We start from the raw sequence: 57,318 nt of genomic DNA, 5'->3' as shown, positions 1-57,318 counted from the left end.
ATTGATAGAGGACAATAGAGGGAAGTTATCGCAGCGTCAGGGGCTAACAGCGACGCAAAAGCAAGTGAAAGCACTGAATGCCCAGATTGAAATGATGAGGCGGGACCGGATACTAACGGCTGATCAGAAAAGAGAAAAGATTGACCGGTTGATGGCAACCAGAAATAAACTGGTACAGCAGGCGGTGGAAAGGGTGAATCCGTATTTTAATAAGTGAATTGAAAGGGAGTTTGAAAGAACTCCCTGATTTATTAACTTTTGAGCAAGGCAATGTAGCCATGGTCATAGATGGTTTTGATTACATATTTTAGGTGAGCGCGTTCTAATACATAATGGTGAACCGAACTGGGGCTTAATGATCGTCCCCTTTCAACCAACCTGCGATTACCTCATTCAAGCCGTGATATATAAAAAAATTGGTGGTAAACTAACAATAAGAACAGGAGGTAATCATGCCTACATTATTTAAGCTTTCAGACAAACAGTTACGACAGATTTCCGCCTCAGTGTTAGAGAGTGTAAAAGCTAAATCTATAGTTACATCTCCTGCCGAGGATGTGTTGCGTAACAATGCTGATAGTTCTGCTGAATTAGCAAGTAACATCAAAACGGGTTCGACTGCCATTACTAGTAAACAAGCTACTAGAATATTTGGTAATGCTTTCAAGAAAGTCGTCTCTACAAAATAAATTTCAAAGCCTTAGATGAGGCTTTTTTGGCAAAAAATGACTCAATCGAAAAAGAAATGGGTTTTCAATGAATTAGTAACTTCGGGTGACGATGCTCAAGAGTTGATGGCTTATGCAATTTATAAAGTAAAGAAAAACCAACTTGCAGAAGCTTGTCGAAATCTAGGTTGGAGTGAAAAATTGATTCAAGAGGAACTTGATAAGTTTCATGAAATAACTTTGCTAGTTGGTCTTGAGGATTATCGAATTAAAGCTCAGGCTCTTTTCCTTGAAGTGGCGAAAGGAGCAGCAGAACATGTCACACCTTTATATGAAGCAGAAACAAACAAATTAAAAAAAGAACATAGTGAGGCCATTAAAAAATTAAAATCACAAATTGATGACTTGAGAAGTAACGCAGTTAAGCGTTACATTGAAAAAGTAAACGAATACAACCTCAGCCAGAAAACATGGCAAGAACGTTATTTAATTAGGCCTTTAAAATGGGCGTTTAGTGGATTACCTAGTATCTTGGCTTCAGCTTTCACGTTAGGTGTTATTGTCGCTATTATGGGGTATTTTGCCGGGCCAGAAAAACGCACTTTAATTATTTCTGAAGGTACAAAAAATATTCTTGAAATATTAGCACCAAACCAAATTGTTCCCGGTGCACCTGACCTATCCAAGAAAAATACTGACTAATTTTATGATAGGGCTTACGCCCTATCTCATCAAATCGATATACTAAGTGCTATTAATGTATAATCATCTTCTGCGCCAGTTTTCTCTATTCTTTTCTTAAGACTAGAAGCATAAGATGAAGGGCTTGACATGGTTTTATCTGATAACTTAGGACGTTTTTCCCAAAAACTATATGCTCCATCGGTCATTGCATACAGGAAAATACAGTCATCATGTTTCGGAATATCATTTAAATCTAATGTGTAATAATCATATTTCACATCATGATCTTTAGAGATAGCTTTAGTTAGAACGCGAGATAACCTTGTCTTGTGTTCTTTAAGTTTTTTAAAACTAAATTCCTTGGAATCAAGGAGTTCCTGATACTTAGTATGATCTTGTGTTAATTTTTTAAGTTTATTATTGGCGTCTTTATAATAAACTCTGCTGTCACCGATATGAGTTATTTCTAATTTATTGCCTATAATAGATACGATCGATAAAGTTGTTGCAGCCTTTGAAAGTTGACCATGACTCTTAGAAAGTTCGTTAAGTTTTAATTTAGTTGTCTCGAAAACACGGTCAACTGAAAACTCATTGTTTTCTAACTCATTAGATAAACATTCTATTGCGATTGCTGAAGCATTACCAGCCCCTTCATATGAGCCAACACCATCAGCAACAGCGAATACTATCCTACTGTTTTTATGTATAAATGGTACAAAGCAAGCATCTTCGTTGATTAATTTATCTGGTCTTGCTAAGCAAAAAGAAGCTAATTCTTTAATTTTTAACATAAAGCATTACCTAATTGAGTTAGAATAGTCAACAAAAAGCGAGTCGATATCTCTATACCGTTCATCATAAAAATAAGCAGTGCATTTGCTAATAACTTTCTTGAGTTCAGTATTTGGATTTGGGTACAGTTCTTTTAGAATTTTACCAAAAGCATAGATATCGGATTCCTTGTAGAATTCCCCACTCTCAATGCTTTCTGGAGCTCTGTAACCTTCGGTGCCAAGTTCATTGGGCGCAAATCTAGTTTTAACTTGGGCTCGCAAAGTATCTTGATCTTTAACAAGTCCGAAATCAGTTAATTTATATATACCGCCAGGAAATCGTATAATATTGGCTGGTTTCAAGTCACGATGAATATAATCGTTTTCATGGACAGTTTTTAATCCGCTCAAAATTGATAAAACAGCTTGGCATTTTTCATAATCGTTAAGAGTTTTTGATTCAATATCACTTTCCAAATTAGAGTCACCTAATTCCATTACGAAAAATGGTTTTTCTAACTCTGTGTCATATAAACAGATGTGAACTATAGAATCATGGTTCAGCAAATTAAGTTTACATTGTGTTTCTATTTCTATTAAAAATCGCTCTCTGAGATTCGCAACTGCTTTTATTTCGGTTGTATTATTATCTGCGCTTGGTGAAAATGTCTTTCTAGCGTACCACGTATAATGATCCTTTGTAGAATTGTAAACTTTTACTTTGTCTACAACACCGCAGCCTCCGGAGCCAATTTCCCCAACACTATCAATGAAGTAATTACCTTTTTCAATCATTCACTCGCTCTCTGAGGGGGTAGATGCTAGTCTTTCCAAGGAAATTTTGTGACCATTCTATTGCTGTGAATTTTTAAAATCAAATATTACATGGATTTATTCAATACTCGACTTCCATAGCTGAGTAATACTGCACTAAAGTAACTTTGACCTGCTCTTCGTTGATTGTGACATGACCGTCTTAATTTTGGACGGGTATGTTCGCTCTTAGCTGTCTGTCAGTACAACATCAGCAATTATTTGAAGGCATCATTAACAATAACGAACAGAACCAATAACAGAATAAATCCGATGATACCCAAGATGATACTGGTATTACTGTCCATGTGCATATTGCCTTTACCTGCAAGCAAGTAAGCAGCGATAACAAAAGGAACGCAGAGAGCAGGGTGGATGGTGACCATTACTGCGGTTAGTATTAGGCTGACTATAAATAGTGTCGATGTCATGTTTCCCTCATTTTAGCGCCCGAACTTTTCCCGAGCATTTTCGAAATAGATGATAAGTATATGATCATGTTGATCTTTTAAAGACGGTGTTAAACGTGTACTAAAGGTCATAATTCTGATTATCTTATTGTTTTATATAGATAATTTTAAGAATTCTCACCTTTAGGAATCGTATTCGGTCTTTTTTTATTCATCTTTTAAAATCAATCATATACATAAATATCAGTCACTTACCTCGCACCCTGTTACTCTTCATTGCTTGCTATTTCATCCGCTATCGCCACTTTGCAGCCACGCTCAAATCGGGCTAATGGGTTGAAGTGAATAGCGTCTTCCAGGTGGTCTGGCGCGAAGTGAGAGTAGCGCATGGTGACTCGAATATCTGAATGGCCGAGGATGCGTTGTAGCACGATGATATTGCCACCGGCCATCATAAAGTGGCTGGCAAAGGTATGGCGCAGAACGTGGGTCATTTGCCCGACGGGCAATTCAATCTGTGCTAGCCGAATAACCCGATAAAACTGTTTATAACAAGGCTCGAACGGTTTGCCTTTGCGAGTTGCCAGCGCTTGATACATATCTTCTGATAGCGGAACAGTGCGGTTCTTTTTACCTTTGGTATTAATAAAGGTGATTTTATTGGGGGAGACTTGCGAAGCTTTCATTTTCGCAATTTCATTCCAGCGGGCACCGGTGGATAAACACAAACGCACGATGAGCGTTAATTCAGGATTACCATGCAGGTCGCACGCGGCTAATAGGCTGTCAATCTGATCATCATTCAACCACGCCATTTCCCGCTCGGGTTGGTCGAACTCGCGAATATTCATCAGTGGGTTAGGGAGGCTCCATTCGCCGAGCCGCGTTAACTCATTAAACACCGCGCGCAAATAAGCCTGTTCACTGTTTACCGTACCGGTGGTAACCATGCGGGTACGCAGGCTGGTGCTGTAGCCGTTATTTATTTCTCCTCTTAGCCGCTGGTCACGATAGTGCGCCCAATCTTTCGGTGTGATATCGGCTGCAATCGGGTTACCTAAGCCCTTACAGATAATCTCCAGTTTAGCCAGCCGACCCTTTTTATCACTTAAAGAGCAGCCATGCAGTTGGTACCAAAGGTCAATCAATTCCAGCAGTTTGCGGCGATCTTCTTTCTCACCTAACCAGGGTTTATGTCTGGCCTGTTCCATGGTGTAGCTTTCATACGATAGCGCCTCACCTTTGGTGGTGAACTGTTTTCTCACCCGTTTACCCTCGCGTCCTCGCGGGTAGCGCAGGCGAGTCAGCGCACGGCCAATGCCAGTTTGGGCATGCGGGCGCAGGAACTCAATATGCGTAAGAGCGAGTTTAATTTCCAGCGTTCTCAAGCTGAACGCCAGCAGCGCATGCAAGAAGAAATGCCGGTTGTTCAGGCGCTGTATAAGCAGATTGAAACCACCGGTCAGGTTGATCCTCAATTGTATGGGCAAATATCAAAGGATAATCCGCTTCATCCGTCCCGCTTTTTTGGTCAGGAAGCCATCAATAACGTGATGGAGATTAACCAGATTATGCCGAAAGTGCTCTCCGGGGAAATGAACTATAACGATCCGAAAGTATTAAAGACGATGAATACTGTATTGGCCCCTTATATTGAGCGCAATATTGATGAAGTCGATCCGGAGTCTGGCAAGAAGATTAAGAGCAAAGAACTGGCCCATATTGGCATCAGCGAAGATGGTAAGTTTGTTATCCCCGGCCTGAAAGTCACCTATAGCGATGGTTCAACCGCCAATAAACCTATGACTCAATTCGGTTCCGCTGATGTGAATGACAACCAGGTAGCGAAAATCCCTATCGATGAGTTTATGAATAAAGTCAGAGGTTACAGCCAGATGGTTGGTCAGCTCAACCAACCAGATAGGGCCAAGTTCATTGGCAGTATGGTTAACCCGCCGGATAAAGCCGCCATGCGTCAGGAAAGTGAAGGCTACCGCAAAGAGCTGCTGGATATTGGTAAAGATGAAAGTAAGCAATTAGCCGCGCTGAATAAAGACGGGGCCATGATGGATGAGAAGCAACTGGCCGCCGCAAAACAGGAAATAAAAAGCAACTCAGAGCAACGCCGCCAGCAAGCTTCTGAACTCTATGGTGTTGGTGGGGGCCGTGGTTCTCAGAATCAATCCGGCATTGACCCGGTTGAATTGGAGGCATTTGCCGGGGAGTACCAAAAAGAATTTGGTGAAGTGCCAGATCTGAATAACCCACAAGATCAACAGGCCTTTATGGCATGGAAACAACAGCGGCAGCAAGTGAAAGGGCAGCTTCAGAGTGCACCACCCAGCATAGTTCAAAATGCTCCAACCGATAATAGCAATACTGCTCAGCAGTTAAGGGAAATACAACGATTATCAGCTGAAAGATAATTAATAGTTTAAGCCCCATTAGCTAATTATTGCTGAACTAGCACCTAAAGGGCAATGTTTTAACCTGAATGAACACTCTTTAAGATTAAATTATTACGTGATAATAAATTCTTCTGTGACATAATCATGCGTGATATATCTAATGTTATTTTCTTAAAGCTCTGAGTGTCACTGACATCATTGTATTTGTTGGCTAGTGTAATTATATCTTCGCAAGCTTTTAGTATTAATTGGTGATGGTCATATTCTTGAGATACTTCATCTTTTTTAACACTTAGGCTATGTTCAAGTTTTATTAACTCTTCTCTTTTCTCTTTTATTTCATTATCCAATTGGATGATAGAATCACTCATGACCTGATGTTTTTCTTTTAATGTACTTATGTCCATTTCACTCTTGGCTTCAATTGCATCAAGATCCGCTTGATTTTTCTTATTGATGAGTTCAATTTCCGCTTTATGCTCTGTTTGCACTAATTCTTTTTTGTGTTGAATTCTTGTGTTTTCTTCTAAAGTGGCGTTTTCTGATTTTGCTTTTATTTCAGCCAAATCAATGAGGTCCTCATATTCCCTTTGTTTGTTGAATTTTTCACGTTCCCTTTTTAGCTCTATCGCTTTAGCATGTTTTTTGTCGATCCATCCCTGAGCGTATGGATAAATTATAGCTAGTGAAACTCCTATTAAAACCGGAAGTAATAAATAAAAAAAGTAATTCAATAAGGTAGGGTTACTTATTATTTTTATTCTTTCCTCAATTGTTCTTTCACTGAATAAGACAAAGAGAATATTTGACCAGTTGGCCGCAAACCAACTTAGAATTATGAATCCAAACAAAGGACTATCAAGCCTTTTTGATATGGCATTTTTTACTGAGTTGGTTATTTCTTCCATTTTTTATCCTGTCTTTTTTATAAAAGTATTGCGTCTGCTGTTTTATTTGCGTGTAACTTCAATGTTAAGGTTAATTTTTTATGTCCCAACTCTACAAATTCATTTTTCCATAAACACCTTCAACCTGGCAGGAATCACCATCATCAAATGTCAGTGTACCGCTTGAGCCGTAGGTAATCTTGAGAATGGCGTTGTCTGCCAACGCTAAATTCAAGCACATAGAGGTTATAATAAAATTGTCTGTGCCAAAAATATTGTACAAATTATCATCTTCTCGACTCACCTGTACTTCATATGTTCCCGTGTTCAAATTAACCGGCCCTAGGATTCTCTGAACATCGCACGAGTCCTTGCTATCTATAAATATTAACTTGTCGCTGTACCCTTCAGTACGAAGGTAAGCATCTTCTGAATAAGCATAGGTGTAGCAGTACCTGGTTTGAATCAGTGTATTTTTACCATCGATTACATAAAGATTACTGTCTTTTCGGGTTACTGATACTTCGTATGTTGCTGCTGTGGTAGAGAAAGATATAGAGATCAGACAGATGAGAACATACAACGTACGCATTTTAAGCATTTCCTTTACCAAAAGTAGTAATTAAGTTGTTAATTATTATTATCAATTCAACGTAAAAGTCATGAACGACAGAATTATAGACCTTGTTGGGAATCTGTAACGTGCTAAATTACAGAAAGATGCCAAGCCTCACTTTTTAGTGGGGCTTTTTTTATGCCTAAAATTTGGAGTCTGTTAAATGACCTACGATCCGCAGCAACAACGTCCAGAAGAACAAACAACTAACAGTAATCGTGAAACGCTTAATATCCAGCAGCCCGGTGAAAATGCGAATACCGGTTTCGACTGGGGTGTCGTTAGGGCTGCGCGTGAGGCTGCTGGGCGACAGTCAAAAGTGCCGCAGGCCAATGACCCTAGCGTAGGTTTAAAAGATGTACTTCTTTCCGCTGCGGCGGCACCAACAGATATCATTAGTGGCAACGCTCAGTTATTTAAGGCGGGTAATCAGCGTTTAGATGATAAAGCATCAGAATATCGAAGTGGTGAAAAGAAACCGCTGATTGATATTCCGGTTAGTCCTGAAATGTTGAGGGTGATGCAAGAGAACAGCGGCAATCTGTTATCACGTGCTGGTAATGCAGTGATTGGTGGGGTGGGTGATCTTGCTCAAAGCGCTTCGAAAGAAATCAAAAGCAATTATAGCGAGGGCGCTAAAGAAGCTGCGGCGATGGATTTTATAACTTTTGAACGTGACAAAAATAAAAATGTTACTGGAATTAAAGCTGGTGCTGGCCTATTCGATAAAGATGCATGGATGATTAATGCAATCCCATCAATATCGCAAATGTTTTTAACGGCAAGTGGGGCAAAGCTAGGGGCTAATGCGGTTGAAAGGATGGCTGAAAAGGGAGCCTACAATCGTTTAATTAAGGTGCTTCCTGAAGAGGCGGCAAGGGCCACAGCAAAAGAAACTGCTCAGATGGCAAAAAGGAGAGCCCAAGTCACGGGGTTTGTTGGCGTATCGACGGGTACCGCTCAAGGTCAAGGCGGTAATGATCCGGAACTGTATCGCGCCTTTACCATGATAGACCTTGAGCGCAGTAACTCTACCTTTATGAAAGCGGCCCGCCAAGCTAAAAAGGTGCTGACCGTCAGCACTACATCGATGCCTGACTTTATCATCCGTAACTTTATGCGTGACTCTATTCATTCATGGGCCATTAACAAAGATGGTTTTAAGCCAGTTACCGCTTCATGGGCCGGATTTAAAAAAGCATTACGCACTGATGATAGCCTGGTGGATATGATGTTTGCCGGTGCCACTTTTGGTGGTGGTTATTCGAATGTTTATGATCCGGCATCGACTGCTAAAACCATTCGTAGTGTTCTACGGCGTAAAGGTTACAACGACAGTCAAATCCACGAATTCGAATCCTCAATTGCCCGTAACAGCAAAGAGGTGATGGGCAAGATTGAACAGGGTTTGCATAAATATAAAAATCTCAGCGAAGCGGCGGAGAATGCTAACCGACTGGCCACTTATGAGGCCGCCATTAAATCAGGGAAAAGTAAGGCTCAGGCAGCATTTGAATCGCGTGATTTGATGGACTTTAGCATGATGGGTGCCAGCAATATCATGATAAACCTGAGTGATATGCTGCCGTTCTTCAACGCCCGCATGCAGGGGCTGAGTAAATTAGGCCGAGGTATCAAAGAGAACCCGCGCGAAGTGCTGAAACGCGGCGGCATGATCACCGCCGCCTCACTGGCACTGATGGCGCTGAATTGGGACGACAAACGCTATGAAGAGCTTCAGGACTGGGATAAAGACACCTATTGGCATGCATGGATTGGCGATCAGCATGTGCGCTTCCCGAAACCGTTTGAAATTGGCTTGATGTTCGGCACCTTAACCGGCCTTGGCGCAGTTTTTGCCGTGCCTTGGTTGAGCGCTATCGAGGTGCGGGCTGATGGAAACCATTGAAGAGATGTATCCGGTATTTCAGCAACTCATTTCACTCGCTGCTGCTGTCCCCCTCGACCGTGTTGTATTAGCCGATCAAGGCCGTAACCCACCAATCGGTAATAGCTTATATGCCACTTATAACCCGGTGCCGGTTCGAGCCTATGGGCAAATACGGCGCAAGCGCGAATTTATCCCGGCCATTGCTGAAACTGATCCGGCGCTAGGGGAGGAGTGGCAAGACTTGCAAGAAACAGTCTGTACCTCAATGGAGTTTTTGCTGTCGGTCAATTTGCTCAATAGCGGTGCGGCAACTGCCGCCATGCATTTAGCCAATGCCAATTTTCTGGCGCCCGTCAGTGACTATCTGTTTCGTCACAAGATCGCCTGGCGTTTCTCCAGCAATTTCCGAAATCTCACCGGATTGTTACAAGCCGGGCTACAGCCACGCTATCAGGCTGATATCCATATATTTATCGAAAAAAACAGATCCTACGCGCTGTTACGCGCCGCAGGGTTTGACATTCAAATTAGAGAAAGAGACAGCTCTTATGGCTTATCCGGTTGATAATATTATCCCCGTCAATCTTATTCTGACGGCGGCAGGGTTGGGCTACGGTGATTTTTCCAGTGCACTTACTTTTGCTGATCCGTCAGATTTAGTTGATGAGGGCGAGTTTGCTGTAGATTCATTCCGTGACTATGCATCATTGCCAGAACTTGGCGCTGATTTCCAAACTGACAGCCCGATTTATTACATTGCCACCCGCTACTTTGCGCAAATTCCCAAGCCGCCACAAATTACCGTCTGGATGAAAAACGAAGAAAATTCACTGTTGGAAATTGTGAATAGCGCCACTGATCGTATTTGGCGCTATCACTACTTCTTTAAAGCCAGCGATTTAACCAGCAATGACATTATTCTCCAGTTGGCCGATTGGTCTGATGCTAATAGCCATCCGGTCTGGTGGACATTTAGCGCTAACGACATTGCAGACCAGAACAAGGTGGGGGATGTGGTATCACTGCTGAAAAGCAAAGGTAACCGCCATGTGTTTGCTGGCTATAAAACCGCTGAATCCGTCACTACTGACCCGACCCAAGCCTATGCCATGGTGCAACTGGCCGCCGCATTCCATAAGTTCAGGCCAACAGGGTTAAACACCGCTATTACCGGCGAGTATCAGGTGTTACCGGGGGTGATGGGTGATGATATGGCCACCAGTGCTTATAATGCGTTAAAAGCCAAAAACGCGGTGTTTTTCACCAAAATTGAACTGGCCGGTCAAATTGATAACAGCCGAGTGATCAACAGTAAATCGATGTCGTCCTATGGCGAGTTTATTGATGATGTGGTCAATCTGGATGTGTTGAAAAACCATATTCAGGTGGATGGCTACAACTACATTGCTAATGTCGGCACCAAGCGCGCACTGACACCACGCGACTATGACGGGTTACTGTCTACGGTTGCTACCACCTGCAAACGCTTTTTCAATAACGGGGTGCTCGGTACTGGCTCTTATGTTGATCCTGACGATGGCGTGACTAAAGTCGCTGATTTTGGTTTTGTTATCCGCTCCCGCCCGGAGGATGTCCTTTCGCTGACCTCCGACCAACGCAAAAAGCGTGTTTTCCCATTAACCACCTTGTTAGTGATTTTAGGCCGTGCCGGTCATATCGCTGAAATCAATGCCACCGTGGAGTAATCCCTTATGACCATGCACAGATACGGCGCTGACGGCTCTAACCTCACCGTCTTTGGTATTCCTATTGATGATTTTGGTGATACCGACCCACCGATCACCATTGAAGATTTAGAACCTCGTGCCGCGCTAAAACGCGGTATCGGTGGCACTTCGGTTCGGCTGGACAATAAAACTCGCGCCAAGCGCTTGACCATCAACCTGATCCCTGGCTCGGTACAGGCACGCCAGTTATTGGCGGTGGAGAAATCCGGTATTGATGCCACTTTTACCTTTTCACAGACCGGCACCGATGAACGCTTTGCCGGGTTCGACGGCATCATGACTAACCGCGGTTCAGCCACCCGCGCCGGAAAAAGTGGTGTGTCTGATGAACAATTTATTTTTGAATTTGCTGACTCTGAGGAAACTTAATTATGGGGCGTCAAATTGAAGTCGTGATCGGTGACACCCTTTTTCGCGGGGCAACATCACCGGCCAGAGATCAGGTCGAAATGCTGCAAATCGCGGCTAAGTCTGGTTTGTTACCGGCGATCAACCCCAATGTCACCGCAATGGGTATGGCCGCCAGTTTAGCTTCCGTCGATATGATGAGCTTAAACCGCTTGAAAGAGCTGTGTTTTAACAGCGGTAGCATCGTTCGCCAATCCGATAATATCCCGGTGGGCGAAAACCTGTTCCAAGATGAAGCCCATAATTACCTGGTATTGCTGGGGCAGGTACTGAGGGAAAATATCGGCCCTTTTTGGCAACTCAGCGGCGAGGGAAAAAGCGCGGAAAACAATCCGCAGCACCCTCCCGCGTAGACTGGTTTTTATGGCGACCTTGCGCCGGTGCCGGGCAACATTGCCCGCCACTGGCAAGATGGTCAGATATGCTGGATGGCACTTACACCATTGATGATGTGCAACTGATGCATGAGGTGTTGGATGAAATTGCGGCGGTAGTGGTGACGAAGAATGATTAGCCTATGTGTTAGCAAATTGTACTTGGGACAAGCTAAATTTGGATAGGCCAACTTAAACTAATTTAAATTAACCCAACCTTTAGTTGCTCAAAGATGAGCATTGGTAATACACTTGGCTATGATCAACATAAGCACATGCATGAACAGCGGAGGATATATGTTGCGATCGACTCGTAGGTACTTACGCGCTGCTGGTAGCATCATGGATATCATGCCTTCGACTAATTACGAAAAGTATGTGAAATCTGCCAGTGATAGTGAGCAGATTCACGGTGACTTAATAGCTATCTCTAATGATATGGCAAAAGTAATTGAATCATATGGAAAAAAATCAAAAGCGGCTCCGGAAAATCCAAAGAAAGAGCTGGATTGCCAACAAAGCACGGATAGTAAAGAGCTAGAGCTGGTCGACAAGATTGAATCAGAACTTATTGAACAGCCCGAAGTACTTGAACGTTTGTTGGAAAAACCAAGTATTAAGCGTCAAATATCCATGTTTCAAGGCCCCTTGCCGCCACCGCAAATGCTATCTCAATATGAAAAAATACTCCCAGGCGCAGCGGAAAGAATTTTCAGCCTAACGGAAAGAGAACAAGCAGCCAGGCATGGAATCCAAGATAAAGCCATTAATGGGGCGATTGGGAAGGATAGAAGGGGGCAGTGGATGGCTTACTCTATCACCTTATTTATTTTGGTGATTGCTGTTGTTTTTGCGTGGCGAGGCGATAAATGGTTCGCTGGAACATTAATAACACTTGATCTGATAGGCTTGGCATCTGTGTTTGCGATTGGACGATTAAGTCAAAGTGATGATTAGCTCACCTAACCCGCTCAGGCGGGTTTTTGCTTTCAGGTTACATATAACAAACGGAAATATTTGGCATTAGCTAATATCATTATCTTTTTACAGAGTGACACTAAATCGCATGGATTTTAAACACAAATTAATCATAGGACTCGTAGCCTTCGTGTTGGGCGTTCCATCATCAATCTATGGATTTCAGTGGATTATGTTTAAATTATCAATGCAAATGGTGAATTGTTCAGAAGATATAAGTCGTGGAGTATCTTCTCTTTTACCAAATGATCAGCTTCAACAGGATTTCTCTTTGGTTGCTACCGAATTTGAACAGTGTCGCAAAAATATAGATATCAAAAAAGGAAGCGTAGAATTTATCAAGGAAGAAATAGCTAGAAGCAAAAAAGATATCGAATAATAATTATGTACAATTAACTTCTCGCCAGTATTACATTCCTGACTTGATCATCAAACCCGCCACTGCGCGGGTTTTTTTATACCTAAAATATGAGGTTTCCATGTCAGAGACAATTGATTCTCTATTGGTTTCCCTTGGCCTGGAAACAGATGCAAAGAGCTTTCAAACCGCCAATGATGCCGTTAAAGGGATTAAAGACGGCATATTGCAACTGGCCGCCGCAGCCGGTACCGGTGTTGGGTTAAAAGCCCTGACTGCGGATTTATCTGCCTCAGTATTAGAAATGGATCGGCTGAGTAAAATCACCAATTTTACCGTTAAGCAGATTGACGGCCTACGCTATGCGATGCGCAGTCTTGGCCTTAGCCCGGATGCGGCAAATCAGATTGTGCAGAAAATCCCTGACCTGCAACAACGTGCCAGGCAAGGAGAGTTAGGCGACAAAGCTTATTGGAATGGCGCGTTTAACCCGACTGAATTTGCCAATAAAACCGGTATGGACTCGCTCAAGTATCTTATTGATGCTTACGGCAAAATGGATAATGACCAGCGGCGAAATTTACGCAGTGGAATTGGCAGCGGTGATAATGATCCTTTTACCCGCTTATTGGAGGGAGGTAGCAAGGGGCTTAATGCTTCACTGAAAAATTTTGAGGAGTTATATAAACCGCTCGATCCCAAGCTCATTGATTCAGCCAACGAGTTTAATAAAGAGATGGCAGATCTGGCGACTAACTTTGACAATCTGGCCCGTTCAATGGGGGGGGACTTGCTGCCAATCATCAATGCGTTATTAGAAAGTATTAATCAGTTTATTAAGGAAAACCCAGAAGTCTCCAAAGCGATTCTGACTGCGGCTGGTTTGGCCGGTACCGCTGGTGCATTAAAATTTGTCGGCGGTATGTTGCCCGGTGGCGGGAAACCACCCGCAGGTGCAGCGGGTGGGCGCGGCTGGCTGTCGCGGCTGTTAGTCAATCCGGTCACTATCGGTGCTGCGGCTGCATTGACGCCGGGCAATATTTTTACCAGTGCCGAAGATGCTAAAGCAATGAGTAATCCCGAGGCTCTCAGGCGTCAGAATTTAGCCAAAAATAAGTTAAATTTACATTCCTCAGAGAGTAAAAGTGGGAATAGTGGGGTTAATGATATCGATGATGTGACGAATATGGTCGATGATTCTATCAATAATCAGAAGCGGGACTTAAAAGCTCCAAGAGATCCCTATGCTAATGAGACGAGCTATCTTAACAATCAGATTGATGATTCTATCAATAACCAGAGTTGGGATTTAAATACCGTAAAGTACCCCCCTGGCAATAATACAAATCATCTCAATAATCTGGTTGATGATCCTGTTGTTCGCCAATATTTGGATGTGTTATCCAAAGCCGAGGGAACCGCTGGTTATGCCAATTCGGGGTATAACACGATGTTTGGCGGTGACCAGTTCTATGATGTTAGCGACCATCCACGGCAATTAAAAGATTTCACCCAAACCGACGGTACAAAAAATAAAACCTCCGCTGCCGGGCGCTATCAATTCACCCGCGATTCTTGGGACGATGCAGCTAAATCGCTAAACTTAACGGACTTCTCCCCGCACAGTCAGGATCTTGCCGCATTGTTTCTCATTCAACGTGCTGGTCAGTTAGAGAATGTAGTGAACGGTAATTTTGCTGAGGCTACCGGAGGACTTGGTAGTGTTTGGGCCTCATTGCCATCATCGAATTACGACCAACCGAAACGCTCATGGGAAGATATTCAGGGCTACAGCGACCGTCAGATTACCCCAGCGCAATCAATCGCCGCATCTGCTCCCCGTGGTGATGTCAGGCTAGAACAACACAATATTATCCATGTTGGCACTGTTGGGGGGGATACGGAATCTATCCGTAACGGGGTGTTACAGGCGACTACCCAACTGGCCCAACAGGCACGAGACATGATGCATACGGAGCATTATTAATGGCTATTACCGGATTATTTACCCGTAACCGTCCGAAAATCGGCAATCTCTATTTTGATGCTTTATTAGAAGAGTCCAGTGAGTTACGCACTGATGTGAGTGAATTTCCGTTGGAAGATGCGAATACCGCTCACGATAACGCCGTAACGCGCGCGCTGGCACTAACCATGATTATCGGTGTGTCCGATAACTGGTTTCGTGAACTGCTGGCCCAGCAAGATAGCAGCATTGCCGGACTACTGGGGGCCGGAGCCAGTATCACTACCGGTATGGCGGCCAGTTTGCTTTCTGGTCGGGCAGCGGCGCTGGCAGGGGTGGCTGCTTCAGTTGGCACCAGTCTGTATTCCGGCAGCTTGGGATCACAATCGCGCTCAACCCGTTCGCAAAATTTACTCGAGCAATTGCGTGAGTTGCAGCGTTCACATACGCCGTTTGAATTAGTGGCCAGCCGGGGGGCCGCCTATAAAAATTGCCTGATCACCAATACCCGTACCCAATTGAAAAAAGAGAATGAGGGTGGGTTGGAGATTGTGGTTGAACTATTGCAGCTCAATATTATTTACGATACGGTCGCTGAAACTAATGACAACTTGCCCTATGGCGATAGTGCTGCCACTCAGGGGCAGCGTGAATATTCATTTGGTGAAGTCTTTGTCGAGGCCACGTAATGAAAATAATTCCGCTAAACAACGGTTACGCCGTGCAGCGTTTCCGCGTGCAATTAAATAATCACTATCTGGTATTTCGTTTGCATTGGCTCACCCGCTTTAATTATTTCTGCGTCGATATCTATGAGCAGGGTGAGCCGCTAGTTTTAGGGCGTGCTTTGCATGTTGGCGTTAATTTACTGGCTGGACTCAATACCGATATTGGCCCGCTGATATTAGCCGGGGAGACCCCGACTATAGCCAATCTTGGTATTAATAATCGTCTGACATGGTACCCCAATAATGAGTAGCTATTTTGGCCGTAATTACTTACTGACCATTACCCCGGTGAGTGGTGATGAGCTTACCTATCAGCCACCATTAGAGATCCGTTTTGCTGTTGATAATACCCCACAAAATGTTGATGCCACCGCCAGAATCACTCTATATGGCATTTCAGCGCGCACCCGCGCCTTGATCCAGCGCTATGACGACAAAGAAAAACGTTATGGCAACCTGGTATTAAAAGCCGGTTATGGCGACAACATCGGCACGATATTCAGCGGACGGATTCACAATGTCGAAGTGGTCAAAGAGGGGGTAAATACCTGCCTGCGGTTATATTGCCGCACGATGGGGCTGGCATGGAATACCGCCAGTTTTAAAGTATGGGGAGTCAATACTCCCGCCATAAAAATGCTGAAAGATGTCGCAGGTGAGTTTGGCCTTGATGTTGAAGTGATTGGTGATTTTTCAGATCTTCCCCGTTTTGCCTTTTCCTATAATGCCGGTGGTCGACTGTGCCGCGATATTTTGAATGCCTTACGGGAGGACTGGAAATATTACTGGATGCTAACGCCAACACGCGTTTTATTGGGTAGAGAAGGAGCAGCAAGAAAAGGGGTAACCCACGATATAACCGCTCAGAACGGCATGGAAAGTGTGCCTCGCTGGTATCTCAGCACCATGGAAATTGACGTCAAAATGAATTATCAGATTCAGCCGGCCGATGTGATTAATGTTACGTCGAGTTTTTGGACGATTAATTTCAGCGGCATGTATAACACCGACCTCAATAATCTGGCGAATATTCAACAACAGACCGGCCAGTTTAATGTGCTGCGTACCTACCACGAAGGCACCTTATGGGGTGATACGTGGAAAACTACGCTGATCAGTCAATGGAGAATGCCCTGAGGTAATGATGATTGAGAGCAACCCGCTGTATAGCACCATGATGCTGCTCAAGCGCGATATGGTGCGTGACCTGATGATCGGCATGCCCGGTAAAGTCATTAGTTATAACGCCGATTTGCAACGCGCAGTGGTGGAGTGCGGCATTCAACGTCATATCGGTGACGGCCAATTTAAGACACTCCCCGTTATCGAACATGTGCCGGTGCAATTTTCTGGTAGTGCCGAATGGACGGTTTTTCATGAATTGCCGCCAGGTACCGAGGGCTATATTCATTTTAGCCAACGTTCTATCGACAATTGGCTCAGTCAGGGCTTGCCGACCGAGGGAATTGGTTTAAGTAACAAAAGTGGCGGGGTGCGTATTCACCTCACTGATAGTGGAATGACTTTGACTGCTGGCAGTACTACATTGGCGCTTACCGAATCTGGCATGAGCTATAGCGGCCCAGAGTTTACCAATGATGGGCAAACCACCCTTAATGGCCGCACTAAGGTTACCCAAGGTGGCTTGGCGATTGGCGAGCTGGAAGTTGGCGACCACGATCACGGCGGCGTACAACACGGCAATGATCGCACTGATGGGCCGCAATAACCTCATTATCCTGATTGAATCCTACCTATTATCGCCCTGGCTTATGCTGGGGCTTTTTGTTTCCGGAGGCACTGTGATCCGCAATTTCCAAGATGGCGACATTGTTACCCACGGCAGCCAGTTTGCTAACAGTAAAGAAGAAACCCGGCAAGCCATTATCTGTTGTCTGCGGTTATTTCTTGGCGAGTATTTTCTTGATGCCACGGAGGGAACACCGTGGTTCCAAAGCATATTGGGCAAAACCTCACGCGATATTGCCGAAGCCAATATTAAACAGCGCTTATTAGCGGCCAAAGGCGTGCTGACTATTAACCGCTTTGAAATGGATCTCGATATGAAGAATCGCAAAATTACGATATTTGCCGCGGTGATTGATATTAATAACGATGCATTTGATTTTTTGTTCACTGAGGATCTTGTCTGATGGCAATCATTAATCGTGACGGAGCCAGCGGTACCACACTGAGTGAATATCTGGATACTATGCGCCAGCGCTATCTTGCTATTGATGATGGCTGGAATATTAATCCAGAATCACCAGATGGTCTGGCAATAGCGGTCTGGTGTGAGGCATTAGCCAATCTGGATGAAGCAGTTATTAATGCCTATCACGCCGCTGATCCCAATTCAGCAATTGACCAGCAATTAGACCGCATTGCCGCATTTGCCGGAATCAAGCGCAAAAGCGCGACCTATTCAACGGCTACCGTTAATTTTCACGGTATCGCTTTTACTCCGATTAATGCTGGGACACTAATCAGAAATAGGGCGACTAATACCTTATGGGCGACCGATGGTGATGTTGTTACTGACGCGGCAGGGAATGCGACAGTGAATGCCACTTGTACGCTGGCAGGTGCGCAGGGGGCCAATAGTAATAATCTAACCATTATCGCCACACCGATCGGCGGCATTACAGCGGTGACAAATAACACTGCAGCTTCAATGGGGTTGGATAAAGAAACCAATAACGCATTTCGCATTCGGCGCAATGAATCAGTGGCACTACCTGGCTCTAACCAGATTGATAATATTTATGCTGCGCTGGTGAATATTGATGATGTTAAACGAGCACGGATTTATGAAAATTTTGAGGATCAAGCCGACGAGAATGGGGTACTCGGTCACTCAATGGCGATATTTGTTGATGGCGGTAGCATCGAGGATGTTATTAACAGCATTGCCATCAATAAAAGCCCCGGTTGTGGGTTAAACCGTTATAACACTTTCCCCAATAAAATCTCGTTGGATACTGTTACCCCAAAAGGTAACCCGATCACCGTAACCTTTTTTCGGCCTCAACTGATACCAATTTATGTACGGGTAGAGATCGCCAGTAATAGCGAATTTATTAACGAAGAGATAAAACAGGCGATTGTGGAGTACAGCATTACCGGCTTTGATCAAACCAATGGTTTTTCTAAGTTGGGCTTTAAAATTGGTGAAAGTATTGGGGCTGGTCGCTTATTTACCCCGGTCAATTATTTGGTGGCCGGTAATGGTTTTGTGAATGATATCACTGTAGGTACCTCTGTTAATGAGGTCAACAAAAGTGCGGTGAGGATTGAATTTAACCAATTAGGCATATTGAGTGCTGAGAATATCGAGGTGGTCTATGTATAACCACCGTAAAAAAGCGCTATCACGGATTTACCTACAATATAAAAACGCGCCGAAATTAGTGGAGTGGATAAATACCTTACCGGATATCATCCAATCCTCTCTTGAGGAGCAGATCAACAAAATCAATAATCTGCTGGATATAGATAATGCTGAGGGTGACCAGCTGGATATTTGTGGCCGTATTGCCGGATTTACTGGGCGGCCACTTATCCGTAGTGATTACTTATCCATATTTGCTTATAACGGTACCGGCGGCGCACAGCCTTATAATGTCGCGCCATATAAAGCGCCCCATGAGCAAATCGGCAAAGTACCGGTATCGGATTATCTCTATCGCATATTAATCAAAGCCAAGATCCAGAAAAACAACACCAATGCCACATTGGATGAAATCAAAACTGCCGTTGATTACATTCTTGATGTCAATTCTACCATCATTGATGGGCAGGATATGACCATGAAAACTATCTGGGTCGATAAGCAGATCCCTGCCAATATCTTAGTGCTTATTCAACTATTTGATTTAATCCCCAGACCACAAGGCGTCAAAGCCAGCTTGATTCGCTTTAACCATCATCCCTTTGCCTATAAAGGCACATTCGACGCCCAGCCATACGGCGAGGGCGCTTATATCTAATTGGAGCCAATATATGGCAAGAAAAGACAGCTTTAATCAGCCGTGGGCCAGTGTGCCCGCGCAATTTGAACGCCCCGGCGATGGTCTGATTGCTCGTGGTTGGGCTGGGGGCGCATCAGAAGACCCTCCAGAAGCCAAATGGGAAAACTGGTGGCATAACCGGGTAGATTTAGCCTTACAGGAATTGCAAAACCTTGGGCAGTTAATTTGGTTTGTTGATGCCCCATACAAGGCGGGTGCGAGGGTCAATTATGGCGGCAATAGCTTTATCGCATTATCAAATAATACCGGCGTGGAGCCAACCGGATTATTAGATGTTGGGGTATGGCGTAAAGAGAGTACAAAAACATATCTACAAACCGCCAACAACTTAAGTGAAATAAAAGCGGCAGGCCCCGTAGCCGTTGCACAAGCTATCGACAACCTTGGGTTAACTGATACTGCCGCCACTGCTGCCGGTGCGTTGCAGAAAACTCAAAATCTAAGTGATGTTGCGAACAAAGCAACAGCACTGGCCAATCTTGGGGCGTTACCGGCAAATGGCACTGCCGCTGCAGCGACAAAGCTTGCTACACCACGCACTATTGCGGGTAAGTCATTTGACGGCACAGCAAACATACTTATTGGGGCAGGGGATGTTGGAGCATTGCCGTCTAATGGCACCGCTGTTTCTGCAACAAAGCTGGCTAATGCGCGAACGATAGCGGGTAAGTCATTCGATGGAACCGCGAATATATCAATTGGCGCGACGGATGTTGGGGCGCTGCCCACATCGGGGGGAGCACTGACCAATGCGCTCAGTATTAATACGGGCGGGCGAGGTTTGGCACTGATAGCACCAGATGACAGTGAAACGCTTTATATACAAGGTATTTCTGGAACAGCGCCCGCAGTGCCGCGGTGGTATCTAGGAAACGCGCTTAGTGATAATTCAAGAGTAGACCTTAATAACTATAAAACGGGAGCTAGCTTTCAACTCGGTGATGATGCTTATATTACAAAACCACTCAGAATTAACGGGTCAATAACGTCCGGTGTCACAATTTATGGCACCAATGGCGATATTAACGGAGCGGTGTGGGGTGGCGGGTTGCTATCAACGTACATCAACGCGATGCGTAGTACATCGTCAATGGTCGCGCATAATGGGTGGTGGCGTGATCCAGTGTCGAAAATGATTATTCAGTGGTGTACCGGCCCCGGCGTTGTAAATGAAACAAAGAACGTGGTGACTAACTTCCCAATCCCTTTCCCGTCCGCGTGTTTGATTGCGAATGTATCAACAAAAAACCCCGCCCAGGATACAAATAGTGATTTGTTTTTTCAAGTTGCAAGCTGGGATAAAAATTCCGCAGTGTGCATATTGCAAATGCCAGGGAGCGCAACATCTGGTGCAGCTCTTTACCCGATCGTCATTGCGATCGGTTTTTAATTGGAGACAACTATGTATCATTTTTCAGCCACAACTCTTAGTTTTTACCCCGCAGAGCTATTAGATGTTTATGCCGAAGCTGGGACATTACCGGATGATTTGATAGAGATTGGCGATGATATTTATAGCGAATTTGCCAATGAAGCCCCTGTGGGGAAAATGCGTGGTGCGGATCAAAAGGGAAAACCGGTGTGGGTGAATGTTCCTGTGCCTACTGTCACCGCTGATGATATTGCAGCAACAGCCCGCAGCTATCGTGATGCATTTATCAAAGCTACAGACTCAATGATGGTCGGTGACTATTCAATTGATGATAATCCGCTGACGGATGCGCAGCGCAGTGAGTTAATTGTCATTCGTGCCTCTTATCGCTCGTGGCCAACATTGACCAACTGGCCATTAATCGAGTTGCCGGAGTTGCCGCAGTGGCTTCTGATTGAGGCTGTGAATCAGGGGTACCGTACACCTGTATGGCCGGTAAAGGAATAGCAGTATGTAGTAGAGCCGGGCTTAATTGTCCGGCATGTTGTAAATTGTGTGAACTTACGCCGCTTATTAAAAACTTTAATCAATTTATATCTGAAAAGTATTTTTTATAGGCACCAGTTTCAATAAATCGTTTGGCAGCCATCAATGAACCATCGACAGAAATATGTGCACCATCAAGAGAATAGGGAATTTCTATTCCGTTGTAATCATATGAGTCACTTTCATTAAATAGGTAATTTTTCTTGATGAAATTTATGTACCCATCTTTTTCTAATTGCGAGAAGATGATATCCATCTTTTGGGTGTCATCATCTTTTTTATTGGAATTACCTTTTAATTTAAACGGTAAATCATTGACTCCCGCAGCGATAAAATTAGCAAAAACATTGATGTCGTATTGTGTTGGGGATGCCATTACATACACTTTCACCCCTTTAGATTTGGCATATTTAATTACATCAACAATTTCATTTTGATAACCTTTGCGATATAAATCAAACCAGATGCCAGAAAATATAACGAAATCATATTTTGAAATATTATCTTTTAGATATTCTCTATTTAACAGGCACTGTTTATAGGCCACTCGTGTTTTAGTGCCATTGGTTGAATCCGTTAAGCTCGGGAAACACCAGTTAGTGGTGACGGAATCTACTGATATACCGAGTTTCTTCGCGACTTCATCGACGAAGGGTTCATAATGCCCGGCAAAAGAGTCACCAAAAAGCAGACCTTTTGGCTTCAATGACTTAACCCCCAGTTTGCACACTGATTTTTCCATTGAGATGATGGGGTCGGACTCACCGTCAACATTATAAAAACAATAACCATTATCTCGGTTTGGCATTACATGAAATGATTGTATTTTTGCATAAAGCTCAACGGTTTCTTTATCTGCCATAATGTCGCGATCGAGCGTACTGTGCCTAACTGTCAGTGCCAGCATACCAACGACCAGTGTACACAGTGATATATAGGCCAGGTTAGAGGTGGTGGATAATTTGGCGAAAACTTTCCGTGATGGATTTTCCACCAACTTAAGGGATAATTCACCTAATATCACGGTAGCAACTAAAGCCAGCAGCACCCATTTATAGTTACTGAGTAAACTTAAATAAGTTAATGCGACGACAATAGGCCAATGCCATAAATAGATAGAATAGGAACTGGCCCCCAACTTTTGAGCGATAATATTAGCGGTGAAAATTGATTTTTGCCGCGCAGAAATCAGTACCAACACCGCACCGGCTACCGGTAATAGCGCATTTGAACCGGGCCAAACAATTGATGAGTTAAATAGCACAATTGACGCAGCGATAAATACTATACCGATAACTTCTGTATATCTCGCCAGAGTCTCCGGCATGACCTTTCTACGTGTTACCCACCAAGCCATCCCCCCAGCCAGCATTTCCCACATTCTGGTTGGCAGAAGGTAAAACGCCGCTGACGGCCAGCGTTGTGAAGCATAGATAGAAAGGCACAGTGATAGAAATCCTAGTGCGAATAAGGCAAATTTAACCGCCTTGTAATTGATGAACTTCCACAGCACAAAAATGATAATAGGCAGAATAATATAAAACTGCCACTCCACAGAAAGTGACCAGGTATGTAACAACCACTTTTCATGTGAGGATGCATCGAAATAACCCGATTCACGCCAAAATTTAATATTCGATATAAAAAAGAGTGTATTTACAACATGGGTTGCTAGCAATTTATAATTCTGTTCAGGCAGCCAGAACCAACCAAAAATTAATAGAGCAAAACATAGTACCAAAAGCATGGGAATAATTCTTCGCGCTCTGGCCAGATAAAACTGTAAGAATGAAAAATTGCCTGACTCCATGCCAGAAACGATGATCCGGGTCATTAAAAAGCCGGAGATAACAAAGAAGATATCAACGCCGACAAACCCACCCGCGAACCCTGGCACACCAAAATGGTACAGAACAACGGCAATAACCGCCCATGCTCTAAGACCATTGATATCATTACGAAATTTATTAGATGCTATTTTTTGCGTTGGAGTTGTTGCTAACATTAAGATGGCTGCCTGCTGTTAAATTTTTCAAAAAACATCCATGTTTGAATGATGCTATTCTAACAGTTGTATCGATTGATCAATAGGCTGTAATGGTTATATGATTTTTCGGTGAGGAAGTTAAAAAGCAGGATGTAGGTATACAAAAAGTATAGTGTGCTGATATTCCTCTGTCCTGATTTGTGAAGAGCGGTTCTATGGAGATAGAAGTGTTGAGTAGTGAAAATAATGGGCCCGACCATCATTAATGCTACGAAATTTTTACGAATGATTCCGAATTAATTGATAACCATATGAATTTAAAGGATGGAATTGAAAGGTAAATCAAGGTGTTTTATTGGAGGGATTAATGGTAACTGATTGATTTAAAACTAAATTATTGATTTTAATCTGAAATAGGAATCGTATTCGGTCTTTTTTTAACTTGTTGATTTTAATGGTGAATTTTTAGTGAAAACGAAAATACACGAAAATTACACGAAATCTGATATTCGGTCTTTTATAGCATCACGTATAGCGTTTAGCTTCTTTATCACAAACGTCTGCATGACCATCAAGAGTTCTGATAAATGACATAGTGGCGTCGAATTTATCTTCAAGCATTCCACCAAGGCCGTCTAAGGTGTCTTTTACCCGTGTGGCATTACGTCAGCACATATCGCCAGTTAGTCAGATATTGGCTAACCGGTGCCGCCGCTGCCCGTCGGTTGTATCGCCATGTATCGGTAAACAAAGCCATACGCGATGCTATGGAAGCCAGAGAGAAACGGACGCATATCACGCAGGATGCCGTTTTAAATTGGTGGTGGGATATTGCCACGGCCAACGCCAATGAAATTTCAGAGTTTCGTCGTTTATGTTGTCGTTACTGCTGGGGGATTGAAAATAAATACCAGTGGATTAACGAGCAGGAATATCAGGAAGAGTCGGAGAAAAGAACCAATAACGGCAAACCTGCGCCACTGGATGATGGCGGTTACGGTTTTGACAGTACGCTCGATCCTAATCCAGATTGCCCACGTTGTAATGGTGAGGGGCAAGGCAGGGCGCATTTTCATGATTCGCGGGATTTATCGATTTCGGCACGCCGCCTTTATGCCGGTGTTAAACAAGGCAAGTTTGGTTTAGAAGTCATTACCCGTAATCAGGACGACGCCTTAAAAATGGTTGGGCAGCATTTGGGTATGCTGAAAAATAAAACTGAAATCAGCGGCCCTGATGGTGGTGCCATTAACCAGGTGAATTACACGCCAGAAGATTATGCGAAGGCGCAGCAGATGTTAGAGGGTAAATTGCCGGGGTTGGATTGAATACTGACAATCAGACGCGCTTGCCAGCTTCACTGTAGGCTTCTTCACGATCCCGTTTACCCACGGCAACCACAAAAACCGTGATTTTTTCGTCTTGCACCTGATAAATCAGGCGGTATCCGGCGCTGCGTAGTTTTATTTTGTAACAATCAGGTAAGTCGCGCAGTTTATTGGCTTCAACGCGTGGATTTTTAATCACTTCGAGCAACTTTTTCTTAAATTGCTGGCGTACGGTATCGCCGAGCTTATGCCATTCCTTTAGCGCCCGGCGATCAAAATCAAGATTATAAGTCATCCAGTGACACCCTGACCGGTTGTGGATTGGCTAAACGTTCTCTGACTACGGCGACCAGTGCTTGATCTTCATCGGTCAGCAACACGGATTTAAAGGGCAGTTTGCCACTTTGTGCCACATATTCCAGTGTCTGGCGCAGCAAATCAGAGGGGGTGACCCCCAGCTTTTCCAGTACCGCATAAGAACGATCTTTTAAGTCATCATCAATGCGAATATTAATGTTACCCATCTTTGAACCTCACTTATGTAATGACATCTGTAATTACAAATGTCATTTTGTCCCTATCGGGAAAAAAGTGCAAGGGGAATAATGGCGATAAATCACCCAACCATGGCGCGATAGCAGGATCACCACATGAGCGATATTCTCGAATGGGAAAATCTGGATTTCCCGTCGCGTGTCGCCCTGAAATCCCGATCGGAAAAGTCTTTTCTTAATTTCACCCGTATTTGGTTTGAGCTGTTGCAGAGTGACCGGTTATTGGTGAACTGGCATCATAAAATGATGGCCAGCAAAGCTGGATGATTTGGTCAATAACCTACGCGCCCGGCAAGTTCGACTATGGCCTCATCACGTCTGCTGTTGGTTTTGATATAGCGCGGTGCGCAACTGGGCAAACATTTCGCACTTTGGGAGTAAGGTTGGCAATTAGACCAGCCAATGAATTTCCGGCTTTATTAAGGTGCTTGGGATAATATTTTACTTAAATAGCCGTGTATTGGTTTTTGGGAAAAAGGTGAAAATTGTCTCTTGAACAGAACACTGTATCAAGAGACAATCTTTATATTTAGCTATTCGGCAGTATTATTAATACAATGACTGAAGAATATGATTTGCTGCTTCCACTCGGACAGGATTAGGGTAATTTTTATTAGCTAACATCACTATTCCGATCTTCTTCTCTGGAATAAAAGCAATATATGCGCCAAAACCATTAGTACTACCCGTTTTGTGTACCCAAGATGCTGGAACAGCAGAATATGGAGGCATCAATGCGTTAATTTTATGAGGTTGCAAGGCAATTTCATTGCTACTGGAAGCAATGACTTCTTGTGAATTAATAGGCCAGTCATACATTTCCCATCCCAGTCCTTGGAACATGTTCCCTGATCGGTAATAACGTGATTGGGCGGCGATGATGGCTTTCTTTAATTTATCATTATCAGCCAGAAGTTTTTCAGGCTCAATATTTGCCTGCATAAACTTTACCATATCTTGTGCAGTAGATTTTACTCCGTAGGCTTCAGCCGCCAGTACCCCTGGAGTGACACGAACCGGTTGACCGTCTTTATATCCCCACGCGTAGTCTGATTGCATGTAATCGGGAATAGTTATAAAGGTGTGTGTTAACTTTAAAGGTTGAAAAACATTTTGGGTCATATAGTCTTCAAACGACAAATTGCTTTTTTTCACTGCCAGTGTGCCGAATAATCCAATACTGGCGTTGGAGTAGTTTCGCATCACACCGGGTGCCCACTGTGGCTGCCATTGCTGGTAGTATTGCCACAATAGTTTCATGCTAGTGACAGAATCAGGAACTTGAAGAGGCAGACCACCTGCGGTATATGTCGCCAAGTTCAGCATGCTAATATCTTTCCACTGAAGGCCAGTTAGTTCTGGGCTATATTTTGTTGCAGAATCACTTAGGTTAAGAATACCTGTTTGCTCAGCATATCCACCGACTACCCCAGTGAAAGTTTTACTGACTGAGCCAAGTTCGAATAAGGTATTTTCCGTTACTGGGCGGCGATTTTTTATATCGGCAAAGCCATAGTTAAAGAACAAGGGTTTGCCGTCATAAAACACAGCAACGGCCATGCCGGAAATATCCTGTTTTTCAATTAATGGAGTCAGGGTGTTATTGACAATAGTCGCTATCTGCTGTTGTGTGAGAATCTTTTGTTCAGATGCATAAAGAGGCGATGCTGCAAGAGTGGTAAAAATAAGAGAACTGATAATCGAGGTTTTCATTGTGAAGATATCTTCCATGGGTTATTAAATGGCAAACAGTCACTTCTGTCCGTAACTAGTTTAGCTTGTATATTATAACGCACTGTACGCCGTTGACCACTGGTCAGAAAAAGAATAACTGAATTCAAGTTACCACGTAATGGATGCGTTGTTAGCGCCAACCTTTAAGGACTATCTGTGATGTTGGTATTACTCCGCTGTCTCCCAGCTAAGCAGTCTTGTAGAATTTGTAACGTATCGTGGTATAGTCCGATTTTTATGGAAAATTATGCTGACTAACTCATCCATTCGTCTTAACAAATACATTAGCGAGAGCGGTGTCTGCTCGCGCCGCGATGCTGATCGTTACATCGAACAAGGAAATGTTTTTATTAATGGCAAGCGGGCTGCGGTTGGCGATCAGGTATATGTCGGGGATGTGGTGAAAGTTAATGGCCAACTTATCGAACCGCGTGACGAAAACGACTTAGTATTGATCGCATTAAATAAACCAGTTGGCATCATAAGCACCACGGAGGATGGTGAATCCGATAACATCGTTGATTTCGTTAACCATAGTAAACGCGTTTTTCCTATCGGGCGTCTCGATAAAGACTCGCAAGGATTGATCTTCCTGACGAATCACGGCGATTTAGTCAACAAGATCCTGCGCGCTGGGAATGATCACGAAAAAGAATACGTGGTGACGGTTAATAAACCGGTGACTGACGAGTTTATTCTCGGCTTGGGTGCGGGTGTGCCGATGTTGGGAACTGTGACCAAAAAATGTAAAGTGAAAAAAGAAGCCGCCTTTGTGTTTAGCATCACATTAGTGCAGGGTCTTAATCGCCAAATCCGCCGTATGTGTAAGCATTTCGGTTATGAAGTGACCAAGCTTGAGCGCACCCGTATTATGAACGTCAATCTGAAAGGCTTGCCGCAAGGCGAGTGGAGAGATTTGACCGACGATGAACTGACAGAATTATTCAAGCTGATTGAGAATTCGTCGTCTGATGAAAAACCGTCAAAAAAGCCGAAAGTTAAAGTTGCTGCAGATAAAAAAACCGTCATTGTCCGAGCTAAAAACACTGAGAAATCAGAAGGTAACTCTGCTGCCCGTAAGCGTTTCACTCAACCAGGACGTAAGAAGAAAGGGCGCTAATTACGCGTGATTTTTACTCTCCTTGTGGTTAATTAATCGTATTTTTTGTGAACCTAATGGCGTTGTATTTTATAACAACGCCAAATTTTGAGTTATTTTTAGTCGGGCGCTTAATTAAATCAACTTAATGGGATAAACATAGGGAGTAATAAAGACAACTTAATTACGATAGCATTGGCTATATCCAGGAAGAATGCCCCGACCATCGGAACAATAAGAAAGGCTACGTGAGATGGCCCGAAACGATCGGTAACCGCCTGCATATTGGCAATTGCCGTGGGTGTAGCACCTAAACCTAAACCACAATGCCCGGCGGCAAGAACCGCAGCATCGTAATTTTTCCCCATAACCCGGTAAGTTACAAATATTGCGTATAATACCATCAGCAGTGTTTGCGCCAGTAAAATAGCCAACATTGGGAGGGCCAGTGAGGCTAACTCCCATAACTTTAAGCTCATCAACGCTATTGCCAGAAAAAGGGAAAGACTGACGTTACCCAATATAGAGACTGCACGGTCAAATACCTGATAAAACCGAGTGTAAGCGAGTATATTACTGAGAATAACCCCAACAAACAGGACATAAACAAATACAGGTAATTCAAATACTGATCCCGCCAGCAGTTCTCTAATATAGCCACCGACCATCAGACAAATGGTAATCATGGCGATGGTTTCGACCAAAACCAATGAGGTGATCATTCGCCCTGACTGAGGTTTTTCGAAAGTTGTCGGTTGCAACGCATCCTCTGGTCTTCCATTAGGTGTCGCAGAATGTTTAATTAGATAAAGTGCAACAGGCCCGGCGATTAACCCACCTAATACCAAACCAAAGGTCGCGCAGGCCATCGCAACTTCAGTAGCATTAACTAACCCATAATTCTTAACAAACACACTGCTCCAGGCGGCCCCAGTACCATGTCCGCCAGACAGAGTAATAGTCCCGGTCAATAATCCCATTAAAGGTTCCAGCCCGAGCATTTTAGCCATACCAATGCCAATTGTATTTTGTAATAACAACAGACCAATAACGACGACGATAAATTTTATTAATACCTTTCCACCCGCCCTTAAACTGGCGAGATTAGCGTTAAGACCAATTGAGGCAAAAAAGGTCAACATCAATGGGTCACGTAATGACGTATCAAAGTGAGCTTCCCAACTTGTGGTTTGGTGTATAAGTAGAAATATTAATGCAACCAGTAAGCCGCCAGCGATGGGGTCAGGAATGGCATATTTTTGTAATAAAGGAATTTTTTTGACGCACTGCCTTCCTAGTAATAGAACCAGGCTTGCAGCGACGAGTGTGCTATAAGCATCGAATTGGAGCATTTTTGGAATCCTTTATATGTAAAAGCAATAACCCGTTATTTACGGTGTTCTTTACACATATTCAGATATCGCATGAAGGATGATTCATTGTAAATCTCCTGGTGAACGGATGTTTACTCATTGTTATGGCCTATTTTTTGATAAGTGTTTATATGCCATAATTTAATACTCATATTGCCTTTGATACTTAATTAAAGCGTAGCAGGACTTTCTATTTGATTACTCCTGTCGCAATAATTTTTTTTCGCATAACAGACTGTTTACACAATGAAGAGAGCACGCGGGGTTATGACTGTTGGGAGAGTTAAATTTAGGCAGTAAAACTAACTCTACATGTATTACTCAGATTTATCACTATCAGAGTGGCGGTAGACTTCACCACAAATCAATACTACATCGGGTCTTCTTTGATGAAGACGAGCAGCTACAGCCATACACTCATGGCGTGTTGCGTAAATATCGTCAGTGACGGGCAGAGCCTCGCAAGCATCCATTCCGCAGGTGCTAACCAGTAAAGCAAATCCTATGAGCATATATTCTCCTTATTTATAGGATTTATATGAGTATAGCGTATTTACAGAAGAGGTCGCACACTCGTTTTTATCGAGGCAATAGGCGTTTCCTTGGGAGATGAAAAATCAACCAAATTTGGTAATAGCCACTCCAGCCATAATAATGGCACTGGCTATAAGCCGTAACACCGAGGGTTTTTCTTTTAACATCCAGATAGAAATAATCATTGCAAAGAGGACACTCGTTTCGCGGAGTGCGGCTACCAAGGCAATTGGCGTACTTTTCATGGCCCAAATGACAATGCCATAAGCCAGTAATTGCATGGCCCCCCCGATGATGCCGTGACGCCAATGTTGTCGGATTTCACGAAAAACCACATTGCGATGCAGAACCCAAAGTAGCCCAAACATGGTCATGCCATTGAACATAAATAGCCATAAAATATAACTGAGCGGTTCAATACTGGCACGGCTTCCTGCTCCATCGGATAGGGTATAACAGGCGGTAAATACCGCAGTTGTTAATGCGTAGAGGATGGCCCTGAGATTAAGTTTATTTGGGCCATGGCGACCATCAAATGTCATCATGATGACCCCAGAAACCAAAATAACGGCCCCTAATAAAGCCATTGTTCGTGGGATTTCAGACAAAATTAACCACGACAGCAGGGCGCTTAATAATGGTGCCACACCGCGGGCAATCGGATAAATTTGCCCAAACTCTGCTTGCTCGTAGGCTTTACTGAGAAAGAGGCAATAGCCGGTGTGAAAAGCGACAGACAGGAGTAACCAAGGGATCGCGCTAAGTGAGGGTAAACCAACAAAGAAAATACCAAAAAATGAGATGACACCGGAAAAAAAAGCCATTACCGAAATGGCCACTAAACGGTCAGCACCAAATTTGACTAAAGCATTCCAGCTAGCATGCAATAACGCCGCACCCAATACCGCAATAAATATTTCCGTGCTCATCCCATCCCCTTATTTAGGCGTATTAGTTTACCTTGGATGGCTTTGTTTGGCATGAAAATTAGTGGTGTAAAATCAAATAGGATTTTTAACATTAGGATTAGAGGCGTTTAAGATTTAATGAAAAGGAGTATATATGCCGAGCATCCTCGATATAAAAAGGTATTGAAAATGAGACTGAATAGCGTTGCGGCTAGTGCTTCCTAAAAAAGCGGTATTTTGGCATTATATCGGTATGCAGTGTTTTTTAGGATGAGTGATGAAACAGTTCCCGTTTGATAAACGTTACGAGATTGAAGATGCCAACGGTGTTGTTGAGTACTATATTGACGGCGATGAGTATATTCGTGGTCAGGATGGTGTGCCGGGTTATCGAATTGCAGGTTATGAAGTGTACGAGCATAATGCTGAAGCTAAACTCGCAGGTTTCCTGGAAGGGAAACATATCACAACCCCGGATGCGGATATTTTGCTGACGATTTTAGATGATACACCCGCAGAAGATTAATCTTCGTTAGTGTGTTTTTCGGCTCTGGGCTGCGATATAAATGTTATTCGCAGCCTATGTACAGGCGAGAAGTAGCACATGAGATAGGTTTGAGGGCATAAGGCATATGGTTGCTCAATTTACTATGGAAAACATTGTCGGGCTGATTTTGGTCATCAGTTGCATCATTGCCTTATTAATTGTCTCAGTGTGGGGAATGAGACGGCACCATTCTCGTTATAGGTTTATATTACAATTTGTAAGCTTCCTGCTGTGGTCTGTCATGGTAATTGTGGTGGGAAAGATCATCAATAATGTACTTGTTGACATAAAGATAAACTTTATCACGCCCAAGACAGTTAATTTTATCTGTATGTCAGTTATCCTGCTGATGTTGATGCGTAGGATGTTTGTATTATTTGATGTATTGGAAAAGCGACAGGTGGCAAAAGGGAGTGATATCACCAGCGCTAAAATCATCTCGCGCATGCTGAAAATTACCTTCGTGGTGGTGGTCGTTCTACTCTATGGTGAACATCTGGGCATGAGTTTTTCCGGGCTAGTTACCTTTGGCGGTATTGGGGGGCTTGCTGTCGGTATGGCTGGAAAAGATATTTTGAGTAATTTCTTTTCTGGCGTGATGCTTTATTTTGATCGCCCTTTTAATATTGGAGACTGGATACGTTTACCTGATCGCCATATTGAGGGTGTTGTTGTTGAAATAGGTTGGCGGCTGACAAAAATAATGACGTTTGAAAATCGTCCACTGTATGTTCCTAACTCCATATTCACCGATATTAGTGTTGAAAACCCCGGACGCATGACCAACCGCAGAATAAAAACCACTCTGGCGCTGCGTTATGAGGATGCGGATAAAATAGGAATAATTGTGGATGAAATGCACAATTTTTTAGCCAATAATGATGATATTGATCAGCAACAGACCTTATTGGTCTATTTCAATGGGTTTGGCGAGTCTTCTCTCAATATTATGGTTTATTGCTTTACTAAGACCAAAGTATGGGCTGAATGGCTGGCAGTTCAGCAAAACTGTTATTTGAAATTTATCGATATAGTGCATCAGCATGGCGCAGACTTTGCTTTTCCCAGCCGAACACTTTATATCGAAAATAATACAGAGCAACCGGAAACTTCAGCGAACAGTAAAATCGATTAACGTCATCTTTTAGTAATAACCTGGTGGAGCCACTATGAATCAGCAAGCCATTACGTTGTATACAGGTGCGGATTTTTTCAGCCCTTAGGATGGTCGGAAGAATTTATTCAGTGAATGGTGCATTGCAGATACTGATTTGGCGTTAATGCTTAACCGGCTGGCGCTCAATAGTGACGAACTGCCGGCATATTTGCGTAAGTATGCAAGTTATCAATGGCAACGGCCTTCAGTACAGCAATGGCGTGCGTTGTCACAAAAATAGTGAATCCCAGACGGTGGGGAGAAACTCTTGAAACCAGCATAGTACGGCTGGTTATTACTCTAATCCCTCACAGTAACAGTGGCTTAATCGGTAGCTCGGTTTTAGGCGATTGTCATGAAAATAATATAAAGTTAGTGAGTTACCTATGGCCGAGTTGCTGGAAAAAATAATGATAAAAAGTGGGAAGTTAATACGTGTCTCGGTGCTACTGACGGGCTTTTTTTTATTAGGCGCTTGTAGTCAATTACCCAGAAATCCAGTACCTGTGGCGCTAATGCCGGAGGCCGAAATCCCTGGAATGCCCAATATTCGCGCGGGAGCCGGGCATATTAGCCCAATATTTGAAGCTGATTTACTGCAATCCTATCAAGATGAGCCGAAAGAGATGTTCCACGTGGCTGATGGAACTCATGTTTATCCTCATTTAGCTTTATCAGGCGGAGGCCCTAATGGCGCCTTCGGTGCCGGTTTTTTGAATGGCTGGACTAAAACGGGCAAACGGCCGGTTTTTAAAGTGGTGAGTGGGGTATCAACCGGCGCCCTGATCGCGCCTTTTGCCTTTTTAGGCAGTGATTATGACCAGGCGCTGCATGACTTTTATACTACGACGACCACCCAAGATATTTTCCATTTGGATAATCTGCTCTTTCGTCTATTTTTCCGCGAGTCATTGGCGGATACCAGTCCATTATCTCAGCTCATTGATGGTCATATAACACCTCAATTACTGAGTGAAATAGCCAAGGCCCATCAACAAGGGCGGCGGTTGTATATGGGCACGGTTGATCTTGATTCGCAGCGCTTTATTGTGTGGAACATGGGGATGATTGCCACGAAAGGGACTCCGGAAGCTTTAATATTATTCCGTAAAGTGATGCTTGCTTCCTCCTCCGTCCCCGTCGCTTTTTCACCCGTATTTTTTGATGTGGTGGCTAAAGGTAAACATTATGATGAAATGCATGTCGATGGCGGTGTTGCGGCGCGAGTTTTTTACAATGGTGGGGTATACAGTTCCAAAGTGGTGCGTGCCAGAGCGGGCTTAGCCGAGAGTAAAGAAGATATTTATATTATTCACAATGGTCAGCTAGGCCCACAACCGGCACCCACCCCGCGATTGGTCCGAAATATTGCTTTGCGCACGCTGGATTCAACCAGTAAAGCGGCATTAGTCGGCGATTTATACCGAATTTATGCTTTCTCATTGGCTGAAAAATCAGGATTTCACTGGATAACTATTCCACCGGATATTGATATTAACGGCGCAGAGATTTTTGATCCGGTGAAGATGGAGCATTTATATCAGGCGGGTTATGCCGAGGCTTTACAGGGGCCTAAGTGGGCGTTACGGCCGCCGGGTGCTATTGAGATGGGGACCTTATTGCAAGATGCAATCTCTAACGCGAACGTGGCAACAGACTCACATTAGACTGAATATAACGACATCTGGCTACATCTGGCTAAATAGAGGCAGCGAGCCATCAACAACTGCGGCACCGATATAAATAATAAAAAGTGAATAGAGAAAGAAATTACTGATCATTTGATACCTCGGTTACCTACGCGAGTAAAACATGTGACCATGTCAGATCCATTACACTATAGACTTTAATTGAATAAAAAGCGCACAGCAAATGAATAAATAATGAATTTATTGTGACTGATTTGCGACAAAATCGACTTTTTTTAGAAAATATCGAGATTGCAGATCAGACTTTTCGGGCCAATAAGCGCATGGGTCAAACGAGCTAGAGGTAAGAGTCACTGATAATATTTGTTGGATTTCGTTTTTTATCAATCGGTTAGCCTAAATAGAAAACAATTTAAGCAGCATACGAGCAGAGAGAGTGAGATTGTGCTACACTATGCGACCGATAATCAAGGATAAAACATGAAAAAAGTCTCAATCATTGCTCAGTGCTTAATAAACGCTAAGAGTTTCAGTGAGATGTCCGAAGCTGAATCCTCGATAAAAAAGGTTTTCAACGACAGTTATTCCGATCATTCGTTTGATGAATGGAATACGGATGTTTCTACGTTGAGTGCGAACCGTATTATCAGCCTGGTTGCTGGTGCTTCCAAGGTTCGGGTCAGAGGGTTGATCCAAGAATTATGGAATCACTGATCCCAGACCAAGGGTTTCCAATAACCTGCCTACCATTTCACTACGCCAAGCATGCCAGCCATGCAGCGTGGTGAATGTTTCCCCCTCGTATCTTTCCATTTTCTGCTTGTTTCTTTCCATTGTCTCCTGCAAAACCGGTTATTTCCACTGAGTGAGATCTCATCCGGTAAAGATAATCTGAGTAACGCTGACCACGCCACGGTTTAGGGGCGTTGGTTAACGTAATCTAATGAGGTTGTACAACTGAGAGGCGAGTATATGTCATTTCTTGATAGCATCAGAAAACTGGTTAGCAGTGCCAAAGTGAACATTAAGTGCCCAGATTGCGGCGCAGCATCTGAACAAAGCACAGAAAAAGTGCATAAAAATACAGCGTTAGTGTGCCCAAAATGTGGCTGTTTATTTTTGCCTAAAGACAAACAGTAGTGGCGGTTCAATCAGCCAAAAATCATAGACGCCCACCGCAGCAGCATTAATGCGCCACAGATGCAAAGTAACACCAAAAACATTTTCCAATGTTTTGTATGTAAGCGTTTGGTCACCATAGGCCTTTATTTTTACCTCAATAGATTTGTTTGATTTGAAATTGTTTGATTTGAAATTGTTTTACGGGATTTATTTTTTTACCACAATTTAGGTATAGTAGCGAAAATTTATGTTGATGCGAGAGTGAGTTCGTAGCGTTAAAGTATAATATGCGCTGCATCAATAATATTACGAATAGGAATAATGAAACTATGGCTGCAATTCCACAAAAATATGAAAACGCTGAACGTTGGGCTTTTGGTGATACTGAACAAGTCGCGGATGATTTATTGGCATTGGTTCTCAATGGTACTAAAACGGCAACTTGTGCTGCATTAGATGAAGAAGGTGTCCCGCAGGCGGGTGATGTTTTTGTTGTGGTCAATGGCCGTAATGAACCAGTTTGTGCAGTCGAGTTGACGGATGTTGAGCTGAAAACTTTTGCCCAGGTTGATGAGGCGCATGCTTTTGCTGAAGGTGAGGGCGATCGTTCGTTGGCTTATTGGCGTAAAGAGCATCAGCGGTTTTTTGAAGAATACGAACTATTCTCCCCAGATATGATGCTGATTTGTATGCAATTCAAACTGTTGGAAACATTCTGATAGCAGAGTTTGTGATGCAAGCAGCAAGCGCTGTTTAGCAGCCAGCTTTATCGAATGTAAAATGAAGAAACCGCCACTCATAAATTTTAGCTATGGGTGACGGATCTTTAAACCGTCAAGTGACCTTCATCACCCAGGCGTCTTGATGTCGGTCATAATGTTTTTTGTAGAGCAGCTTATCTTTACCGTCTAATGTTGCAGGAATACTGGTATTTTCATCCCATCCATCTAGCTGCATACACAATTCAGGATCTGACTTGCACGGGATACTGAGCGTGTTTTCGCCTTTCTCCAATGGTGCGGATAATACCGCGTCATCCACTTCGAAACTTCTGATTTTTACCACGGTTTTTCCCATAAAGACTCCTTCTTTACCGAGTGGTATGAGGTATGACCAGACTGGTCGCCTTATTGAGAATAGCCGAGCTAAAAAAAAGCGCCAGAAGGTGGCGCGAAAAAAATGCCGCTAGCCGCTAGCGGGGAAGCTCGGCCAAATTAAACTGATTACGACCATTCTTTTTAGAATAATAAAGTGCCTGGTCAGCAGTCTGCACCAAATCAGCCTGATCAGTAATATTGCTGTGCAGTTGAGATTGATAGACGGTGACCCCCAGGCTGATGGTCACTTTGCGGAATTTGCTTTCGCCGTGTTTGATACCCATCGCCCTGATAGATTGCAGAATATGTTCTGCCACTAAACTGGCACCTTTTTGGTCCGTGTCTGGCAAGATAGCGGCGAATTCTTCTCCGCCATAACGGGCGACAATATCGGTGCTGCGTTTCAATGATTTACGCAATGTCCTGGCGACCAACCGCAGACATGCATCACCAGAAATATGGCCGTAGCAATCATTGAAATTCTTAAAATAATCTATATCAATCATTAAAATGGCCAATGGCGAGTTTGAGCGCCTTGCCCGCATAAATTCATGGGCCAATACTTTCTTGAACTCTCGGCGATTAGGTAATTTGGTTAGCGAGTCAGTTCTGGCTTGAATTTCCAGACGTCGGTTAGCCTTAATCAGCTTAAGTTCCAGTAGCTTACGTTCATGGATATCTTCTGCGGTGCCGTACCAGCACTCCACATTACCCTGATCGTCAGTGCTGGGGACGGCGCGGATACGCATCCAGTTCCAGCCTTTTTCTACATGGCAAAAACGTATTTCGACGTCGAGTGGTTCCTGTGTTTGCAGAGAATGTTCCCAACTTATTAATGTGGGGTGGCGGTCATCCACATGAATACTTCGCAGCCATCTGTCATCCAGTGCTTCTTCGCGGGTTAACCCCGTGATTTTTTCAAAGCGAGAGCTGATATTGGTGATCATGCCATCTGGCGAGGCTGTCCAGGGGATCTGTGGGTTCAGTTCCACCATATTGCGATAATGTTGTTTACTGCTGCGCAGCTTTTCTTCCATCTTTTTCAGTGCAGAGATATCGATCATCGCGACAGACAGGCCACTGACCTGACCATTTGGATATCTGGCGGCATTGATGCGCATGAAAAATACCCGTTGTTTATCCGGCATCTGAAACTCAGCATCTGGGATGCTATCGTTACAATAGGCTTTGAGCAGGGCATTTTTCAGAATAGGGATGATGCTGGGCAAGAAATCAGCCACTTTACGGCCATTAACATCTACGGTTTTTTTATCTAATAATTCAGCAAGATAGTCATTGACTGTAAGGTAACATAAGGTTGTATCGATAAAGCACAGTCCTGCTGGAGCACTGGAATAAATCGATTCCAACTCAAAAAGGCGTTTATTGGCATCATAAGGTAAATTGCTCAGATTACGGTCTATTCCCCGATAACCTTTGAATTCTCCATTATGGTTAAAAAGCGGGATACCACTGCTTTCTACTAATACTTCGCTGCCATCTGCGCGGATACTACGATTTTGTATACCCGCAAAAGGAATACGCGCAGCCGCGATATTGGCAAATATCGCACCCACTCGATTAGCTTCATCTTCGGGCATAAAATCAAATGGGGTTTTACCAATTACTTCATGCGGGAGACGACCTAGCAGCTCGATAGATTTTGCAGATGAAAAGGTATAACGGCCGGCAACATCAACTTCCCAGATCCAGTCTGAATTATTTTCGATGATATCCCGTAAGCTGTTCATTTCTTTTAGCAGAGTAATGTCAGCTGATTTCTCCCGATTATCATAATCAGTCATGGTGCCCACTCCTGTTTAATCGCGGCTTTCCTTAGGTAGAAGTCTTTCGGCTATTATTTAAGCCCGCAGATTGTATAACAGGGACAGATTTAGTACAGCTCATTCGGAATTTTCTTATCTTTAAGTTGTTTCTTAACGATTATTGCACTGAAAAATAAAGGGAAATATATAGCTCTCCACGGCAATGCAGGATAAATACGACATCCCCATAATTAACAATTAATACACAAGTACCAGACTTACATTATCCTGATAGTCGCCTGGAGTTCGTTGGTTCTGACTGGCGTTAATAGCGGCGTGATAAGGAACAAGTTGAGCGGCACCCGTTCCTGAGCCAGGTTGCATTGAGGTTGAGTCCCATAATGTGGTGCCAGAAGCGCCTTGATACAACTGATATTGTAAATAGTCAGTGACGGTCGTGGAGTTCAGTTTCATTTGCCGCCAATTGGTCACGGGGTTATCCCCAGCAGTGACATAAGTATTAAAGGTCGAGCCTTTAGTGCAGGTGAGAGTGATATTTTGGCTGACGGGGTTGAATTGGCCTACTAACGCAAAACCACCGAAATTGACGTCTGGGGATTTATTAATAGCGCAATCTTTACTGACGACCAGAGTGACCGTCACTGACGAAATATCGGTGCCGATACCACTGCCACTCCAATATCCACCTACGCATGCGCCCAGTGCGGCGACTTTGCAAATACTGTAAGTCCAGGCCAGATTAATGACATCCGTATAAGTCCCTGCACTGATATTGACGTTAATTGCGCCATTAATCCCGGTTCGGATATAGATAGGGAGATTTGCGGTGATCCCCGTTAAACCGACTACCAGTAGATTAGCGCTGCTGTAATCCAGTACACCATTGAGACCCAGCGCTGGGCTAAAAGATCCATTGCGATAAATCGAGTAAGGAATTAGGTCTCCGGCCGAATTTTTAAGGTTAAGATTATTCGTAGTGCTGGTTATTTTGGCTGACAATGAATAGGACGATAATAAACTGACCCCCAGACCGGAACAAGACATCGCAGTGTTGCCCTGAGCATTGACTGCGGTGGTATTGGCCGCGACTGATGAGCTTGGTGGTAAGGTCACAGCGCCGGGTGAAAATGTGCAGGAGTCAGCGTGGGCTGAGGGAACCATAAATCCTATCAGTAATATCAGCAGCGCGATAATACCGAAGAGATTGCTAGCATCGTCTGCTCTGATGTTCTTCTGGGTCATATGTTCTCCGTTATTTCCGCTATTTTTGTTTATTGGCAGATAGCTTTCGCTTATTGGCATATCCGGGTGCCGATATTCTGTATTCCTACACTGTTTTTCAGTGCGAATTGCACAGTGCAATGGGCACCATTATCCGCTCGGATTATTTTCAGTTTGTTATTGGGTTTAGTTTGTTCAATATAAGCAATGCCATCCCAGCCGACATAGCTGATAGGTTGAGTATCGAGGGTAAATATCGGGCTGCCTTTGGGTAAATCTTTGCCAGACTCATCAGTAATATGCAGCGTCGCGGCGGTAATTTGTTGCAATGGAAAATCGACTAAATAACCGCTACGTTCGCTAATAGCCAGGCGGCGTTCAACTTCCGGCATGGAAACATCCGCCGGTAGGCTCATTGGGTCTATCTGGAATTTTGCCTGATAATAAGAGGTGACATTCGGAATTAATAAATAACCGTCGTCGTTGGTAATGCCTATTAATTGATTTTCATAACTCACCGGAATTTTGCCAAAACCGTGGGTTGATACCAGCGCAAAAGCATCATTAATAGTATTACTGGCATAGACCCCATGGTTCATCATGACCAGTGATCCGCTGACTTCTCCCCAGCGACGATAATCGCTGGTATTGCCATACACACCAACCCGGCTCTCCATCACGCGGGTTCGCCAGATGAGGTCGGCTTGCTGATAACTGCTGTTTTCACCGGTGCCATTGGCATAAGCCAAATTCCAGCCAAACCCGCCATTGGTCGGGGTTGCACGGCTATAGTTGACACGTTGACTCCAAGCGTTATTCGTGTCGCGCACACTGCTGATACTGCCCGCCCCCCAGTCCCCCAGCGGGATGCTGAAGACCATTTGTGCGTTGTAGCCTTTGCTGCCCAGCTCTCGGTTGACCGAGAAATAAAAACTAGTATTACCCACGACAGTGGTGCTGTAGCTGAGGTTGACCAGGCGGGTTCGCTCTCCTAATGCATCTCGGACATCAAAGTAACCGGAGCCGATAGAGCCATAGGCACCCAGCCCGAGGCTGCCGGTGATTTGGTCTGTACGGCGACTGGGCCGATATTCACTTTTATAATTTGCCAGGTCACCGTAGTTTTCACTGCGAGTAATACGCTGTGCATTTAAACTGAAAAATGCATTGCTATAGCTGTAACCGAGTGCGTATTGGTCACCGCGCCCGCCATAGCGCAGAGGCGAGTAGGAGGCCGGTAAATCGGCATTTGTTTCTGTGGGGGCGATGCCACTGCCTAGCACTTCATCACCGGCTTGACTGATACTGTAGGAACCATTTAAAACACCATAATTACCGACACGTAAGCTGGCACCACTTCCCATGACATTCAGTTGTTTGGCAATATCTGCCCGGCCCTCAAGTGTCAGCCAAGGGGTAGTGCCATAACGAAGCACTCCGCTGGCAACCGGGGAACCATAATCAGCAGAATGAATACCATAGTTTTGGCGTAGCATGCCGCTGGAAATACTGAAGTCCCATAAACCGGGCTTGAGCAGATTACTGGCGACATAGAAAGGGATTGAGGTGCTGACCTGGCGGCCTAATGCATCCGTGGTGACCACGGTTGCTTGCCCGGCACCATTGATTCTTGGCCCATTATCAATGACAAAAGGGCCGGGGTTAACCATTGCCGATTGGGTTCTAAAGTTATCAATATAGAGGTCAACGGTACTGGGGATTGCTGCCTGACCTGCAAACTGGGGCAGCGGGTAAGTGACTAAGTCCGGGCGGATGGCAAAGTTGCGTGATACTTGAAATCCACCCAAGCGGACTGAACTGCTCCAGGTGAGTGAGTTGGTTATCAGATCGCCCGCCGTGTAGCTGATCATATGATTTTCATCATTTAATCGCCACTGAGTATCGTATCGGACATACCCTTTTTCGACGGTGATGTTATCGGTATCCGTCAAACTAGTGCGATAAACTCCGGTGTTACTGAACAAACCGAAGTGGTCGAATAGGCGCTGTTCTGTCCAGGCCGAGACATTACTGGGGGGGCCGCTATGATCTCCCTGACTGGCATAGACATCATAGTTAAAGAGCAGCCCAAGGCTACTTTGAGCTAGATTATAGTCCTCGGTGGTGGTGGTATTAACCCGCTGCCGCGGTAACCATTCACTAGGAATATCAATGAGTAACCGTTGGTTATCACCTTGATAGGTGACATGCACTTTATCCATAGCATCAATGGCAACTTCGGGCGTACTCGCTATGGATGAGGGGAAACCGACGGCTTTTAGCTGCTCGGACGTCAGATAATAATGCCCGCCACGGTATATCACCGGCACAGCTTCACCGAAGTTGCGGCCATTAACCACCAGTTCAAGATATAAGGTCGTGTCAGGCATCACCGCAGCAGATGGCGGGGGAGGCAAATCATCCCCCAATACCGTTAGTGGTATAAATACAGGAGATATCATTGAGGCATACATCAATGTCAAAAATGGCGACAGCCTGAATTTGATAATCATGCCAAACCCTAACGTGTTTACATTTATTCCTGTTTATCAACGCATTAACCCTGCATTAATCAATAAAGACTCTTCATCTGGATAGTCTATTGATGGGGAATAACAATAGGTTTTGGGTGACTATTCACCAAGGCTGTTAATTGACCGCCACTTGCTGAAGCCGGAACTTGAAAACGCATTTCATTACCTGGCAGCACGTAGCCCATCAGCCCGCTATTAATATTTTTATTTTGTAAACTGACGTGAGAAATTCGGGCATGAGTCTGTCCTTGATTACGGATCGCCAACCACGTTTTACCGTTATCCTGAATGAACTTATAGCCAAGATTCAGCGGAAAGAAGGTTGCGGGGTTATTTGCATCTTCAGATTTCAGACCCTCACCATAGATAAATAACGGAATGGAGTAGCGCATCTGAAATATCAGCCCCATATTCAAAGAGGGCATAGGCGCGTCTTCGTTGGGATCTTTGCGGGGGATTTCATCAATCAACACTCGGAATGCTTGTTCCTGGCCTGCGGGCACCGGAGTGTTTTTAATCAGGCGGATCAGTTGGCGTTTACCCGGCAAAATAGTCGCTACGGGTGGGCTGGCAATAATAGCCGACTGATTGCTGTAATCTTCCTGCCCCGCTTTTTGCTGCCAGCCTAATACGCGGATTTGCATATAAATCGGCTGGCTGTCTTTATTTTCTAGCCACAGCGCCGTCGCTTTCTCATGACTGTTTATCACAGGATCAATAGGCCAAATCAGTACTGAGGAAGCGGCATGGAGTGGGCTGCTGGTAAGGGCCATGGCGAATGAAACTGTCAATGGGAGCAAGGTCATTGATGCGAGCGATGTTAATTTAAGCATGGTGAACTCCTTGTCGGTAAAATACCCACATTAAATAAATAGCCATTTAATAAGTGACGGTCACTAATAGCGTATCGGTGTAGTTCCCCGCGGTGGGGAGTGTGTTGGTGGCAAATAATTGCGCATATAAAATAATTTGTTGCAGCGTACTGTTTGCGCTAATAACTTGCGCTGTTCCGCCGTTACTGCCATTGCCCCAAATAACACTGCGGGCGCTGTTCTGAAATATTTGATAAAACAGATATTCACCGGTGGCACTGTTGAGTAACTGCCTGCCAGCGGAAATATTGCCGGTGGTATTTGCCCCGCTATTGAGTGCCAGAGTCATGCTGGGTGTACCACTGCATTGAATCATGATTGAACCGGCGTTTTGGCTGGAGACGATATTAATTACTGTTGATAATGAAGATATATTGCCAAAATTTAGTGTGCCAAAACTGCTGCTATCAGTTGTTCCACTGCCTAAAATACAGCCGGGTAATATGGTTGCTTTGACTGCAAAGGGGCTATTTAAAGTTTCCCCATAACTGCCGGTCACGGGTAAGCCGAATAAGCTAAGAACCAGTAATTGAATTAAGGTGGGATAGAAACTGTTATGTGCCATATTATTCTCTCCCTACCAATTGACAGTAACTTGAATGGTGTCGGTATAAATGCCGGCAGCCGGAGTGCTCTGTATCGGGATCAGCCCATAAACGGGGAGGGTAACGGGTTGCCCGGTGGCAACTTGTGAAACCCCCACGGTGTTGTCCCAAATTTGGCTATGCGCTAAGTCGGTATACAGGTTGTAATTCACATGCTGACTGGTCGGCCCGCCAGCCAAATAACGGTTATTGACACTGCCGCTTTGGCCGGGGCTGAGTAATACGCTAAAGCTGGTGCTTTTGCTGCACTGGACGGAAATCGCTCCGCTGTTGGCCTGACCGGTAACCGCTATCGGGGTGTTCAGCACGGTGGCTGAGCCAAAATTTAAGGTGCCAAAGCTGGTGGTACCCCCCACTGTGGTGCCCGCGATGCAGGTGGGCAATAACGTCGCATTGACTGTGATATTGGCAGTTTTAGTCACGGCATCAGCCGGATAGGTTCGCAGTAAGAACAGAAAAAAAATAAACCACAAGAGCGCCGTTTTATCTCGAGTTATCCGTGAGTTATCCGGGGCAATATCCCATGTCATGCTGGCTACCAACTGACAGTCACGTTGACGGTGTCGGTATAGGTGCTGACACTCGGCGTCGCCTGCACCGGAACTTGCGCGTAGACAGTGAGCGGGATAGGGGTAGCAATAGCGGTTGCGGTCCCGCTGAGAAGACCCGCGCCAGTGGTTGTCCATGGGACGGAATAGGCGTCGTCGTTATATAAATTGTAATTCACAAACTCTGAACTCCCACCGGCCAACCGGCGCTGGGTACCGGTGACATGGGCTCCGTTATCTATCCCGATACTGTAGGCGGTTCCGGCGCTACAGTATAAATTTAGCGTGCCATTGGCCGTGCTGCTATATGGCTGCTTGATCTGGACATTTAAGTCTGGCACCGAGCCGAAGCTGATTGTGCCTAAGTTGGTCAGGCCACCAGGGGCAGAACTGTCATTAAGATAACATCCTTTAATAATCGTTAATGTCGCACCTAGCGTCCCGCTTATGGTACCGGCACTTTCCGCTGACGGAGCGGATTGCAGTAAAACCATCGCACCTAGAATAAGTAAGGGTTTCTTCATTATTGCTTCCTTAATCATATAATTTGTAGCCAGGCAATCTAGCGTTGAGTTAGGCCAATGACGTAGCGCAACTGATGTTTACGACACAAATGATTAAAAAATCTAGATGATTAATTAATAGCAGTAAGATTCGAAAAGTGTCCAATTTTGATCGGAAAATCACGCATCCATCTCATGTCTATCATTTATTGTGTTTTTCACTGGAAAAACAATGACGGTCATCTAACCGCCATGTTTAAGTAAAATTGATATTTTAGAGTTTTAATTTTTAATGTGAACCCTTTCAGCAGCGTGATAAACAGGCAGTATCTGTGGGGCGAGAGATACCTATTGATTAGATTTGTTTCTCAATTGGTTCGCGGAAATTCCTAATGCTATTGTTGCTAACAGTGCGGTGACGCCGTAAGTCAATCGCATTCCTCGAATAATATCCGTTGCTGCTGCCAATTGAATATCATGAGAGGCTGACGCGAAAGCAAAAATCGCTCCCATGACCGATGCGCCAGTGATCAGCCCAAGATTGCGTGAAAGGTTAAGCATGCCGGAAACAACACCCCGCTGATCCGCGCTAACAGATTGAATCACCAGGGTATTGTTAGCGGTCTGGAAAATGGCATAGCCTGCCGTAATCAGGCAAATGGGGACGACATAGCCGAGCACACCTAAGTCTGTGGGAATTATCGCCAATATCATGGACCCGAAAACGACACCAACTAATCCACTGGAGACCATTATTCGAGCACCTAATTTATCCACTCCATAGCCCGCCGGAATACCGCTCAGTGCCGCGACTATCGGGCCAGCAGACATTGCTAACCCAACCCATTGCATTGGCAAGCCCAGCGCGCGGGAAAGATAAAATGGCCCGACAATTAATGTGGACATCATGATGGTAGCAACCAATGTGCTCATGATCAAACTTCCGCGCAACACTGAATGGTGCAATATAGCAGTTTGAATTAAGGGGAATTTCGCCCTTTTTTCTGCCCAAACAAATAGTCCGACACCGATGGCTGCCGCGGCTAATAACGCTAAATTACGTGCATCAAATGTGCCATGTCCCCATGTCATCGACAGCGCATACAGCGCGAGAGTCAGACTTAACAGCAACATGCCGAGGGGATCAAAACCTGAGCGAGGCCGAGGTGTTTGAGTCTGGCTGGTTGGCAAGTAACGTGATGCCAGGAACAGGGCCAACAGTCCAAAAGGGATATTGATTAAGAACATAGCAGGCCAACCCGCCCCGGCAATGAGTATGCCGCCGAGAGCGGGGCCAAGGGCGGTTCCGATGGCGGATACTGTGCCGAGTATCCCCATAGCGCGCCCGGTTTTTTCTTGGCTAACGGCTTCACCGACCAATGCCAATGTCAGTGTCATCATGGCGGCAGCCCCTAATCCTTGTAAGACTCGGGCGGCAATCAACATCCCCATGGTCGGAGCCAAAGCACAACCCACCGATGCCGCAGTGAATAATCCAATGCCGGTTTTTAGCAACAGCCGCTTGTTAATGATATCGCCCATGCGCCCAATACTGATGGCCGATGTGGTTATCGCCAGTAAGTAGGCTAAAACCACCCATTGCGCATCCTGAAATGAGGCATTTAAAGCCTGCGTCAATGTAGGTAATCCGACATTGGCAATGCTGGTGGCTAAGGAAGAAAGTAGCATTGGCAGAGCGAGACTGAGCATGGTTTTTCGCAGATGGGCATTTTCAACCATTGGGCCAGCAGATATTGAGTCAGCAGATTTGAGTGAGTTTGTGTTGTGAGTATTCGCTTTCATGTAGGGCGGCTCCAAATAAGACTTATTCAGGAGACTATTTCATTACCTGATAGGGCGGAAGACGCATGTAATGCAGTTTATTAATGCATCTAACGCCATGTCATGACGGATTATGCTAGAGTCACTGGATGACAAAACCTGACCTCAATTTATTAATTACACTCAATGTCCTGCTTGCGGAAGGTAGCGTGGTGCGAGCTGCTCAGCGATTAGGGCTTAGCCCATCGGCGATGAGCCGGTCACTGGCCAGATTGCGCCAAACCACCGGCGACCCATTATTGGTTAGGGCGGGGCGGGCGTTGGTTCCGACGCCAAGAGCGCTGGAGCTACGTGAACAAGTGAGCCAATTGGTACAAGACGCGACTTCGGTTCTGCGCCCGGCAGAGACACTCAATCTTGCGCAATTGACGCGTGTTTTCACATTGCGTAGCAGCGACGGTTTTTTCGAAAATTTTGGTGCGGCGCTGTTGGCTCGGGTTAACCAAGATGCTGCGGGGGTGCGGTTGCGCTTTATGCAAAAAATGAACAAAGACAGTGCGTTACTTCGCGATGGCATTGTCGATCTGGAAACCGGTGTGGTGGGGGCTGCGGCCAGCCCTGAACTGCGCACGCGGGCATTATTTGGTGACCGTTTTATCGGTGTGGCCAGAGCCGGGCATTTATTGAGTGAGGGGGAGATAACCGCTGAGCGCTACGCGGCCCAAGGCCACATTATGATTTCACGGCGCCAAGGTCATAAAGGGCCAGTTGATGAGGCGTTGCAATTATTGGGTCTTGAAAGAAACGCCGTCACTTATGTTGATGGCATCTCGACCGCACTGGCCTTAGTGAAAGGTTCTGATTTAGTGGCCACGGTTCCGGAACGTCACACACTGAATTTGCGCGGTGGTATGTTCAGCTTCCCGCTGCCAATAAACTTACCGACTATCAGAGTTTCTATGCTCTGGCACCCACGAATGGATGCTGACCCAGCGCATCGCTGGTTGCGAAAATGTGTGTTGGATGTCTGTGGTGATAGCGATTAGGGCAGCACATTCGCTGCCCTGTTAGCCAGTTGAATTAGAAGCGCGGGATTGCCGTCCCCCAATTGCGCCAGTCTTTAGGTTCTTGTGGGTTCAGCAAAAAGTGTTGATTAACTTCGGCTTTCGGGGCCAGCGGTGTGGTGGGGGGCGTGGCGAAAGCAATGCCACCGCGAATAAACTGCTGGAAAGTGCCACTTTTCACTACTCCGCCAGTCAATCCGAACTCAAGGTTATAGCCCGATGCTAGCCAGAAGACGGTATTTTGCCGCACTAATTGCTGGAATTTCTGACTGATGCGCAGAGAAACTTGCACCCGATCAGACATTGCCCCCAGATTAAACCCAGTGACAGTGCCCACTTCCAACCCACGGAACAGCACTGGCGTGCCAATTTGCAGCGAACCTGCTTCTGCGGTATCGAGAATAATGCTCAGGCCATCAAGATAGCGCGAGTCGGTAATGGTGGCGGTTTGCAGCTCAAACGTGCGCAATGTATTACCTTTACCCGGCTCGACATTAATGTAGGGCTGGAACAGCGTATCCAGATTATTGACCCCTGCTGCGGAGATCTCCGGTGACACAATCGAGAAGCGGGTACCGGCGCGGGTAAAACTTTGCACGTATTCGGGGTAGAGCACCGCCTTGGCTAAGACTTCATTGCGCTCAGGAGCCAGTTTGAGTGATTCAACTTGACCAATATTGATGCCGAGATAGCGAATTGGCATCCCAGCCGCCAGTTTACTGGCATCAAAGGTGCGTAAGATAATCTGGCTACCGACCGCACGGGCGGCGGTTTCATTAACATAAAGTGTGCGTTTTGCGCCTTTATCCAGCGAGACACCCTCGAGGTTATCAAAGCTGATAGCGCCTTTTAATGCCCGATTCAGTGGGGAAGCCTGCACGGTGAGGCCACTGCCATTAAATTGGACTTTCGCACCGCCCTCGGCCCAGAAAATACTCTTATCGGTGAGCAGTTTGCGATATTCCGGCTCAATATAAACCTCCACTTCGAATTCATTGGCTTTCGGCCTAATCTGGGTAATTTCACCCACCTGGAATTTCCGATACAGCACCACGGAGCCGGTTTGCACATCGGGCAAACTGGTGGCAGTCAAGGTGAGGGTGGCGGCCGGGCTGTTGCCTAAAATGCCATCAAGGGCTTTGTCCACACTGCTGTACAGCGGGTATTTATTGAGCGGCTCGCCTTTACTGCCCGGCAGAATCAAAATGCCACCATCAATCCACTCCTGTGCACTGGCACCTTGAATATTAATACCGTCGATGCCGAGTTTCACATTCAGCCGGCTGTTCACCACAAACTTACTGTCTTTATGCACTAAGTTCCGGTATTTCGCTTCAATCGCCGCCGTAAAACTGACGCCATTGGCGGACAGTTCGCGCGTCAAAACCTGACCAATTTTAATGCCATGCAGTGAGATTGGCTGACCCACATCGATGCCATAACTTTCTGGTGCAGTGAGTTGCAATTCAAGCACATTGGGCTGCTGTAACAGGCTTTTGCTGCTGGGCAGCACAGTAAAGCGCTGTTGCGGTTCACCCTCGCCGGGGATAAGTTCCAGGGTGTTGCCGGTTAAAAGTTCACTCAGTTTGGCATCATTAAGACTGATTCGCGGGCTGTTCATCTCAATACGCGTGCCAGTGCGCATTAAATCCACCACTGACGGGTCAATGGTTAATTCGCCGGTCACTTTGCTGTCCGGCTGAAGAGTCATTTTTGTCAGAGTTCCGACTTGTAAACCCTGATAAATCAGTGGGGTGCGCCCCTCACTCAAACTGCTGCCGCTGGGCAAATCCAGTGTGATAGCCACACCGCGTTGGCTGTGCGCTAAATCTGGATAGAGCTGGAAGGGCTGATCTGGCTTTGCATTCTGGCTGTTTGGTGGGGAATCAAAGGCAATCGCGCCATTCACCAAAGCGGCCAAGCTTTCCATTTGTACAGAAGCGCCACTTAGGCTGAAATCACCTTTAAAACCAGATACATTCCAGAAACGGGTGTCATTCTTGACCAGTTTGGCAAAACGCCGGTCAATCAGCACGTCAATGACAACGCCGCTATTATCAGGCGCGATGTTGTAATCATAGACTTTGCCCACCGGAATTTTACGGTAATACACCAGCGAGCCGCTATTGAGCGAACCTAAATCAGGCGCATGAAGATGCACCATTAACTCGCCGGTATTTAGACGGAATTTGGGCTGAGTATCTAACGCGGTAAAGTGGCTCTGAGGTTTACCTTCTCCCGGCATCATGCCGATATAGTTGCCGCCCACCAAAGCATCCAGCCCGGAAACCCCAGCTAATGAGGCTTTTGGGGTGACCAACCAGAATTGAGTCCCTTCGCGCAGTGAATCTTCCATGTCATTTTTGATACTGGCGGTGACTTTAATATTCCGCAGATCATCATCCAGACTGATGGACTGCACTATGCCAACTTCTACACCTTGATAGCGAATCGGGGTGCGCCCCGCGACAATCCCTGCCGCAGACTGGAAATCAATGGTGACTTCGGTGCCGCGTTCCTGCCAGTTGTTATAAACCAGCCAGCCAGCAATCAGCAGGGCAATAAAAGGCAGCAGCCAAAAAGGCGATATCCGGCGTTTATGTTTAACCTGTGCCTCAGTCGGTGTACTCGGCGTTTCCTGTTGCATGTGCATCCCAAATCAACCGGCTATCCAGCCACTCAACAGCAAGGATAGTCAAAATGACCGCAGACCCAAAATAGAAAGCTGCTGGCCCCATAGTGAAAGAAAGGAGCTGATCGCGATTAATCAGCGACATCATTAGTGCAATAACAAAGAGATCCAGCATTGACCAGCGGCCAATCCAGGTTATCAAACGCAGCAACCGCATGCGGGTTTTCAGACTGTGCTGTGTCTTGAGATGAATACTCAGCAACAATGTTATTAAGACAATGACTTTAGTAAAGGGCACCAACACACTGGCGATAAATACCACGGCGGCTATGGGCATATTACCCGATGAAGCCAGAGAAACCACGCCCGAGAAAATAGTATCCTCCATACGCACGCCGTTGGCATAAACAATTGATATCGGCAATAGGTTGGCGGGCAGTAACAATACAATAGAGGCAATTAAGGTTGCCCAGGTTTTTTGGATGCTATGACGGCGGCGATGGCGCAAAGGTGTATGGCAACGCGGGCAACGCCTCAGTGCATCAGGGTGCCCGGTATAATGGCAGGAGAGACAAACACGCAGTGTTTCTCTGGGGCCGGGCGGCTGTTCTTGCGGATAAAACCGCTCCCACAATTGCTCCAGATTCAAATGCACCAGCGCCAGAATACTCAGCAATGTTAAAGTCAGGTAGGCTATTAATCCGCTACCGGCCATCACGTCGGCGTATTCTTTGACTTTAATACAGGCCACCGCCATACCGATAAGATAGATATCCAGCATTACCCACTCTTTTAAGCGCTCCAACATCAGCAAAATAGGGCGCAGGTTCATGCCAATCCGGCTGCCAATTCGCAGATACAGTATTGAGACGGTCAATGTAATCGGCGCACCCATAATACAAAACGCCACCATACTGGCAGTGATGGGGTGACCCTGACGGCTCATTTGCCAAATGCCCTCCAGCAAACTGGCATCAATCCGCGTGCCGAGCAGGCGGATAGTGATGAGCGGCTCGGTAAAGGCAAACGGCATCAATAACAGCATGGCGACAGCAATGGCCGTCAGCCGGGTTAATGACCAATCGCGCCCATTGGCTATTTTCGCACTGCAACGCGGGCAATAGGCAGTCTGCTTGCCATTGAGAGGGGGCAAGGTAAATAGCGCATCGCACTGACAGCACCGCTGAACTCTGGCGGTGGACAAGGGGCGTTGAATGGCATGTATCTTCATCAGATAAGAACCCTGACCCCAATATATAAATAATAAAGCGGATGGTAGCAGAGCAATGAGTCAAAACAAGGGGCAAAAAGGGGCAAACCCCACGGTGGGCAAATCTTTTCCATGGTAAGCGCCGAATAACCTTGTAGCAACGCGCATTTAATGATTATTTTATATAAGCTAGGCAGATCAATTGTCTCTGGCTATTTTTAGGTTTCTAACGGTTATTACATGAAAAAAGCAGAATTCTACGCGGAATTAAAACGTGATTTGAGTGCCCTGATTGCAGGTGAAACCAACTTCATTGCCACATTGGCTAATGCCAGCGCGTTAATTTATGAACGCCTTGAGGGTTTGAATTGGGCCGGTTTTTATTTGCTCGATGGCAATCAATTGGTATTAGGCCCTTTCCAGGGGAAAATCGCCTGTGTACGAATCCCGGTTGGGAAAGGGGTATGTGGAACAGCTGTAGCAGAAAATCGCGTTCAGCGGGTCGGTGATGTGCATGCATTCCCCGGTCATATTGCATGTGATGCCGCCAGTAATGCTGAAATTGTGCTGCCAATCACAGTTAAAGGAAATGTTATCGGCGTTTTGGATATCGACAGCATTGTTTATGATCGCTTTGATAAAGACGACGAATTAGGCTTAATCTCAGTCGTGGCGGGGCTTTGCGAGCATCTTGAGCTTTGTGACAGTGCAAAATATGTTACAAAGAGTGCAAGTTGATAGACGGATAACGTGGCAATTGCTGATGGCGTCATTATAATGACGCCTGTTCATGCCTGCGCTGGTTGGCAAACCCGTTGTAATCAGGAAATTTCATGGAAAATCAACCTAAGTTGAACAGTAGTAAAGAAGTCATAGCCTTTTTGGCTGAGCGGTTCCCGCTTTGTTTCACCGCCGAAGGCGAAGCACGTCCACTGAAGATCGGTATTTTTCAAGATCTGGTCGAACGTGTTCAGGGGGAACAGAATTTAAGCAAAACGCAATTGCGTTCTGCGCTGCGTCTCTATACATCTAGCTGGCGTTATCTTTATGGGGTCAAAGTCGGTGCTGAACGTGTTGATTTAGACGGCAACCCTTGTGGTGTGCTGGAAGAACAACATGTCGAACATGCCCGCAAACAGCTGGAAGAGGCGAAAGCCCGTGTTCAGGCACAACGTGCTGAACAACAAGCTAAAAAGCGCGAAGCTGCTATTGCTGCGGGTGAAACTCCAGAGCCACGTCGCCCACGTCCGGCAGGTAAAAAACCTGCACCGCGTCGTGAAGCGGGTGCTCCGGTGGAAAACCGCAAGCCTCGTCAGTTACCTCGCCCACAGCAGGCTAATCAAAAACAGGCTCGGCCACCTCGTCCACAGGCCGAGGAAAACCAGCCACGCCCTGTGCCGGTCACAGATATCTCTAAACTGCAAATTGGTCAAGAAATCAAAGTCAGAGCAGGCAAGAGCGCGATGGACGCAACCGTATTAGAAATCGCTAAAGATGGCGTACGGGTGCAGCTGTCTTCAGGTCTGGCGATGATTGTGCGCGCAGAACACTTGCAGTTCTGATACGGAGGCCAACCTAGGCATGAACAAATTTGTCAGACTAACAGCAATCGCAGGCTTGTTACTGGCGGGGGCAAGTTACGCGGCTGATACAACGTATCGCGTCGATCAACTTCCTCAATTGCACCAGGAACCAGAGCATGCAACCGTGAGTGAGCGCGTAACATCGCGCTTCACTCGCTCTCACTATCGTCAGTTTGCATTGGACGATCAGTTTTCTGCCAAAATATTTGATCGCTTTCTCAACATGCTGGATTACAGCCATAACCTGTTGTTGGCATCAGATGTGGCACAGTTCGCGGATAAAAAACATTCGCTGGACGATGAGTTAAAATCCGGCCAGCTAGATACGCCGTATGCATTATTCAATCTGGCGCAAAAGCGCCGTTTTGAACGCTATCAATATGCGCTGTCAGTTTTAGACCGGCCAATGAATTTCGCCGGTAATGACACCATTGATATTGATCGCAGCAAAGCGCCTTGGCCGACCAGCGAAGCTGAGCTGAATAAGCTTTGGGACGCAAAAGTTAAGTATGACCAGCTCAATTTGAAATTAACCGGTAAAACGGATAAAGAAATCAAAGAGACGCTGACCAAGCGCTATCAGGCAGCCATTAAGCGCTTGACGCAAAGTAATAGCGAAGACGTCTTCCAGCTGATCATGAATGCTTTCGCTCACGAAATTGACCCGCATACCAATTACTTATCCCCACGAAATACCGAACAGTTCAATACTGAAATGAGCTTGTCTCTGGAAGGTATTGGTGCAGTCCTGCAAATGGATGATGATTACACATTAATCAATTCCATGGTTCCAGGTGGCCCGGCAGCGAAAAGTAAAACTATCGCGGTGGGTGATCGGGTAATCGGCGTAGGGCAAACCGGTAAACCGATGGTGGATGTCATCGGCTGGCGTTTGGATGATGTGGTCGCGCTGATTAAAGGGCCGAAAGGCAGTAAAGTCCGGTTAGAAATTTTACCTGCCGGTAAAGGGACTAAACCGCGCACTGTGACCTTGACGCGTGAGCGTATTCGCCTGGAAGACCGCGCGGTGAAAATGTCGGTGAAAACCATCGGCAAAGAACGCGTCGGCGTACTGGATATTCCGGGCTTCTATGTTGGCTTGACCGAAGACGTCAAGGTGCAATTGCAGAAGCTGGAGAAAGAAAATGTCAGTAGCATTATCATTGACTTACGCAGCAATGGTGGGGGTGCTCTGACCGAGGCTGTTTCTCTGTCTGGTTTGTTTATTCCGAGTGGCCCTGTGGTTCAAGTTCGGGATAACAATGGCAAAGTACGTGAAGACAGTGATACTGACGGCGTGGTGTATTACAAAGGCCCGCTGGTGGTCTTGGTTGACCGCTACAGTGCCTCTGCCTCTGAGATTTTTGCTGCTGCAATGCAAGACTATGGCCGTGCATTAATTGTCGGTGAGCCGACCTTCGGTAAAGGCACGGTTCAGCAGTATCGTTCGCTGAATCGTATTTACGATCAAATGCTGCGCCCTGAATGGCCAGCCTTGGGCTCACTGCAATACACTATCCAGAAATTCTATCGGGTAGATGGCGGCAGTACTCAGCGCAAAGGGGTTGTCCCAGATATCGTGATGCCAACGGGTGTTGATCCGGCAGAAACCGGTGAAAGCTTCGAAGATAATGCTTTGCCTTGGGACAGCATCAATGCTGCCAGTTATACCAAGACGGGCGATTTGAAACCGCTGGAGCCGGAATTGCTTAAAACGCATGCCGCGCGTATCGCTGCTGATCCTGAATTCCAACATATTCAGCAAGATATTGAACGTTATAAGGCGCTGAAAGATAAGAAGAACATTGTCTCTCTCAATTACGCTCAACGCGAAAAAGAGAATCATGATGATGATGCCACGCGCCTGAACCGCTTAAATGAGCGCTTCAAACGTGAGGGTAAAAAGCCGCTGAAGTCATTGGAAGATTTGCCAAAAGACTATCAGGAACCGGACCCTTATCTGGACGAAACTGTTCATATCGCATTGGATTTGGCCCATAAAGAGAAAGCGCAGCCGCAGGTTGAATCTCAACCCGCAGCACCTGCGCAGGTAGCTACCGCCGCAAAATAGTCTGCGGATGATAGACATAATCCGGGTTCTTGGAGCCCGGATTTTTTTTACTTTTTTTTCATGTCCATCCGTTGGATTGGTGGAAAAACAGCTTAATATGTAATGAAAAGTATCCAAATTTGTAAAGTTATGTTGATTTCCTCTCTTAGGACTTAACAAACCTTGAAAATTTGTCAGATGCCCATACGATCAGCATATCTCAGTAATCATTTAGCTAAGTCATCATGACAAATTTGGCTTAATACGATGTAGATTTAATACGGTCGTCAATTAACAGAATAAGGAAATAACTTTTTATGATGCGTATCGCTCTATTCCTTCTCACCAACTTGGCTGTCATGTTGGTGTTCGGGTTGGTGCTTAGCCTGACAGGTATTCAGTCCAGCAGTGTGCAGGGGCTGATGATCATGGCCGGTCTGTTTGGTTTCGGCGGCGCATTTGTTTCGTTGCTGATGTCAAAATGGATGGCTCTGCGCTCCGTGGGCGGTGAAGTGATTGAGCAACCACGTAATGAAACTGAACGCTGGTTGTTGGAGACTGTCCGTCGTCAGTCTCAGCAGGTAGGCATAGCTATGCCACAAGTGGCTATTTACCAGGCCCCGGATATTAACGCCTTTGCGACCGGTGCTCGTCGTGATGCTTCACTGGTCGCCGTCAGCACCGGTTTGTTGCAGAACATGAGCCGCGATGAAGCTGAGGCGGTTATTGCCCATGAAATCAGCCATGTGGCAAATGGTGATATGGTCACCATGACCTTGATTCAAGGCATTGTGAATACCTTTGTTATCTTTATTTCGCGCTTGATTGCACAGGTGGCTGCGGGCTTCTTGTCGGGTGATCGTGATAATGAAGGGAGCAGTTCAGGTAACCCAATGGTTTACTTTGCGGTATCAATGGTATTGGAGCTGGTGTTTGGTATTCTTGCCAGCATTATTACCATGTGGTTCTCACGTCATCGTGAATTCCATGCCGATGCCGGCTCAGCAAGATTGGTCGGGCGGGAGAAGATGATTGCCGCATTGCAGCGGTTAAAAACCAGCTATGAGCCACAGGAAGCAGGAACTCTGATGGCTTTCTGCATTAACGGTAAATCTAAATCATTCAGTGAGCTGTTTATGTCCCATCCGCCGCTGGACAAACGTATTGAAGCTTTGCGTTCTGGTGAATACCTGAAATAAGTTCAATAAAAACCCGCTTCGGCGCTGAGGGATCCCCACTAATTCAGCGCTAATAAACCAACACCATATTCGGTAGGTTTTGGCGAGGTGATTAAGAACAGTATCCAGTGCTGTTCGCGTTAAAATTAGCGGAGAGTGTCGCAAGATATTCTCCGCTAATGTCAGATAAGATATAACCCGTCGTGACTTAAGGCTGTTAGCCTGATACCTCAGATGTAACCCTTTATTTTCAGCATGATAGCCAAGTAACCATAATACTGCCGTGCTTAACGTTGCCAGAAGACTTAACACCAGTATACGCCCCGCTGTGCGGCTGTGACTGGCGCGAAGCCCAAAGCCAAAACGTTCACTTTTCTCATCGCGAAAATTCTGCTCTATCTGCATCCTGCGACTGTATAACTTCATGACTTCACGTGGTTTAAACTCCTCTGTACTGCTAAAAATAAGCCACGGTTCTTTTGCTGCGGCGCGTCCGTCCCGCTCCTGCGAATAGCGAGATATCCGGCAACGGGCACGTTTATTCTGCCGCCCTTTGGGTTCCTTTTTATGCAGGTAAAAGTGACCATCACAGCGGGCATATTCTGCACGTGCGAGTGTCCCCGGCCCCAGATATTCAGGTTTGCCACTGGCCGATAATTCCTGCCGCCTGAACCAGTGCTCACCTTTTTTATCCAGCCGGAGCTGGATATTGCCTCTGACTCGCCCGATAAAATCCCAACCCAATGATTTAATATGGTGAAACCAGGCATTTTGAAAACCGGCGTCAGTGACGATGAGTACCTTTTTATCAGGCGCAATAGCGGTGGCGATAGAATTCAGGAACTCTTTTTGTATCAATGCATTCTGTTGGTTATGCGAGGGAACAATTTGGCTCATTAACGGGATGGAACGACCATCACAAATCAGGCTGGCGCGTAAGACGTGGAATGCCTGTGAGGGATAACCACTCCAGTCAACAGCAATAACACACCAGGGAAG

General features: G+C 45.4%; 60 protein-coding genes and 3 pseudogenes (1 of these 63 only partly in view). 37 read left to right on the top strand and 26 right to left on the bottom strand.

Going from position 1 to position 57,318, the window contains the following annotated elements; translation table 11 throughout:
• The 3 genes from OVO64_RS00315 to OVO64_RS00305 all read left to right on the top strand — a co-directional run.
• Positions 1-217 carry the 3' end of an LPD38 domain-containing protein gene (locus OVO64_RS00315; RefSeq protein ID WP_267248503.1) on the top strand. The gene continues 590 nt to the left of window position 1, outside the view, so the window shows 217 of its 807 coding nt (coding positions 591-807); its start codon lies beyond the left edge, outside the window; the stop codon is at positions 215-217.
• Positions 218-452: 235 nt separating this feature from the next.
• The gene (locus OVO64_RS00310; protein ID WP_145586301.1) at positions 453-689 is read left to right on the top strand and encodes a hypothetical protein; all 237 of its coding nucleotides are present in this window, start codon (positions 453-455) and stop codon (positions 687-689) included.
• 36 nt (positions 690-725) lie between these two features.
• Positions 726-1,370 (top strand): hypothetical protein, encoded by a 645-nt coding sequence (locus OVO64_RS00305; protein ID WP_145586303.1) that lies wholly within the window; start codon positions 726-728, stop codon positions 1,368-1,370.
• Positions 1,371-1,399: 29 nt separating this feature from the next.
• Here the strand turns inward: OVO64_RS00305 and OVO64_RS00300 are convergent, their stop codons facing one another.
• From OVO64_RS00300 to OVO64_RS00285, 4 genes are all read right to left on the bottom strand, one after another.
• A complete protein-coding gene (locus tag OVO64_RS00300) occupies positions 1,400-2,146 on the bottom strand; it encodes a PP2C family protein-serine/threonine phosphatase (RefSeq protein WP_267248502.1) in 747 nt (248 codons plus the stop codon).
• 6 nt (positions 2,147-2,152) lie between these two features.
• Positions 2,153-2,923, bottom strand: a complete 771-nt coding sequence (locus tag OVO64_RS00295) for a protein kinase domain-containing protein (protein ID WP_145586460.1) — start codon at positions 2,921-2,923, stop codon at positions 2,153-2,155.
• A gap of 236 nt (positions 2,924-3,159) precedes the next feature.
• The gene (locus OVO64_RS00290) at positions 3,160-3,372 is read right to left on the bottom strand and encodes a hypothetical protein (RefSeq protein ID WP_145586462.1); all 213 of its coding nucleotides are present in this window, start codon (positions 3,370-3,372) and stop codon (positions 3,160-3,162) included.
• Positions 3,373-3,617: 245 nt separating this feature from the next.
• Complete coding sequence (locus OVO64_RS00285; RefSeq protein WP_323744639.1) at positions 3,618-4,670, bottom strand: tyrosine-type recombinase/integrase; 1,053 nt, start codon at positions 4,668-4,670, stop codon at positions 3,618-3,620.
• Between the two features lie 33 nt (positions 4,671-4,703).
• On the opposite strand from OVO64_RS00285, the gene OVO64_RS00280 reads away from it, so the two are divergent.
• Positions 4,704-5,777: a hypothetical protein gene (locus tag OVO64_RS00280; RefSeq protein ID WP_267248501.1), complete on the top strand. Its 1,074-nt coding sequence runs from the start codon at positions 4,704-4,706 to the stop codon at positions 5,775-5,777.
• A 59-nt stretch (positions 5,778-5,836) separates the two neighbouring features.
• On the opposite strand, the gene OVO64_RS00275 is transcribed toward OVO64_RS00280, so the two are convergent.
• Both OVO64_RS00275 and OVO64_RS00270 read right to left on the bottom strand, forming a co-directional pair.
• Positions 5,837-6,667 (bottom strand): hypothetical protein, encoded by an 831-nt coding sequence (locus tag OVO64_RS00275; protein WP_053012591.1) that lies wholly within the window; start codon positions 6,665-6,667, stop codon positions 5,837-5,839.
• A 91-nt stretch (positions 6,668-6,758) separates the two neighbouring features.
• Positions 6,759-7,238, bottom strand: a complete 480-nt coding sequence (locus OVO64_RS00270) for a hypothetical protein (protein WP_053012590.1) — start codon at positions 7,236-7,238, stop codon at positions 6,759-6,761.
• 187 nt (positions 7,239-7,425) lie between these two features.
• On the opposite strand from OVO64_RS00270, the gene OVO64_RS00265 reads away from it, so the two are divergent.
• The 17 genes from OVO64_RS00265 (at position 7,426) to OVO64_RS00185 (ending at position 21,623) form a co-directional block, all read left to right on the top strand.
• Positions 7,426-9,171 (top strand): LPD38 domain-containing protein, encoded by a 1,746-nt coding sequence (locus OVO64_RS00265; protein ID WP_267248500.1) that lies wholly within the window; start codon positions 7,426-7,428, stop codon positions 9,169-9,171.
• Entirely contained in the window at positions 9,158-9,718 is a 561-nt protein-coding gene (locus OVO64_RS00260; protein WP_267248499.1) for an LIC_12616 family protein, read from the top strand. Before OVO64_RS00265 ends, OVO64_RS00260 begins: the two co-directional genes overlap by 14 nt.
• Entirely contained in the window at positions 9,702-10,859 is a 1,158-nt protein-coding gene (locus OVO64_RS00255; protein WP_145585480.1) for a DUF3383 family protein, read from the top strand. Before OVO64_RS00260 ends, OVO64_RS00255 begins: the two co-directional genes overlap by 17 nt.
• A 6-nt stretch (positions 10,860-10,865) precedes the next feature.
• Positions 10,866-11,270, top strand: coding sequence for a hypothetical protein (locus OVO64_RS00250; RefSeq protein WP_025378479.1), 405 nt, complete (start codon positions 10,866-10,868; stop codon positions 11,268-11,270).
• A gap of 2 nt (positions 11,271-11,272) precedes the next feature.
• On the top strand, positions 11,273-11,662 hold the full coding sequence (locus OVO64_RS00245; RefSeq protein WP_050291215.1) for a hypothetical protein: 390 nt from the start codon (positions 11,273-11,275) through the stop codon (positions 11,660-11,662).
• A gap of 363 nt (positions 11,663-12,025) precedes the next feature.
• Complete coding sequence (locus OVO64_RS20485) at positions 12,026-12,640, top strand: DUF2335 domain-containing protein (protein ID WP_323744634.1); 615 nt, start codon at positions 12,026-12,028, stop codon at positions 12,638-12,640.
• A 193-nt stretch (positions 12,641-12,833) separates the two neighbouring features.
• On the top strand, positions 12,834-13,040 hold the full coding sequence (locus OVO64_RS00235; protein WP_145510126.1) for a hypothetical protein: 207 nt from the start codon (positions 12,834-12,836) through the stop codon (positions 13,038-13,040).
• 100 nt (positions 13,041-13,140) lie between these two features.
• Positions 13,141-15,006: a glycoside hydrolase family 104 protein gene (locus OVO64_RS00230; RefSeq protein WP_145510125.1), complete on the top strand. Its 1,866-nt coding sequence runs from the start codon at positions 13,141-13,143 to the stop codon at positions 15,004-15,006.
• Positions 15,006-15,674 (top strand): phage baseplate protein, encoded by a 669-nt coding sequence (locus tag OVO64_RS00225; protein WP_019079697.1) that lies wholly within the window; start codon positions 15,006-15,008, stop codon positions 15,672-15,674. Before OVO64_RS00230 ends, OVO64_RS00225 begins: the two co-directional genes overlap by 1 nt.
• The gene (locus OVO64_RS00220; protein WP_050094889.1) at positions 15,674-15,964 is read left to right on the top strand and encodes a phage baseplate plug family protein; all 291 of its coding nucleotides are present in this window, start codon (positions 15,674-15,676) and stop codon (positions 15,962-15,964) included. Before OVO64_RS00225 ends, OVO64_RS00220 begins: the two co-directional genes overlap by 1 nt.
• Positions 15,957-16,850: a hypothetical protein gene (locus tag OVO64_RS00215; protein ID WP_050094888.1), complete on the top strand. Its 894-nt coding sequence runs from the start codon at positions 15,957-15,959 to the stop codon at positions 16,848-16,850. Before OVO64_RS00220 ends, OVO64_RS00215 begins: the two co-directional genes overlap by 8 nt.
• 4 nt (positions 16,851-16,854) lie before the next feature.
• Complete coding sequence (locus OVO64_RS00210) at positions 16,855-17,442, top strand: Gp138 family membrane-puncturing spike protein (RefSeq protein WP_267248498.1); 588 nt, start codon at positions 16,855-16,857, stop codon at positions 17,440-17,442.
• Positions 17,354-17,866 carry a hypothetical protein gene (locus OVO64_RS00205; protein ID WP_267248606.1) on the top strand — a complete coding sequence of 171 codons (513 nt, stop codon included), beginning with the start codon at positions 17,354-17,356 and terminating at the stop codon, positions 17,864-17,866. The genes OVO64_RS00210 and OVO64_RS00205 overlap by 89 nt, the downstream gene beginning before the upstream one ends.
• Positions 17,866-19,065 (top strand): baseplate J/gp47 family protein, encoded by a 1,200-nt coding sequence (locus OVO64_RS00200; protein WP_145510124.1) that lies wholly within the window; start codon positions 17,866-17,868, stop codon positions 19,063-19,065. Before OVO64_RS00205 ends, OVO64_RS00200 begins: the two co-directional genes overlap by 1 nt.
• A complete protein-coding gene (locus OVO64_RS00195; protein ID WP_145510123.1) occupies positions 19,058-19,702 on the top strand; it encodes a DUF2612 domain-containing protein in 645 nt (214 codons plus the stop codon). The genes OVO64_RS00200 and OVO64_RS00195 overlap by 8 nt, the downstream gene beginning before the upstream one ends.
• Positions 19,703-19,715: 13 nt before the next feature.
• Entirely contained in the window at positions 19,716-21,134 is a 1,419-nt protein-coding gene (locus OVO64_RS00190) for a hypothetical protein (protein WP_145510122.1), read from the top strand.
• A 12-nt stretch (positions 21,135-21,146) separates the two neighbouring features.
• The gene (locus tag OVO64_RS00185; protein WP_145510121.1) at positions 21,147-21,623 is read left to right on the top strand and encodes a tail fiber assembly protein; all 477 of its coding nucleotides are present in this window, start codon (positions 21,147-21,149) and stop codon (positions 21,621-21,623) included.
• A 79-nt stretch (positions 21,624-21,702) separates the two neighbouring features.
• On the opposite strand, the gene OVO64_RS00180 is transcribed toward OVO64_RS00185, so the two are convergent.
• Positions 21,703-23,667 (bottom strand): acyltransferase family protein, encoded by a 1,965-nt coding sequence (locus OVO64_RS00180; RefSeq protein ID WP_267248497.1) that lies wholly within the window; start codon positions 23,665-23,667, stop codon positions 21,703-21,705.
• Between the two features lie 683 nt (positions 23,668-24,350).
• On the opposite strand from OVO64_RS00180, the pseudogene OVO64_RS00175 reads away from it, so the two are divergent.
• Positions 24,351-24,977: pseudogene (locus OVO64_RS00175) on the top strand (terminase small subunit); the annotation flags it as partial.
• 10 nt (positions 24,978-24,987) lie between these two features.
• Here OVO64_RS00175 and OVO64_RS00170 read toward each other — a convergent pair.
• Together OVO64_RS00170 and OVO64_RS00165 are read right to left on the bottom strand one after the other, a co-directional pair.
• Positions 24,988-25,272 (bottom strand): type II toxin-antitoxin system RelE family toxin, encoded by a 285-nt coding sequence (locus OVO64_RS00170; RefSeq protein WP_012105238.1) that lies wholly within the window; start codon positions 25,270-25,272, stop codon positions 24,988-24,990.
• Positions 25,262-25,501: a type II toxin-antitoxin system RelB/DinJ family antitoxin gene (locus OVO64_RS00165; RefSeq protein ID WP_012105237.1), complete on the bottom strand. Its 240-nt coding sequence runs from the start codon at positions 25,499-25,501 to the stop codon at positions 25,262-25,264. The genes OVO64_RS00170 and OVO64_RS00165 overlap by 11 nt, the downstream gene beginning before the upstream one ends.
• 126 nt (positions 25,502-25,627) lie before the next feature.
• Between OVO64_RS00165 and OVO64_RS00160 the strand changes: the two genes are divergently transcribed.
• Positions 25,628-25,798, top strand: coding sequence for a hypothetical protein (locus OVO64_RS00160; RefSeq protein ID WP_187142909.1), 171 nt, complete (start codon positions 25,628-25,630; stop codon positions 25,796-25,798).
• A 282-nt stretch (positions 25,799-26,080) separates the two neighbouring features.
• On the opposite strand, the gene ampC is transcribed toward OVO64_RS00160, so the two are convergent.
• Positions 26,081-27,244 carry a class C beta-lactamase gene (ampC, locus tag OVO64_RS00155; RefSeq protein ID WP_267248496.1) on the bottom strand — a complete coding sequence of 388 codons (1,164 nt, stop codon included), beginning with the start codon at positions 27,242-27,244 and terminating at the stop codon, positions 26,081-26,083.
• Positions 27,245-27,512: 268 nt separating this feature from the next.
• On the opposite strand from ampC, the gene rluF reads away from it, so the two are divergent.
• Entirely contained in the window at positions 27,513-28,385 is an 873-nt protein-coding gene (rluF, locus tag OVO64_RS00150) for a 23S rRNA pseudouridine(2604) synthase RluF (protein WP_038632453.1), read from the top strand.
• Positions 28,386-28,504: 119 nt separating this feature from the next.
• Here the strand turns inward: rluF and gltS are convergent, their stop codons facing one another.
• From gltS to OVO64_RS00135, 3 genes are all read right to left on the bottom strand, one after another.
• Positions 28,505-29,716 (bottom strand): sodium/glutamate symporter, encoded by a 1,212-nt coding sequence (gene gltS / locus OVO64_RS00145; protein ID WP_145587013.1) that lies wholly within the window; start codon positions 29,714-29,716, stop codon positions 28,505-28,507.
• A gap of 338 nt (positions 29,717-30,054) precedes the next feature.
• Positions 30,055-30,249: a hypothetical protein gene (locus tag OVO64_RS00140; RefSeq protein WP_038632469.1), complete on the bottom strand. Its 195-nt coding sequence runs from the start codon at positions 30,247-30,249 to the stop codon at positions 30,055-30,057.
• 105 nt (positions 30,250-30,354) lie between these two features.
• Positions 30,355-31,200, bottom strand: a complete 846-nt coding sequence (locus OVO64_RS00135) for a DMT family transporter (protein ID WP_038632471.1) — start codon at positions 31,198-31,200, stop codon at positions 30,355-30,357.
• A gap of 256 nt (positions 31,201-31,456) precedes the next feature.
• On the opposite strand from OVO64_RS00135, the gene OVO64_RS00130 reads away from it, so the two are divergent.
• The 6 genes and pseudogenes from OVO64_RS00130 (at position 31,457) to OVO64_RS00105 (ending at position 35,671) form a co-directional block, all read left to right on the top strand.
• Positions 31,457-31,705 (top strand): hypothetical protein, encoded by a 249-nt coding sequence (locus tag OVO64_RS00130; RefSeq protein WP_038632472.1) that lies wholly within the window; start codon positions 31,457-31,459, stop codon positions 31,703-31,705.
• 106 nt (positions 31,706-31,811) lie between these two features.
• On the top strand, positions 31,812-32,861 hold the full coding sequence (locus tag OVO64_RS00125) for a mechanosensitive ion channel family protein (RefSeq protein ID WP_038632473.1): 1,050 nt from the start codon (positions 31,812-31,814) through the stop codon (positions 32,859-32,861).
• An 88-nt stretch (positions 32,862-32,949) separates the two neighbouring features.
• A pseudogene (locus OVO64_RS00120) lies at positions 32,950-33,123 on the top strand (glutathione S-transferase); the annotation flags it as partial.
• A 169-nt stretch (positions 33,124-33,292) separates the two neighbouring features.
• Positions 33,293-34,549: a patatin-like phospholipase family protein gene (locus OVO64_RS00115; protein ID WP_042562619.1), complete on the top strand. Its 1,257-nt coding sequence runs from the start codon at positions 33,293-33,295 to the stop codon at positions 34,547-34,549.
• 462 nt (positions 34,550-35,011) lie between these two features.
• Positions 35,012-35,245, top strand: a complete 234-nt coding sequence (locus OVO64_RS00110) for a hypothetical protein (RefSeq protein ID WP_038632477.1) — start codon at positions 35,012-35,014, stop codon at positions 35,243-35,245.
• Positions 35,246-35,503: 258 nt separating this feature from the next.
• The gene (locus OVO64_RS00105) at positions 35,504-35,671 is read left to right on the top strand and encodes a YnfU family zinc-binding protein (RefSeq protein WP_215624503.1); all 168 of its coding nucleotides are present in this window, start codon (positions 35,504-35,506) and stop codon (positions 35,669-35,671) included.
• 11 nt (positions 35,672-35,682) lie between these two features.
• Here OVO64_RS00105 and yniD read toward each other — a convergent pair whose 3' ends face one another.
• Entirely contained in the window at positions 35,683-35,790 is a 108-nt protein-coding gene (gene yniD, locus OVO64_RS00100; RefSeq protein ID WP_086019094.1) for a small membrane protein YniD, read from the bottom strand.
• Positions 35,791-35,982: 192 nt separating this feature from the next.
• On the opposite strand from yniD, the gene OVO64_RS00095 reads away from it, so the two are divergent.
• Positions 35,983-36,372 carry an ASCH domain-containing protein gene (locus tag OVO64_RS00095; RefSeq protein WP_038632479.1) on the top strand — a complete coding sequence of 130 codons (390 nt, stop codon included), beginning with the start codon at positions 35,983-35,985 and terminating at the stop codon, positions 36,370-36,372.
• Positions 36,373-36,487: 115 nt separating this feature from the next.
• Here the strand turns inward: OVO64_RS00095 and OVO64_RS00090 are convergent, their stop codons facing one another.
• The 4 genes from OVO64_RS00090 to OVO64_RS00075 form a co-directional block, all read right to left on the bottom strand.
• Entirely contained in the window at positions 36,488-36,730 is a 243-nt protein-coding gene (locus tag OVO64_RS00090) for a YebV family protein (RefSeq protein ID WP_038632480.1), read from the bottom strand.
• 115 nt (positions 36,731-36,845) lie between these two features.
• The gene (locus OVO64_RS00085) at positions 36,846-38,555 is read right to left on the bottom strand and encodes a diguanylate cyclase (RefSeq protein WP_038632482.1); all 1,710 of its coding nucleotides are present in this window, start codon (positions 38,553-38,555) and stop codon (positions 36,846-36,848) included.
• 219 nt (positions 38,556-38,774) lie between these two features.
• A complete protein-coding gene (locus tag OVO64_RS00080) occupies positions 38,775-39,779 on the bottom strand; it encodes a spore coat U domain-containing protein (RefSeq protein ID WP_038632484.1) in 1,005 nt (334 codons plus the stop codon).
• 50 nt (positions 39,780-39,829) lie between these two features.
• Positions 39,830-42,220: a fimbria/pilus outer membrane usher protein gene (locus OVO64_RS00075; protein ID WP_267248495.1), complete on the bottom strand. Its 2,391-nt coding sequence runs from the start codon at positions 42,218-42,220 to the stop codon at positions 39,830-39,832.
• On the opposite strand from OVO64_RS00075, the gene OVO64_RS00070 reads away from it, so the two are divergent.
• Positions 42,138-42,356, top strand: coding sequence for a fimbrial protein (locus tag OVO64_RS00070; protein WP_235202971.1), 219 nt, complete (start codon positions 42,138-42,140; stop codon positions 42,354-42,356). The genes OVO64_RS00075 and OVO64_RS00070 overlap by 83 nt on opposite strands.
• Position 42,357: 1 nt before the next feature.
• On the opposite strand, the gene OVO64_RS00065 is transcribed toward OVO64_RS00070, so the two are convergent.
• From OVO64_RS00065 to OVO64_RS00045, 5 genes are all read right to left on the bottom strand, one after another.
• Positions 42,358-43,125, bottom strand: coding sequence for a molecular chaperone (locus OVO64_RS00065; protein WP_038632489.1), 768 nt, complete (start codon positions 43,123-43,125; stop codon positions 42,358-42,360).
• A 46-nt stretch (positions 43,126-43,171) separates the two neighbouring features.
• Positions 43,172-43,729, bottom strand: a complete 558-nt coding sequence (locus OVO64_RS00060; protein WP_038632491.1) for a spore coat U domain-containing protein — start codon at positions 43,727-43,729, stop codon at positions 43,172-43,174.
• Between the two features lie 12 nt (positions 43,730-43,741).
• Positions 43,742-44,299, bottom strand: coding sequence for a spore coat U domain-containing protein (locus OVO64_RS00055; RefSeq protein ID WP_038632493.1), 558 nt, complete (start codon positions 44,297-44,299; stop codon positions 43,742-43,744).
• A 5-nt stretch (positions 44,300-44,304) separates the two neighbouring features.
• Positions 44,305-44,841 carry a spore coat U domain-containing protein gene (locus OVO64_RS00050; protein WP_038632495.1) on the bottom strand — a complete coding sequence of 179 codons (537 nt, stop codon included), beginning with the start codon at positions 44,839-44,841 and terminating at the stop codon, positions 44,305-44,307.
• Positions 44,842-45,168: 327 nt separating this feature from the next.
• Positions 45,169-46,623, bottom strand: coding sequence for an MFS transporter (locus OVO64_RS00045; protein WP_038632497.1), 1,455 nt, complete (start codon positions 46,621-46,623; stop codon positions 45,169-45,171).
• 128 nt (positions 46,624-46,751) lie between these two features.
• On the opposite strand from OVO64_RS00045, the gene OVO64_RS00040 reads away from it, so the two are divergent.
• A complete protein-coding gene (locus tag OVO64_RS00040) occupies positions 46,752-47,648 on the top strand; it encodes a LysR family transcriptional regulator (RefSeq protein ID WP_038632499.1) in 897 nt (298 codons plus the stop codon).
• Positions 47,649-47,682: 34 nt separating this feature from the next.
• Here OVO64_RS00040 and OVO64_RS00035 read toward each other — a convergent pair whose 3' ends face one another.
• Together OVO64_RS00035 and yebS are read right to left on the bottom strand one after the other, a co-directional pair.
• Complete coding sequence (locus OVO64_RS00035) at positions 47,683-50,313, bottom strand: PqiB family protein (RefSeq protein ID WP_050291195.1); 2,631 nt, start codon at positions 50,311-50,313, stop codon at positions 47,683-47,685.
• Positions 50,282-51,529, bottom strand: a complete 1,248-nt coding sequence (gene yebS, locus OVO64_RS00030; RefSeq protein WP_050291194.1) for a membrane integrity lipid transport subunit YebS — start codon at positions 51,527-51,529, stop codon at positions 50,282-50,284. Before yebS ends, OVO64_RS00035 begins: the two co-directional genes overlap by 32 nt.
• 219 nt (positions 51,530-51,748) lie before the next feature.
• Here yebS and OVO64_RS00025 point away from each other — a divergent pair, with 219 nt between their 5' ends.
• From OVO64_RS00025 to htpX, 4 genes are all read left to right on the top strand, one after another.
• Positions 51,749-52,246: a GAF domain-containing protein gene (locus tag OVO64_RS00025; protein WP_050116334.1), complete on the top strand. Its 498-nt coding sequence runs from the start codon at positions 51,749-51,751 to the stop codon at positions 52,244-52,246.
• Between the two features lie 95 nt (positions 52,247-52,341).
• Positions 52,342-53,070, top strand: a complete 729-nt coding sequence (gene proQ, locus OVO64_RS00020) for an RNA chaperone ProQ (protein ID WP_050291190.1) — start codon at positions 52,342-52,344, stop codon at positions 53,068-53,070.
• Positions 53,071-53,089: 19 nt separating this feature from the next.
• The gene (prc, locus tag OVO64_RS00015; RefSeq protein WP_050291189.1) at positions 53,090-55,162 is read left to right on the top strand and encodes a carboxy terminal-processing peptidase; all 2,073 of its coding nucleotides are present in this window, start codon (positions 53,090-53,092) and stop codon (positions 55,160-55,162) included.
• A 296-nt stretch (positions 55,163-55,458) separates the two neighbouring features.
• On the top strand, positions 55,459-56,340 hold the full coding sequence (gene htpX / locus OVO64_RS00010; protein WP_050291187.1) for a protease HtpX: 882 nt from the start codon (positions 55,459-55,461) through the stop codon (positions 56,338-56,340).
• A gap of 49 nt (positions 56,341-56,389) precedes the next feature.
• Here the strand turns inward: htpX and OVO64_RS00005 are convergent.
• Positions 56,390-57,318: pseudogene (locus OVO64_RS00005) on the bottom strand (IS4 family transposase); the annotation flags it as partial.

This window comes from Yersinia sp. Marseille-Q5920 (assembly GCF_946902935.1).
Classification (GTDB): Bacteria; Pseudomonadota; Gammaproteobacteria; order Enterobacterales; family Enterobacteriaceae; genus Yersinia; species Yersinia rochesterensis.
The sequence above is the reverse complement of the archived record's forward strand: the minus strand, read 5'-3'. Positions and strand labels throughout refer to the sequence as shown.

Bases quoted from the DNA above. Each gene is read 5' to 3' on its own strand.
- OVO64_RS00050 (WP_038632495.1), bottom strand. From the start codon at position 44,841: ATGAAGAAACCCTTACTTATTCTAGGTGCGATGGTTTTACTGCAATCC.
- OVO64_RS00165 (WP_012105237.1), bottom strand. From the start codon at position 25,501: ATGGGTAACATTAATATTCGCATTGATGATGACTTAAAAGATCGTTCT.
- OVO64_RS00210 (WP_267248498.1), top strand. From the start codon at position 16,855: ATGATGATTGAGAGCAACCCGCTGTATAGCACCATGATGCTGCTCAAG.
- OVO64_RS00035 (WP_050291195.1), bottom strand. From the start codon at position 50,313: ATGCAACAGGAAACGCCGAGTACACCGACTGAGGCACAGGTTAAACAT.
- OVO64_RS00040 (WP_038632499.1), top strand. From the start codon at position 46,752: ATGACAAAACCTGACCTCAATTTATTAATTACACTCAATGTCCTGCTT.
- OVO64_RS00080 (WP_038632484.1), bottom strand. From the start codon at position 39,779: ATGACCCAGAAGAACATCAGAGCAGACGATGCTAGCAATCTCTTCGGT.
- OVO64_RS00245 (WP_050291215.1), top strand. From the start codon at position 11,273: ATGGGGCGTCAAATTGAAGTCGTGATCGGTGACACCCTTTTTCGCGGG.
- OVO64_RS00235 (WP_145510126.1), top strand. From the start codon at position 12,834: ATGTTTAAATTATCAATGCAAATGGTGAATTGTTCAGAAGATATAAGT.
- OVO64_RS00160 (WP_187142909.1), top strand. From the start codon at position 25,628: ATGAGCGATATTCTCGAATGGGAAAATCTGGATTTCCCGTCGCGTGTC.
- htpX (WP_050291187.1), top strand. From the start codon at position 55,459: ATGATGCGTATCGCTCTATTCCTTCTCACCAACTTGGCTGTCATGTTG.
- OVO64_RS00110 (WP_038632477.1), top strand. From the start codon at position 35,012: ATGAAAAAAGTCTCAATCATTGCTCAGTGCTTAATAAACGCTAAGAGT.
- OVO64_RS00075 (WP_267248495.1), bottom strand. From the start codon at position 42,220: ATGATATCTCCTGTATTTATACCACTAACGGTATTGGGGGATGATTTG.
- OVO64_RS00115 (WP_042562619.1), top strand. From the start codon at position 33,293: ATGATAAAAAGTGGGAAGTTAATACGTGTCTCGGTGCTACTGACGGGC.
- OVO64_RS00190 (WP_145510122.1), top strand. From the start codon at position 19,716: ATGGCAAGAAAAGACAGCTTTAATCAGCCGTGGGCCAGTGTGCCCGCG.
- OVO64_RS00055 (WP_038632493.1), bottom strand. From the start codon at position 44,299: ATGACATGGGATATTGCCCCGGATAACTCACGGATAACTCGAGATAAA.
- OVO64_RS00200 (WP_145510124.1), top strand. From the start codon at position 17,866: ATGGCAATCATTAATCGTGACGGAGCCAGCGGTACCACACTGAGTGAA.
- OVO64_RS00270 (WP_053012590.1), bottom strand. From the start codon at position 7,238: ATGCGTACGTTGTATGTTCTCATCTGTCTGATCTCTATATCTTTCTCT.
- OVO64_RS00275 (WP_053012591.1), bottom strand. From the start codon at position 6,667: ATGGAAGAAATAACCAACTCAGTAAAAAATGCCATATCAAAAAGGCTT.
- prc (WP_050291189.1), top strand. From the start codon at position 53,090: ATGAACAAATTTGTCAGACTAACAGCAATCGCAGGCTTGTTACTGGCG.
- yebS (WP_050291194.1), bottom strand. From the start codon at position 51,529: ATGAAGATACATGCCATTCAACGCCCCTTGTCCACCGCCAGAGTTCAG.
- OVO64_RS00220 (WP_050094889.1), top strand. From the start codon at position 15,674: ATGAAAATAATTCCGCTAAACAACGGTTACGCCGTGCAGCGTTTCCGC.
- OVO64_RS00300 (WP_267248502.1), bottom strand. From the start codon at position 2,146: ATGTTAAAAATTAAAGAATTAGCTTCTTTTTGCTTAGCAAGACCAGAT.
- OVO64_RS00130 (WP_038632472.1), top strand. From the start codon at position 31,457: ATGAAACAGTTCCCGTTTGATAAACGTTACGAGATTGAAGATGCCAAC.
- OVO64_RS00085 (WP_038632482.1), bottom strand. From the start codon at position 38,555: ATGACTGATTATGATAATCGGGAGAAATCAGCTGACATTACTCTGCTA.
- OVO64_RS00305 (WP_145586303.1), top strand. From the start codon at position 726: ATGACTCAATCGAAAAAGAAATGGGTTTTCAATGAATTAGTAACTTCG.
- rluF (WP_038632453.1), top strand. From the start codon at position 27,513: ATGCTGACTAACTCATCCATTCGTCTTAACAAATACATTAGCGAGAGC.
- ampC (WP_267248496.1), bottom strand. From the start codon at position 27,244: ATGAAAACCTCGATTATCAGTTCTCTTATTTTTACCACTCTTGCAGCA.
- OVO64_RS00045 (WP_038632497.1), bottom strand. From the start codon at position 46,623: ATGAAAGCGAATACTCACAACACAAACTCACTCAAATCTGCTGACTCA.
- proQ (WP_050291190.1), top strand. From the start codon at position 52,342: ATGGAAAATCAACCTAAGTTGAACAGTAGTAAAGAAGTCATAGCCTTT.
- OVO64_RS00060 (WP_038632491.1), bottom strand. From the start codon at position 43,729: ATGGCACATAACAGTTTCTATCCCACCTTAATTCAATTACTGGTTCTT.
- OVO64_RS00095 (WP_038632479.1), top strand. From the start codon at position 35,983: ATGGCTGCAATTCCACAAAAATATGAAAACGCTGAACGTTGGGCTTTT.
- OVO64_RS00170 (WP_012105238.1), bottom strand. From the start codon at position 25,272: ATGACTTATAATCTTGATTTTGATCGCCGGGCGCTAAAGGAATGGCAT.
- OVO64_RS00135 (WP_038632471.1), bottom strand. From the start codon at position 31,200: ATGAGCACGGAAATATTTATTGCGGTATTGGGTGCGGCGTTATTGCAT.
- OVO64_RS00105 (WP_215624503.1), top strand. From the start codon at position 35,504: ATGTCATTTCTTGATAGCATCAGAAAACTGGTTAGCAGTGCCAAAGTG.
- OVO64_RS00225 (WP_019079697.1), top strand. From the start codon at position 15,006: ATGGCTATTACCGGATTATTTACCCGTAACCGTCCGAAAATCGGCAAT.
- OVO64_RS00265 (WP_267248500.1), top strand. From the start codon at position 7,426: ATGACCTACGATCCGCAGCAACAACGTCCAGAAGAACAAACAACTAAC.
- OVO64_RS00255 (WP_145585480.1), top strand. From the start codon at position 9,702: ATGGCTTATCCGGTTGATAATATTATCCCCGTCAATCTTATTCTGACG.
- OVO64_RS00230 (WP_145510125.1), top strand. From the start codon at position 13,141: ATGTCAGAGACAATTGATTCTCTATTGGTTTCCCTTGGCCTGGAAACA.
- OVO64_RS00215 (WP_050094888.1), top strand. From the start codon at position 15,957: ATGAGTAGCTATTTTGGCCGTAATTACTTACTGACCATTACCCCGGTG.
- OVO64_RS00180 (WP_267248497.1), bottom strand. From the start codon at position 23,667: ATGTTAGCAACAACTCCAACGCAAAAAATAGCATCTAATAAATTTCGT.
- OVO64_RS00140 (WP_038632469.1), bottom strand. From the start codon at position 30,249: ATGCTCATAGGATTTGCTTTACTGGTTAGCACCTGCGGAATGGATGCT.
- yniD (WP_086019094.1), bottom strand. From the start codon at position 35,790: ATGGTGACCAAACGCTTACATACAAAACATTGGAAAATGTTTTTGGTG.
- gltS (WP_145587013.1), bottom strand. From the start codon at position 29,716: ATGCTCCAATTCGATGCTTATAGCACACTCGTCGCTGCAAGCCTGGTT.
- OVO64_RS00295 (WP_145586460.1), bottom strand. From the start codon at position 2,923: ATGATTGAAAAAGGTAATTACTTCATTGATAGTGTTGGGGAAATTGGC.
- OVO64_RS00185 (WP_145510121.1), top strand. From the start codon at position 21,147: ATGTATCATTTTTCAGCCACAACTCTTAGTTTTTACCCCGCAGAGCTA.
- OVO64_RS00195 (WP_145510123.1), top strand. From the start codon at position 19,058: ATGTATAACCACCGTAAAAAAGCGCTATCACGGATTTACCTACAATAT.
- OVO64_RS00065 (WP_038632489.1), bottom strand. From the start codon at position 43,125: ATGCTTAAATTAACATCGCTCGCATCAATGACCTTGCTCCCATTGACA.
- OVO64_RS00260 (WP_267248499.1), top strand. From the start codon at position 9,158: ATGGAAACCATTGAAGAGATGTATCCGGTATTTCAGCAACTCATTTCA.
- OVO64_RS00250 (WP_025378479.1), top strand. From the start codon at position 10,866: ATGACCATGCACAGATACGGCGCTGACGGCTCTAACCTCACCGTCTTT.
- OVO64_RS20485 (WP_323744634.1), top strand. From the start codon at position 12,026: ATGGATATCATGCCTTCGACTAATTACGAAAAGTATGTGAAATCTGCC.
- OVO64_RS00025 (WP_050116334.1), top strand. From the start codon at position 51,749: ATGAAAAAAGCAGAATTCTACGCGGAATTAAAACGTGATTTGAGTGCC.
- OVO64_RS00090 (WP_038632480.1), bottom strand. From the start codon at position 36,730: ATGGGAAAAACCGTGGTAAAAATCAGAAGTTTCGAAGTGGATGACGCG.
- OVO64_RS00310 (WP_145586301.1), top strand. From the start codon at position 453: ATGCCTACATTATTTAAGCTTTCAGACAAACAGTTACGACAGATTTCC.
- OVO64_RS00280 (WP_267248501.1), top strand. From the start codon at position 4,704: ATGCGTAAGAGCGAGTTTAATTTCCAGCGTTCTCAAGCTGAACGCCAG.
- OVO64_RS00290 (WP_145586462.1), bottom strand. From the start codon at position 3,372: ATGACATCGACACTATTTATAGTCAGCCTAATACTAACCGCAGTAATG.
- OVO64_RS00125 (WP_038632473.1), top strand. From the start codon at position 31,812: ATGGTTGCTCAATTTACTATGGAAAACATTGTCGGGCTGATTTTGGTC.